Annotated in this window: 49 protein-coding genes (2 of these 49 running past the window's edge); 26 read left to right on the plus strand and 23 right to left on the minus strand. The window is 62.2% G+C overall.

Annotation, left to right across the window (positions count from 1 at the left end):
* On the minus strand, positions 1-1,253 hold the 5' portion of the coding sequence (locus tag NCS28_RS30265) for an IlvD/Edd family dehydratase (RefSeq protein WP_250517472.1). The gene continues 490 nt to the left of window position 1, outside the view; the window shows 1,253 of its 1,743 coding nt (coding positions 1-1,253); its start codon is at positions 1,251-1,253; its stop codon lies beyond the left edge, outside the window.
* Positions 1,254-1,582: 329 nt separating this feature from the next.
* Between NCS28_RS30265 and NCS28_RS30270 the strand changes: the two genes are divergently transcribed.
* The 5 genes from NCS28_RS30270 to NCS28_RS30290 all read left to right on the plus strand — a co-directional run bounded on the left by NCS28_RS30270 (position 1,583) and on the right by NCS28_RS30290 (position 6,839).
* Positions 1,583-2,689, plus strand: a complete 1,107-nt coding sequence (locus NCS28_RS30270; protein ID WP_250517473.1) for a sugar ABC transporter substrate-binding protein — start codon at positions 1,583-1,585, stop codon at positions 2,687-2,689.
* Positions 2,689-3,699, plus strand: coding sequence for an ABC transporter permease (locus tag NCS28_RS30275; protein ID WP_250517474.1), 1,011 nt, complete (start codon positions 2,689-2,691; stop codon positions 3,697-3,699). Before NCS28_RS30270 ends, NCS28_RS30275 begins: the two co-directional genes overlap by 1 nt.
* Complete coding sequence (locus tag NCS28_RS30280) at positions 3,699-4,505, plus strand: ATP-binding cassette domain-containing protein (protein WP_250517475.1); 807 nt, start codon at positions 3,699-3,701, stop codon at positions 4,503-4,505. Before NCS28_RS30275 ends, NCS28_RS30280 begins: the two co-directional genes overlap by 1 nt.
* A 14-nt stretch (positions 4,506-4,519) precedes the next feature.
* On the plus strand, positions 4,520-5,263 hold the full coding sequence (locus tag NCS28_RS30285) for a FadR/GntR family transcriptional regulator (protein WP_250517476.1): 744 nt from the start codon (positions 4,520-4,522) through the stop codon (positions 5,261-5,263).
* 373 nt (positions 5,264-5,636) lie between these two features.
* Positions 5,637-6,839, plus strand: coding sequence for a hypothetical protein (locus tag NCS28_RS30290; RefSeq protein WP_250517477.1), 1,203 nt, complete (start codon positions 5,637-5,639; stop codon positions 6,837-6,839).
* On the opposite strand, the gene NCS28_RS30295 is transcribed toward NCS28_RS30290, so the two are convergent.
* The 10 genes from NCS28_RS30295 to NCS28_RS30340 form a co-directional block, all read right to left on the minus strand.
* Complete coding sequence (locus NCS28_RS30295; protein WP_250517478.1) at positions 6,832-7,152, minus strand: Rieske (2Fe-2S) protein; 321 nt, start codon at positions 7,150-7,152, stop codon at positions 6,832-6,834. The genes NCS28_RS30290 and NCS28_RS30295 overlap by 8 nt on opposite strands.
* On the minus strand, positions 7,149-7,967 hold the full coding sequence (locus NCS28_RS30300) for an intradiol ring-cleavage dioxygenase (protein ID WP_250517479.1): 819 nt from the start codon (positions 7,965-7,967) through the stop codon (positions 7,149-7,151). Before NCS28_RS30300 ends, NCS28_RS30295 begins: the two co-directional genes overlap by 4 nt.
* A complete protein-coding gene (locus NCS28_RS30305) occupies positions 7,964-9,019 on the minus strand; it encodes a maleylacetate reductase (protein ID WP_250517480.1) in 1,056 nt (351 codons plus the stop codon). Before NCS28_RS30305 ends, NCS28_RS30300 begins: the two co-directional genes overlap by 4 nt.
* A gap of 14 nt (positions 9,020-9,033) precedes the next feature.
* Positions 9,034-10,497 (minus strand): aldehyde dehydrogenase family protein, encoded by a 1,464-nt coding sequence (locus NCS28_RS30310; RefSeq protein ID WP_250517481.1) that lies wholly within the window; start codon positions 10,495-10,497, stop codon positions 9,034-9,036.
* Between the two features lie 89 nt (positions 10,498-10,586).
* Complete coding sequence (locus NCS28_RS30315; RefSeq protein ID WP_035500293.1) at positions 10,587-11,582, minus strand: hypothetical protein; 996 nt, start codon at positions 11,580-11,582, stop codon at positions 10,587-10,589.
* Positions 11,583-11,626: 44 nt separating this feature from the next.
* Positions 11,627-12,118, minus strand: coding sequence for a cupin domain-containing protein (locus NCS28_RS30320; RefSeq protein ID WP_250517482.1), 492 nt, complete (start codon positions 12,116-12,118; stop codon positions 11,627-11,629).
* Between the two features lie 149 nt (positions 12,119-12,267).
* Positions 12,268-12,702, minus strand: coding sequence for a nuclear transport factor 2 family protein (locus NCS28_RS30325; RefSeq protein WP_250517483.1), 435 nt, complete (start codon positions 12,700-12,702; stop codon positions 12,268-12,270).
* Between the two features lie 23 nt (positions 12,703-12,725).
* The gene (locus tag NCS28_RS30330) at positions 12,726-13,103 is read right to left on the minus strand and encodes a c-type cytochrome (protein ID WP_250517484.1); all 378 of its coding nucleotides are present in this window, start codon (positions 13,101-13,103) and stop codon (positions 12,726-12,728) included.
* On the minus strand, positions 13,100-14,824 hold the full coding sequence (locus tag NCS28_RS30335; RefSeq protein WP_250517485.1) for an FAD-dependent oxidoreductase: 1,725 nt from the start codon (positions 14,822-14,824) through the stop codon (positions 13,100-13,102). Before NCS28_RS30335 ends, NCS28_RS30330 begins: the two co-directional genes overlap by 4 nt.
* Before the next feature lie 25 nt (positions 14,825-14,849).
* Positions 14,850-15,734, minus strand: coding sequence for a transporter (locus NCS28_RS30340; protein ID WP_250517486.1), 885 nt, complete (start codon positions 15,732-15,734; stop codon positions 14,850-14,852).
* Between the two features lie 305 nt (positions 15,735-16,039).
* Here NCS28_RS30340 and NCS28_RS30345 point away from each other — a divergent pair, with 305 nt between their 5' ends.
* Together NCS28_RS30345 and NCS28_RS30350 are read left to right on the plus strand one after the other, a co-directional pair.
* Entirely contained in the window at positions 16,040-16,885 is an 846-nt protein-coding gene (locus NCS28_RS30345) for a helix-turn-helix domain-containing protein (RefSeq protein ID WP_250517487.1), read from the plus strand.
* Positions 16,886-16,906: 21 nt separating this feature from the next.
* Positions 16,907-17,872: a LysR family transcriptional regulator gene (locus NCS28_RS30350; protein WP_250517488.1), complete on the plus strand. Its 966-nt coding sequence runs from the start codon at positions 16,907-16,909 to the stop codon at positions 17,870-17,872.
* 6 nt (positions 17,873-17,878) lie between these two features.
* On the opposite strand, the gene NCS28_RS30355 is transcribed toward NCS28_RS30350, so the two are convergent.
* The 4 genes from NCS28_RS30355 to NCS28_RS30370 form a co-directional block, all read right to left on the minus strand.
* Complete coding sequence (locus tag NCS28_RS30355; RefSeq protein ID WP_250517489.1) at positions 17,879-18,799, minus strand: AEC family transporter; 921 nt, start codon at positions 18,797-18,799, stop codon at positions 17,879-17,881.
* Positions 18,800-18,871: 72 nt separating this feature from the next.
* Positions 18,872-19,540, minus strand: coding sequence for a catalase family protein (locus NCS28_RS30360; protein WP_250517490.1), 669 nt, complete (start codon positions 19,538-19,540; stop codon positions 18,872-18,874).
* Positions 19,540-19,920, minus strand: coding sequence for a hypothetical protein (locus NCS28_RS30365; protein ID WP_250517491.1), 381 nt, complete (start codon positions 19,918-19,920; stop codon positions 19,540-19,542). Before NCS28_RS30365 ends, NCS28_RS30360 begins: the two co-directional genes overlap by 1 nt.
* Positions 19,921-20,141: 221 nt before the next feature.
* The gene (locus tag NCS28_RS30370; protein WP_250517492.1) at positions 20,142-20,411 is read right to left on the minus strand and encodes a hypothetical protein; all 270 of its coding nucleotides are present in this window, start codon (positions 20,409-20,411) and stop codon (positions 20,142-20,144) included.
* 374 nt (positions 20,412-20,785) lie between these two features.
* Here NCS28_RS30370 and NCS28_RS30375 point away from each other — a divergent pair, with 374 nt between their 5' ends.
* Entirely contained in the window at positions 20,786-21,253 is a 468-nt protein-coding gene (locus NCS28_RS30375) for a zinc-finger-containing protein (protein ID WP_250517493.1), read from the plus strand.
* Positions 21,254-21,281: 28 nt separating this feature from the next.
* A complete protein-coding gene (locus NCS28_RS30380) occupies positions 21,282-21,755 on the plus strand; it encodes a hypothetical protein (RefSeq protein ID WP_250517494.1) in 474 nt (157 codons plus the stop codon).
* A gap of 15 nt (positions 21,756-21,770) precedes the next feature.
* Here NCS28_RS30380 and NCS28_RS30385 read toward each other — a convergent pair whose 3' ends face one another.
* From NCS28_RS30385 to NCS28_RS30395, 3 genes are all read right to left on the minus strand, one after another.
* On the minus strand, positions 21,771-23,813 hold the full coding sequence (locus NCS28_RS30385; RefSeq protein ID WP_250517495.1) for a TonB-dependent receptor: 2,043 nt from the start codon (positions 23,811-23,813) through the stop codon (positions 21,771-21,773).
* Between the two features lie 1,436 nt (positions 23,814-25,249).
* Positions 25,250-26,227: a ParB/RepB/Spo0J family partition protein gene (locus NCS28_RS30390; RefSeq protein ID WP_250517496.1), complete on the minus strand. Its 978-nt coding sequence runs from the start codon at positions 26,225-26,227 to the stop codon at positions 25,250-25,252.
* A complete protein-coding gene (locus NCS28_RS30395; protein ID WP_250517497.1) occupies positions 26,224-27,435 on the minus strand; it encodes an AAA family ATPase in 1,212 nt (403 codons plus the stop codon). The genes NCS28_RS30390 and NCS28_RS30395 overlap by 4 nt, the downstream gene beginning before the upstream one ends.
* Before the next feature lie 643 nt (positions 27,436-28,078).
* On the opposite strand from NCS28_RS30395, the gene NCS28_RS30400 reads away from it, so the two are divergent.
* A complete protein-coding gene (locus tag NCS28_RS30400) occupies positions 28,079-29,485 on the plus strand; it encodes a replication initiation protein (RefSeq protein ID WP_250517498.1) in 1,407 nt (468 codons plus the stop codon).
* 44 nt (positions 29,486-29,529) lie between these two features.
* On the opposite strand, the gene NCS28_RS30405 is transcribed toward NCS28_RS30400, so the two are convergent.
* Entirely contained in the window at positions 29,530-30,738 is a 1,209-nt protein-coding gene (locus NCS28_RS30405) for a YbfB/YjiJ family MFS transporter (protein WP_250517575.1), read from the minus strand.
* A gap of 505 nt (positions 30,739-31,243) precedes the next feature.
* Here NCS28_RS30405 and NCS28_RS30410 point away from each other — a divergent pair.
* Both NCS28_RS30410 and NCS28_RS30415 read left to right on the plus strand, forming a co-directional pair.
* A complete protein-coding gene (locus NCS28_RS30410) occupies positions 31,244-33,358 on the plus strand; it encodes a phosphocholine-specific phospholipase C (protein WP_250517499.1) in 2,115 nt (704 codons plus the stop codon).
* 325 nt (positions 33,359-33,683) lie between these two features.
* Positions 33,684-34,130 (plus strand): NUDIX domain-containing protein, encoded by a 447-nt coding sequence (locus NCS28_RS30415; RefSeq protein WP_250517500.1) that lies wholly within the window; start codon positions 33,684-33,686, stop codon positions 34,128-34,130.
* Positions 34,131-34,471: 341 nt separating this feature from the next.
* Here the strand turns inward: NCS28_RS30415 and NCS28_RS30420 are convergent, their stop codons facing one another.
* A complete protein-coding gene (locus tag NCS28_RS30420) occupies positions 34,472-34,678 on the minus strand; it encodes a hypothetical protein (RefSeq protein ID WP_250517501.1) in 207 nt (68 codons plus the stop codon).
* Positions 34,679-34,862: 184 nt separating this feature from the next.
* Here NCS28_RS30420 and NCS28_RS30425 point away from each other — a divergent pair, with 184 nt between their 5' ends.
* From NCS28_RS30425 to asnB, 4 genes are all read left to right on the plus strand, one after another.
* Positions 34,863-35,051: a hypothetical protein gene (locus NCS28_RS30425; protein ID WP_250517502.1), complete on the plus strand. Its 189-nt coding sequence runs from the start codon at positions 34,863-34,865 to the stop codon at positions 35,049-35,051.
* Positions 35,052-35,380: 329 nt separating this feature from the next.
* Positions 35,381-36,721: a glucosamine inositolphosphorylceramide transferase family protein gene (locus NCS28_RS30430; protein WP_250517503.1), complete on the plus strand. Its 1,341-nt coding sequence runs from the start codon at positions 35,381-35,383 to the stop codon at positions 36,719-36,721.
* Positions 36,722-36,991: 270 nt separating this feature from the next.
* On the plus strand, positions 36,992-38,125 hold the full coding sequence (locus tag NCS28_RS30435) for a glycosyltransferase family 4 protein (protein WP_250517504.1): 1,134 nt from the start codon (positions 36,992-36,994) through the stop codon (positions 38,123-38,125).
* Between the two features lie 46 nt (positions 38,126-38,171).
* The gene (asnB, locus tag NCS28_RS30440; protein ID WP_250517505.1) at positions 38,172-40,193 is read left to right on the plus strand and encodes an asparagine synthase (glutamine-hydrolyzing); all 2,022 of its coding nucleotides are present in this window, start codon (positions 38,172-38,174) and stop codon (positions 40,191-40,193) included.
* A 302-nt stretch (positions 40,194-40,495) separates the two neighbouring features.
* Here asnB and NCS28_RS30445 read toward each other — a convergent pair whose 3' ends face one another.
* The gene (locus tag NCS28_RS30445; RefSeq protein WP_250517506.1) at positions 40,496-41,626 is read right to left on the minus strand and encodes an MraY family glycosyltransferase; all 1,131 of its coding nucleotides are present in this window, start codon (positions 41,624-41,626) and stop codon (positions 40,496-40,498) included.
* 781 nt (positions 41,627-42,407) lie between these two features.
* Here NCS28_RS30445 and NCS28_RS30450 point away from each other — a divergent pair.
* From NCS28_RS30450 to NCS28_RS30495, 10 genes are all read left to right on the plus strand, one after another.
* The gene (locus NCS28_RS30450) at positions 42,408-44,648 is read left to right on the plus strand and encodes a polysaccharide biosynthesis tyrosine autokinase (protein ID WP_250517507.1); all 2,241 of its coding nucleotides are present in this window, start codon (positions 42,408-42,410) and stop codon (positions 44,646-44,648) included.
* Positions 44,649-44,741: 93 nt separating this feature from the next.
* The gene (gene tviB, locus NCS28_RS30455; RefSeq protein ID WP_250517508.1) at positions 44,742-46,019 is read left to right on the plus strand and encodes a Vi polysaccharide biosynthesis UDP-N-acetylglucosamine C-6 dehydrogenase TviB; all 1,278 of its coding nucleotides are present in this window, start codon (positions 44,742-44,744) and stop codon (positions 46,017-46,019) included.
* A gap of 116 nt (positions 46,020-46,135) precedes the next feature.
* Positions 46,136-47,347 (plus strand): glycosyltransferase family 4 protein, encoded by a 1,212-nt coding sequence (locus NCS28_RS30460; protein ID WP_250517509.1) that lies wholly within the window; start codon positions 46,136-46,138, stop codon positions 47,345-47,347.
* On the plus strand, positions 47,340-48,413 hold the full coding sequence (locus tag NCS28_RS30465; protein ID WP_250517510.1) for an SDR family oxidoreductase: 1,074 nt from the start codon (positions 47,340-47,342) through the stop codon (positions 48,411-48,413). Before NCS28_RS30460 ends, NCS28_RS30465 begins: the two co-directional genes overlap by 8 nt.
* On the plus strand, positions 48,410-49,576 hold the full coding sequence (locus NCS28_RS30470) for a glycosyltransferase family 4 protein (RefSeq protein WP_250517511.1): 1,167 nt from the start codon (positions 48,410-48,412) through the stop codon (positions 49,574-49,576). The genes NCS28_RS30465 and NCS28_RS30470 overlap by 4 nt, the downstream gene beginning before the upstream one ends.
* A gap of 10 nt (positions 49,577-49,586) precedes the next feature.
* The gene (locus NCS28_RS30475; protein ID WP_250517512.1) at positions 49,587-50,750 is read left to right on the plus strand and encodes a glycosyltransferase family 4 protein; all 1,164 of its coding nucleotides are present in this window, start codon (positions 49,587-49,589) and stop codon (positions 50,748-50,750) included.
* Positions 50,750-51,769 (plus strand): glycoside hydrolase family 55 protein, encoded by a 1,020-nt coding sequence (locus NCS28_RS30480; RefSeq protein ID WP_250517513.1) that lies wholly within the window; start codon positions 50,750-50,752, stop codon positions 51,767-51,769. Before NCS28_RS30475 ends, NCS28_RS30480 begins: the two co-directional genes overlap by 1 nt.
* 46 nt (positions 51,770-51,815) lie before the next feature.
* Entirely contained in the window at positions 51,816-52,898 is a 1,083-nt protein-coding gene (locus tag NCS28_RS30485) for a hypothetical protein (protein WP_250517514.1), read from the plus strand.
* 5 nt (positions 52,899-52,903) lie between these two features.
* Complete coding sequence (locus tag NCS28_RS30490) at positions 52,904-53,914, plus strand: polysaccharide deacetylase family protein (RefSeq protein WP_250517515.1); 1,011 nt, start codon at positions 52,904-52,906, stop codon at positions 53,912-53,914.
* 119 nt (positions 53,915-54,033) lie between these two features.
* Entirely contained in the window at positions 54,034-55,971 is a 1,938-nt protein-coding gene (locus NCS28_RS30495; RefSeq protein WP_250517516.1) for an acyltransferase family protein, read from the plus strand.
* A 25-nt stretch (positions 55,972-55,996) separates the two neighbouring features.
* On the opposite strand, the gene murJ is transcribed toward NCS28_RS30495, so the two are convergent.
* Both murJ and NCS28_RS30505 read right to left on the minus strand, forming a co-directional pair.
* Positions 55,997-57,364: a murein biosynthesis integral membrane protein MurJ gene (gene murJ / locus NCS28_RS30500; RefSeq protein WP_502801256.1), complete on the minus strand. Its 1,368-nt coding sequence runs from the start codon at positions 57,362-57,364 to the stop codon at positions 55,997-55,999.
* A 181-nt stretch (positions 57,365-57,545) separates the two neighbouring features.
* On the minus strand, positions 57,546-57,671 hold the 3' end of the coding sequence (locus tag NCS28_RS30505) for a serine O-acetyltransferase (protein ID WP_250517518.1). It continues 438 nt past the right edge of the window; only the last 126 of its 564 coding nucleotides appear in the window; the start codon falls outside the window, past its right edge; the stop codon is at positions 57,546-57,548.

The raw sequence follows: 57,671 nt of genomic DNA on the forward strand, positions 1-57,671 counted from the left end.
TCGTCGAAGTTCTCGAAGACGACCGCACGGCCGCGATGTTTCAGAAGCGCGGGCGTCGCCGCCGATGGCTTCAGCACCGCGCCGTTCGGCGCGAGATTGCCGCGCAGCACGCACAATCCGCCGTCAGCGACGAGCGGCTTTTCGATCGGCCGGATCACTTCGTCGTTGTAGAGCGGCGCTTCCTGCACGTTCTCCCACAGCGTGCGGCCGTTGGCCGTGAGCGCATCCGGATGCGGAATCAGGTTCGCTTCGCCGAGACGTCTCAGCACCGCTGGCAAACCGCCCGCGTAGTAAAACTCTTCCATCAGGAAGCGGCCCGAAGGCTGCAAGTCGACGAGCGTCGGCGTGCCGCGGCCGATGCGCGTCCAGTCGTCGAGCTCGAGCTTCACGCCGATGCGTCCCGCAATCGCCTTCAGATGGATCGCCGCATTCGTCGAACCGCCGATCGCCGCGTTCGCGCGGATCGCATTCTCGAACGCCTCGCGCGTGAGCAGCTTCGAGAGGCGCAAATCTTCCAGCGCCATCTCGACGATACGCATGCCCGACAGATGCGCGAGCACATAGCGACGCGAATCGACGGCGGGAATCGCCGCGTTATGCGGCAGCGTGACGCCGAGCGCTTCGGCCATGCACGCCATCGTCGATGCCGTGCCCATCGTGTTGCAGGTGCCTGTCGAGCGCGACATGCCCGCTTCCGCCGACATGAACTCGTGGATCGAAATCTTGCCCGCCTTGACCTGCTCGCTCAGTTGCCACACGACCGTGCCCGAGCCGATGTCGCGGCCGTGATGCTTGCCGTTCAACATCGGGCCGCCGGAGACGACGATCGCGGGCACGTCGCAACTCGCCGCGCCCATCAAGAGCGCGGGCGTCGTCTTGTCGCAGCCGACGAGCAGCACGACCGCATCGACGGGGTTGCCGCGTATCGCTTCCTCGACGTCCATGCTCGCGAGATTGCGCGTGAACATCGCGGTGGGCCGCAAGTTCGATTCGCCGTTCGAGAACACCGGAAACTCGACGGGAAAGCCGCCCGCTTCATACACGCCGCGCTTCACATGCTCGGCGAGCTTGCGAAAGTGCGAATTGCACGGCGTTAGTTCGGACCACGTATTACATATGCCGATGATCGGCTTGCCCGCGAACTCGTGATCCGGGATGCCCTGGTTTTTCATCCAGCTCCGGTACATGAAGCCGTTCTTGTCGGCCGTGCCGAACCACGCGGCCGAGCGGAGCTTGGGTTTTGGGGCGCTCATGGCTATGCTCACTCTGCAAGAAAGTCCTATAAATAGCATGACTATATGGACCGCACGTACCGGGAAAACGCTAATCGCAACGTCAAAACACTCTGCATATAGTTTGTCTATTGAAGTCGGCGCGCGGGCTTCGCAGATCCCAATTACTAGTTCAAACACGCCGCGCTTTCGAATCGCCCTCTCGCACATTGCTCGCATCGTCATCCGCAACGCTGCGGTCTTTCATCCATGAAAGCCGGGTGCGGACGACATGCCGTGAAACCCAGTATCTGAACGTGATCGACGATGAGTCGACCCATCGACCAACGAAGAAGAGACCGGAGGAAGACATGGCGCAAGATCGGGATGACGACGCAAAAGAGAACAAGCTCATCAGTGCGGGCAGACGCGGCATCATGCAGGGCGCGGGACTCGGCGCGGCGCTGTCGCTCTTGGGCGGCGTGGCCGGCGGCGGCGGGCTGATCTCGACCGCGCAGGCGGCCGAAGCGGCGTTCCCGCAGCACAAGAAATGGAAGATCGTGTTCGTCAATCACGTGACGACGAATCCGTTCTTCGTGCCCACGCAATACGGCATTCAGGATGCGTGCGCCATGTTCGGCATGGACTATCAGTGGACAGGCTCGGCCACGTCCGACGCGGGCGAAATGGTGCGCGCGGTGAACTCCGCGATCGCCGCGAAAGCCGATGCGATCGCGGTGCCGATCGTCGATCCGAACGCATTCGACAAGCCCATTCAGGCCGCGCTCGACGCCGGCATTCCCGTATTCGCTTACAACGCCGACGCGCCGCGCGGCAAGTCCAATCCGCGGCTCGCGTATATCGGCCAGGATCTGTATTTGTCGGGCTATCAGATGGGCGAGCGCATCGCGAGCCTCATCGACAGCGGCCTCGTCGCGCTCTTCATTGCGACGCCGGGCCAGTTGAACATCCAGCCGCGTCTCGACGGCGCAAGCGATGCGATCAAGAAGTCCGGCAAGAAGATCGACGTTCAGACGGTGGCGACCGGCGCAACCGTCAACGAGGAACTGTCGAAGATCAAGTCGTTCTATCTCGGCCATCAGGATCTGAAAGGCATGTTCGCCGTCGATGCAGGCAGCACGCAAGGCGTCGCGCAGGTGATGAAGGAATCGAATCTGCCGTCGAAGGGCGTGCATGGCGGCGGCTTCGATCTGTTGCCGCAGACCATTCAGCTCATTCACGAAGGCTTCCTCGATTTCACCATCGACCAGCAGCCGTACGTGCAAGGCTTCTATACGGTGATGGAAGCGTTCGTGTTCCTCGCATCGGGCGGGCTCGTCGGGCCGGCGAACATCAACACGGGTCTCAAGTTCGTGACGAAGGATACGGTCGAGCCTTACCTCAACACTTCGACGCGTTACGAAGGCAAGACCACCAAGCCGCAAATCGTGCCGATGAAAGGCGCGATCAAGTCCTGATGAACACGGTGAACGAACCTCGTAAAGCAACCACGCCCGCGCGCACCGGCAGTCCGCGCGGTGCGTGGGCGTCTCATTGGGCGCCCGAGTTGCGCATCCTGTTGGTCGCCTTGCTGCTCGCGGCGTACTTCCAGTTCGTCAATCACGACTTCCTGCTCAGCAACGCGAGCCTCGTCAATCTTTCGCAGTACGTTGCGCCGGTCGCGATCATCGCGTTCGGCGAAATCATGCTGATGATCGGCGGCGACATCGATCTCTCGGCGGGCATGGTGTTCGCGTTCGCGCCGTTCATGATGGTGTTCGCCAACGATGCGGGCGCGCCGATGTGGCTCGCGGTCATTGCCGGGCTTATCGCGGCGGCGATCATCGGCTTTATCAACGGCGCGGTGACGGTCTACTTGCGCCTGCCTTCGTTCGTGACGACGCTCGGCACGCTCTTTCTCATCAACGGCATCACGCTGACCGTTTCGCGCGGCACGCCCGCCGCGACGCCCGGCTCGCCCGAGTTCGCCGCCGTGATGGGCGCGTGGGGCTATAGCGAGATCATCTGGACCGTGGCGATCGCGTTCGTCATGCATGTGCTGTTGCGGCATACGCGCTGGGGTCTGCACACGCAGGCAGCAGGCGCGAACGCGCTCGGCGCGAGCGAAGCGGGCATCCACGTGAACCGGCTGCGGCTCGGGAACTTCGTGATCGCCGCGGTGCTCGCGGGCTTCACGGGCATCCTCGAAAGTTTCCGCATCACGTCGATCGATCCGCAAGCGGGCGGCAATCAGATCATGTTCCTCGCGGTCGCCGCAGCGGTGATCGGCGGCACGCCGTTGACGGGCGGCTCGGGCACGATCGTGGGCGGCTTGCTCGGCGCGGCGGTGCTCGGCATTCTGAGCGACGGCTTTACGCTCATCGGCATCAACGCGTTCACCTTCAACATCATTCTCGGAGCCGCGATTCTCGCCGCGATGATCTTCAACATCCACGTCGGGCGCATCCGCCGCAGGGGAGCACGGTGATGGCTGAACCGCAAACGGCTCCCGCCGCATCCGCCGATCTCGCACTGCGCGGCGACAACCTCGTCAAGCGCTTCGGCGCGGTCACCGCGCTCGACGGCGTGTCGCTTTCGCTCGGCAAAGGCGAGATTCTCGGCATTCTCGGCGACAACGGCGCGGGCAAGTCCACGCTCGTCAAGATTCTCACGGGCTTTCATCAGCAGACGAGCGGCACGCTCTCCGTGCACGGCGAGGAGACGCTGCTCAAGTCCGTCGATCATGCGCGCGCGCTCGGCATCGAATGCGTGTATCAGGATCTCGCGCTCGCGAATTCGCTGTCGATCTATCACAACATGTTCCTCAATCGGGAGATCGTGCGGGGCGGGCCTGCCCGTTTATTGCGTCTCGTCGATCACAAGCGGATGCGCGAGCGTGCGGCGCAATGCCTCGAGGATATCGGCGTGCATGTGCCTTCCGTCGATCTGCCCGTCGAGCGTTTGTCGGGCGGTCAGCGTCAGGCCATCGCTGTCGCCCGGGCGGTGCATTCGAACGCGAGAATCCTGCTGCTAGACGAGCCCCTCGCCGCGATGGGCGCGCGCGAAGCCGCGCTCATCATCGATCTCGTGATGCGCCTGAAGGAGAAAGGCGGGCTCTCGATCATCATGATCATGCACAACTATGCGCAGACGCTCGACATCGCGGATCGCATCATGTTGATGCAGCGCGGACGCGTGACCTACGAGCAGCGCAGCGCGAATACGTCGGTCGCGGAGTTGATGGATATCGTGAGGCGGGAATATCGGGCGATGCGCGCGACGACCGCAAACTAGCATCGCGCCGCATCATGGATTACCGCAACCCCAAGCAACGCAAGAGCATGCACGGGCGCATCGTGCAGGAGCTCGGCATGCAGATCGTGAGCGGGCGCATCAAGCCGGGCGAGCGTCTGCCTGCCGAGCCCACGCTCTGCGAAAGTTATGGCGTGAGCCGCCCGGTGCTGCGCGAGGCCACGCGCGTGCTGGTTGCGAAGGGGCTCGTCGTGTCGAAGCCGCGCGTGGGCAGCGTCGTGCGCGCGCGCGATGAATGGCACATGCTCGATCCCGATGTGCTCGTGTGGACCATCAGTCATCTCCCCGAAGGCGAGTTCTTCCGCTCGCTGATGGCGGTGCGCCAGATCATCGAACCCGCCGCCGCCGCGCTCGCGGCCATCTCCGCTAGCGATGAGGACATCGCGCGCATCGCCGCCGCGTATGAACGCATGGAAGGCGCGCAAACCGCCGCCGATCTGCTCGATCCGGATCTGGAGTTTCATCGCGCGATCATGACGGCGACGCATAACGACATGCTCTCGTATATCGGCAACATGCTGTCGCTCGCGCTCAGCGAATCGATCAAGTTGACGAGCCGTCACCCGAACACGCACGCGCTGTCATTGCCGCGTCACAAGGCGATCTTCACCGCGATCGCAAACCGCGATGCGCTCGCGGCACGTCAGGCGAGCGTCGTGCAGCTCGACAATGCACGCGCCGACGCCACCACGATTCTCGGCGGCGCGGCGCTCGAAACGGATCGGCCGCTATCGGGGTAAGAATTCCCGATCCTGCGCGGTCGTAACGTTTGCCAGATGCGAAAAATGTTCAAGTCGCATCCATCCCCGCCGTAAACCCTATTGAGACCGGCTTCGACGCGGTCTCCTCTTCGCCCCCTGCCTCCGGCAGCGCCCATCTCCGGGCGGTTCATCGGGGCTGACAGACGAGCATTCCACCATCCTTGCGTTCGACGCGGGATGAAGGTCCGTCATCGGTCCGTCCGCGTTCGCCCGGACGACTCGCGGAACGTGCGCCTACTTCGTGGACATGGATATTGACCATTTAGTAGTGCGTATCGACATGATGAATTTTAATCGACCCAGTATTCCGGCTTTCCGCTTCGTTCGATGCAAAGCCGTTACGCTCGCAGCCTTGACGAGCGTGCTGCTCGCCGCATGCGGCGGCGGTGGCGGTGACAGTGGCGGCAACAACGCTTCATCGGCCGCCGTATCGGTTCCGGCATCGGATGTAGCGGGCACGGGAACATCGAAGATCACGACGAGCCCCGCTCCCGCGACTGGCGCCGTGAGTACGCCCGCGACGAATCCCGAAGTCGCCGACAGCACTGTCCCTGCCGGCGGCGCATCGTCGCCCGCGGTCAGCGCGCCCGATCCGGCCTCCGGCACCGGCGACACCACGACGCCGCCGGTGTCCGCCCGACTCTTCTACGGCGTGAACGGGCACAACAACGAAGGCGGCGCCTACGATATTTCCAGCCCCGCGCTGCAGCTTGCGCAATTGCAGGATCTGGGCGCGAAGCTGTATCGCAACGAGGTGTATAGCCAGGGCACCGCGAACAAGCTCGCGGGCATCGCTCAATTGATGGCGGCCGGCGGCGTCACCGTGTATCCGGTCATGCTCATGGGCATCGACACGCTCCATAGCGAAACCGAAGGCTACGACGCGGGCTTCACGCTCGGACAACAAACGGCGACCTCGCGACGTTATCCGTACTACGAGGTCACGAACGAGATGGAAGCCGAGCTTCTCGTCGGCAATGTCGATGGCGTCTATCCGCAGCAGTTCGATATCGTGAAGTTCAGGATTCTGCGCGGCGTGATTCGCGGCATGATCGCGGGCATCAAGTCGGTGGATACGTCGGGCAAGATCATCATGGGCGGCGGCACGTGGCTGCATTACGGCTTTCAGCAGATGCTCGCGGCCGGCATGGAACCCGATGGCAGCACCGGGCATCCGGTCGTCGATTGGGACATCACCGCGTGGCACTGGTACTCGGAACAGGGCGACATCACCAACGCGTGCGGCGGCACCGGTTGCCATAACGTGCTCGCCAAGCTCCAGGCGCTCGGCAAGCCGATCTGGATCAACGAGTTCGGCGTGCGCCCGAACTATGGCACCGATCAGGCGATCGCCGCGTATCTCGTCGGCAATCGCATGATGGCGCAGTTCGTGGCGCTCGCATCGACATACGGTATCGAATCGATCCAGAGCTACGAGCTTTACGACGATCCCGTAGGCGGAGAAGGCGCGTTCGGTTTGCTGAGGAACGATGGCTCCACGCAAAAACCCGCTTACGCCGCCTACAAGAGCTTCGTCGCGACACATCCTATGTGATGTCCGTGCCTTCGATCATGACGCGGCCATTCTCGATGCGGATCGGAATCCGCCTGAGGCTCGCGCCGAGACACGGCCCATCGACGCACATGCCGTCTTCAAAGCGAAACATCGCGCTGTGATGGGCGCACATCAGCAGTGCGCCTTCGTAAGTCCAGAACGCGTCGGGCTCGTAGTTGAGCGGTATCGAGAAATGCGGACAGACGTTGCGATACGCCCACGCTTGGCCGCCGCGACGCAGCACGAGAATCGAGGGCGCGGCTTCGAGGCCGCCGCCATCGGGTATGTCGTGGAGCGCGCAGATCGTGTTCACGCGCGCTCCTTCGCTATCAGCGTGAAATCGCGCGCTACTTCGTACCCGCCGTCGTTCGGCACATACTCGATGACGAGCGAAGGCTTTACACCGAACACCGCATCGGAGTTCACGTAAGGATCGTCGGACGAATAGAGCGCGGTCGTCAGCGACTCGTAGCCGGGCGCGTCGATACGAAAGTGGATATGCGCGGGACGCATCGGATGCCGTCCCGTTGCGAGCAGCATCTGACCGACCGGGCCATCGGTCGGAATCGGATAGCTCGTCGGCTTGATGGAATGAAACGCGTACGCGCCTTGCGCATTCGTGCGAAAGCGTCCGCGCAGGTTGCCCTCGGGCTGCTCGGGATCTTGGCCTTCATACATGCCGTTCGGCGCGGTCTGCCAGACTTCGATCAGCGCATCGGCGAGGGGCTTTCCGCTCACATCGCTGACGACGCCATGAAAGAACACCGGCTCGCCATCGCTTTGCGCGATGTTCGCGGCGAAGGCCGAGTGCTTCACGCCGTCGCGATAGAACGGGCCGAGCAGACTGCTTTCGGTCGCGGCTTCGTCGTGATGCTGGTTGATGTCGTCGAGCACGATGGAAAGCCCCAGCGTATCCGACAGCAGAATGAACTCCTGCCGGATGCCGTCGCACTTCTTGCCGGTCGCCGTCAGGAACTCGATGCCGTGCCGCCATTCGTCGTGCGTGAGGTTCACTTCGCGCGCGAACGCGTGCAGATGGCGCACGAGCGCGGTGACGATTTCCTTCGTGCGTGCGTCGTCGCACTGGCTGAAGGCTTCAGTGACGTTCTGCGTAAGCGACTCGTTCATGGTCGTCGTCCTTCGTAGGCCGCTTCGATCAATGCACGCAGCGGCGCGCGTTCGATCGGCCGCGGATTCCAGTACGGGCTTTTCAACGCGATATCGACGGCGATATCGATATCGCTTTCCTTCATGCCGATATCCTTCAGCGCAGTCGGCGCGCCGTTCACGCGCGCGAGTTCGAATGCGCCTATGGCGGCATCGTCCGAGCCGAGCGCGCGCGCGATGCACTTCATCGCGCCGGGCGCGGCGTCGCGGTTATAGGCGAGCGCATGCGGCAGCACGATGGTATGCGTCTCCGCATGCGGCAGATTGAACGTGCCGCCGAGCGTATGACACAGCTTGTGATGCAGCGACATGCCGACACTGCCCAGCACCGCGCCGCATAGCCACGCACCGTAGAGACAATCGCTGCGCGCATCGAGATCGTCCGGCTTTGCGACGACCTTTCCGATGCCCTGCGCCAACGCGCGAATGCCTTCTTCCGCCATCAGACTCACGACGGGATTCGCGTCCTGCGCATAGAGCCCTTCGGCAGCGTGCGCGATGGCGTTGACGCCGCTCGTCACCGAAAGCGGCGCGGGCAGCGACACCGTGAGTTGCGGATCGTAGATCACGGTCTTCGGCAACACGCGCATGTCGCGGCCCGTCTTCTTCAGGCCTGCTTCGGTAAGGCCGTAGATCGGCGTCATCTCCGAGCCGGCGTAGGTGGTCGGCACGGCGAGTATCGGCAGCGACGATGTCAACGCGATCGCTTTGCCGAGGCCTGTCGTCGAGCCGCCGCCGACGGCGATCGCGCAATCCGCGCCGATGCGCTGCGCATACTCGCGCGCCTCGCGCGCCGTTTCGACCGGCACATGCATCACCGCTTTCGCAAACACGCCGGCCGCGCGAGGCCCGATGCGTTCGGCGAGCGCTTCGGCCTGGTCGCGCTGCGGCGGCGTTGCGAGGATGAGCGCGCGCTGTGCGCCCAGAAGCTCGATCTCGCGTTCGATATGTTCGATGCTTCCCGCACCGAATACCACGCGCGACGGCATGCCCTGATAGATGAACGATTGCATGATTCCCGATGCGCTCAGCGCGGATAGTAAGGCGGAATGTTGGCGTCGACATTCACCCACACCGACTTCGCCTGAGTATATTCGCGCATCACTTCGAAGCCCATCTCGCGGCCATAACCGCTCGCGCCGACGCCGCCGAAGGGCGATCCCGGACTCACGCGCTTGTAGCAGTTGATCCACACCATGCCGCTCTTCAATTGGCGCGCGAAGAGATGCGCGCGTTGCAGGTCGCGTGTCCACAGGCCCGCGCCGAGGCCGTATTCGGTGCCGTTCGCAATCGCTAGCGCTTCCTCATCGCTCTTGAACGTGCTGACCGCGACGAACGGGCCGAAGACTTCTTCCTGCGCGACGCGATCGGTCGGCTTCGCCTGCACGATAGTCGGCTCGACATAGCAGCCGTTCGCAAGCGCCGCGGCGTCCGGCGCCTTGCCGCCCGCGAGCACGCGCCCGCCCTGCTCGCGCGCGACATCGACATACGACAGTACGCGGTCGCGATGCATCTGCGACGTGAGCGGCCCCATTTCCGTCGACGGATCGAGCGGATCGCCGATGCGGATCGAGCGCGCGAGCGACGTGAAGCGCTCCAGCAAGTCATCGGCGATGGACTCGTGCACGATCAATCGCGATGCCGCGATGCACGCCTGCCCCTGGTTATGGAAGATGCCGAACGCGGAGCCCTGAACGACGGCATCGATATTGGCGTCGCCGAATACGACGTTCGCGCCTTTGCCGCCGAGTTCGAGTTGCACCTTCTTCAGATTGCCGCTCGATGCCTGCACGATCTTGCGGCCGACCGCCGTCGATCCGGTGAACGCGACCTTGCCGATCTCCGGATGCTCCGCGATATATTGCCCCGCGACGTGCCCGAGCCCCGGCAACACGTTGACGACGCCCGCGGGAAAGCCGACTTCGGCCATCAACTCGGCGATGGCGAGACTCGACAAGGGCGTCAGTTCAGCGGGCTTCATCACGACGCAGTTGCCCGCCGCGAGCGCGGGCGCCATCTTCCAGCTCGTGAACATCAGCGGAAAATTCCACGGCACCACTTGTCCGACGATGCCGACCGGCTCGCGCGTCAGATAGTTGAGAAAGCCCGCTTCGACCGGAATCACCGAGCCTTCGAACTTGTCGGCCATGCCGCCGAAATAGCGGAACGTCGCGGCCGTGCGCGGGACGTCGAGGTTGCGCGTATCGCGGATCGGGTGGCCCGTGTCCATCGACTCGAGACGCGCGAGTGCGTCGGCGTTGGCTTCGATGGCGTCGGCGAGTTTAAGGAGCAGGCGTCCGCGATCGGCGGCCGCCATGTTGCTCCACTTCGGAAACGCTTTTTTCGCGGCCTGCACTGCGCGATCGATGTCCTCGCGCCCGGCCATCGAGACTTGCGCGATCTCGCTGTTGTCGTGGGGATTCAGGGTCGCGAGCGTTTCGCCGGAAAGGGCGGGCACGAAGCGGCCATCGATGAAGAGTTGCGTTTGCATGTCTTGCTCGTGTCGAAGATTGAAGACGAAGCCTTCCCCGCGACGCCCGATGCGAGCGCCGCCGTGTCGAAGAGAAACGAAGGAGGCGTTTAGAGCGCGACCGGATACGGCGGCAGTTCGCCGCTTTCGTAGCGCTTGGGCAGATCGGGCGTGGCGTTCTCCCAGACGAGCAGCATCGAGCGCTTCTGCGAGTAACCCTTGTGGCGGATATCGGCGGGCATCGCGGCGATATCGCCTGCGTTCATCGTGATGCGCGCGCGAGGCTCGCCGGTGTCCTTGTCGGCCACGTCCCAGATGATCTGATCCGACAGTTGCAGGAACCACTCGACGCGATCGTTGCCGTGAAAGACCGGAAGCACGAATTCTTCCGTCGTCGGGCAAAAGAGGCTTTGCTTGCACACGGACGTGACCGACGGATTCCACGTCACGTCCGAACGCGACAGATACTTGAACAGGCTGAACGCGTGCAACTGCCCTTCGAATCCAGGCTCGGCGTGAATCTCCGGCTCGTCCTGCGATACGTCCGCGAACTGGCGGTTCACGGGGAAGTCGTCGCGTAGCGGCGAGTCGCCGTCGAGGCCGGGCATGCGCTTGGTCGCGATACGCGTGCGATCGATCGCCGCGATGTTGTCGCCGTGCTTCGCACCGAATGCCGAGCCGGTTTCCTCGGGCGCGGCGAACGGATCGAAGCCTTCGTTGACCCAGTCCTTCAGGATCGCCTTGAACGTCGCCATGATGATCGGCGTTTCGAACTGCTGCGTGTAATCGACGCCCGCCTCGCGGAAGCTCGCGTTATACGCACCGGCGTACATGTCGACCTTGCCGTAGTGATTGCGCGTGCCGATCACTTCGTCGAAATTGACCCAGCCGTAGAAGAAGCCCCACGCGACGTCGCGCATCATCGCGCGCAGGAAGTCGTCGGCGTGCATCTGATGCGAGCGCGTCTGTCCTTGCGCCGGCCACTTTACGGTAACGAAGTACGCATCGCGGCTGAATTCGAAATCGCCGAGCTTGAACGTGCGGTAGCCGGTGTTCGCATCGGGGTCGGTCGCGACGACGCTCTGAAGAAATGCTGCGTGATCCATGATGATGTGCTCCGGATGTTTGAAAGAACTTGGCGTATGCGTGTTCACTGAATGCAGATCTCGGCCCACTTCTCGACCGATGCTGAACCGAGGATGGTCTGTACGAGCAGCACACCGGTCTTGCGCGCTTCGAAGCGATACGCCGCGCCTGCGGGCAGCAGCGCCTGATGACCGCGGCGCAGACGCACGAAGCCCATCTTCTGTCCCGAAGGTTCGCCTTCGAGCTTCACCGTGCCTTCGATGTCTTCGCCTACCAGCGCGCCATCGGAAGGCTTGATGAAGTGCACGTCGATTTCGCCATCGAGCGCGACCACGAACTCGTCGTGCGATGCGCTGAACCACGGCGACACGCCTTGCGCGCGCAAGGTTTCGATCACGTATTTCAGGTTCTTGCCGACGACCACTTTTTCATACGGCGCGGCGTGGCTCGCGACTTCGAATACGTTGGACATCACGTAGTGCGAGGCCTTGCCCTTGATGACTTCGATGGTGCCCTTGCGATAGTTATCGAGGCTGCCGAGTTGAGTCTGTTGCATGTCCGTCTCCATGTCTGCGTTCACGTTCGCGGTGTCGCGCTGGAATCAAGATTAGGGCTGCGAGCGGCGAGAGGCAATGAATCGAGGTTCGCGTTTGCCGAACGATGCGTGCTCGATCGCGGCCCTAGGGAAAGTACTTACTTTTGCGCCTATTTATCCGCGAGCCACGGATAGCGCTGCGTGTCCGCGCCCTCGTAGTCGGGATCGAGATAGATGAAGCAGCGCTGAATCCTGAAGTCGCGGATTTCGAATACGTCCGTCCATCGGCCTGCATGCGTGACGCCCGCGCGCCAGTCGACGCCGCTCTTCGTGGTGCCGTAGCTCGTGCCTTCGACGACCACCGTATCGCCCTGCTGAATCACGTTCAGATACGCGAGGTCGTGCTTGAACTTCGCGACAATGGAGCCGAGATCCGCGAAGAGCTGCTCGAAGGCCGCGCGGCCCGTCGCGATGCCCCACTTCGGAAAATAGACTTCGGCGTTGTCGTCGAACAAATCGAAGAACGGTGCGCCGCGATCAAGCCTGCGCAGATATTCGAGCGCGATGGTCTTGCGCTGTTCGTCGGTCATGGTGATGGGATTCATGCTTTCGTCTCCAGTTACCCAGTTCAATGCAGCGTGCGCAAATAAGCGATGATCTTCTGGCGTCGCGCTTCATCGCCTTCGAAATAGGTCATCGCGTTGCCGGGCGCGACGGATTGCGTGTCGGTGAGCCAGGCGTCGAGCAGCTTGTCGTCCCAGAGCTTGCCCGACGCGGCGGCCTTCATGCCAGCCGAATACTTGAAGCTCGGGTCCGATGCCATCGGCTTGCCGACGATCCCGAACAGATTCGGCCCTTGCCCGTTCGGCTCGCCCTTGCCGAAGGTGTGGCACACGGCGCAATTGTTCGTCGTGAGTTTCTTGCCGAGCGCGACGGGATCTTGTTGCGCATGCGCCGTGGTGCTGACGAGCGCGAGCATCGTCAATAGATTGGCGATCCGAATCATGATTGAACTCCGTTGGCGGACTGCGCCGCTCGATAAGCAAACGCGAGTATCGGACCGAGCGTGCCGCCGCCCGCCCAGTAAGCCCGCGCGGACGCCGACGCGACGCAATTGCCGACGCCGTAAAGACCCTTGACCGGCTCGCCGCGTGTATCGAGCACTTGTCCGTGCGAATTGGTTTTCGGGCCGCCCTTGGTGTCGAGATTGCCCGCAACGATGAGCGCCGCGTAGTACGGTCCTTTCGCGCTTAGCGGATACATCGTCTCGTTCTTCTGATCGGCTTTCTTCGATACCGGCCCGTTGAACAGCTTCTCGACAATGCGCTCGCCGCGATGAAAGTCCTGATCCACGCCCGCCTTCGCGAAGCCGTTGAAGCGCTTGATGGTCGCGTCGAGATTGCGCACGAAGTCGCCGGAGAGATCGGCGCTGCCGAGCGCGCTGTTGTACTTCGCCATGCGCTCGCGAATCGCGCCTGCCAGTTCCGCGAGCGTATTGCCGCGCAACACGTGACGGTCGTTCGATCCTTTCGGCACGATGAGACTGCCGTAGTCATCGCTCGCGCAATGGTCCTGTGCCTGCTGATCCCAGATGGAAATGAGCGTGAGGTTCGGATACTCGCCCTTCGAGCCATCCCATTCGGAGAAGGCCGCGCAGACTTCGTTGTATGCGAGCTTTTCGTTGACGACGCGCTTGCCGTACTTGTTCACGTAGAGCATGGAATCGCCGGTCGGCGTGAAGATGCCGGACAGCGAGCCGTCTTTCGCGATGGCCTTGTCGAGCGAGATCGGCGCCATCCACGAGTAGTTCATGTTGCGCAACTGCACGTCGAGCGCGCTCGATATGCGCACGAAATCGCCTTCGTTGGTAGGGGCGGCGCAGCCGCCATATACCGCGCCATGCAGGAAGTTCTTGCGCAACTCGGGATCGTGCGTGAAGCCGCCCGTCGCGAAGATCACCGCCTTTTTCGCGCGCACGCGAAAGAGCGTGCCCTCTTCCGTCAGCGATTCGACGCCGATCACCGCGCCCGCTTCATCGACGAGCACCTTCTGCACGCGATAACCCGTCTTGATGTCGATGCCATCGCGCCGTGCCGCTGTGCTCATCGTGCGGATCGCGACGCGCCCGCCATCGGACATGCTCGGCAAGCCGTCCTTCGGAAACAGCACGCGGCCGCGCGGCGCCTTGTCTTCAGGCAGCTCGGCCCAGTAATCCGGCACCGCCGCTTCATGTCGATACGGCAGCGCGCCCTTGCTCGCGAGCAGTTCCGCCGCGGGCGACGCGCTGTCGTAGATCGCCTCGCACATCTCGTACTCCCAGTCCGAGAGGCCGAGCTTGGGCGACGAAGGATCATATTGCTCGGGCCGCGACAGTCGCGCGACGTAGCGCATGTAATCGGGCTTCGGATCGGCGATGCCCGCGCGGCGCATCGGCTCGTTGTTTGGCACCCAGTACCAGAACGCGGCTTTCGCAGCCGTGCCGCCGACGCTGCCCGCCTTCTCCAGAATCACGACCCGGTTGCCGAGCCATCGCGAGAACAGCGCGCACGGCAGGCCGCCGCCGCCTCCGCCGCACACGACGACGTCGTATTCCGCATCGAATTTAATGTCGCTCGCAGCATGCGCCGTGAGCGATATCGCGCCGAATGCCGCCGCCGCGGTGCCGGCGCTCGCGGCCTTGATGAAATTTCGCCGCGACGCGGCGGGAAGCTTGTTCGTCTCACTCATGTTCGTCTCCATCGTTCGAATGTGCTCACCAGTAGTGCCACGCCTGCACGAGAATTCCGTTGGTGAGCGTGGTGTTGCGCCCCGAAACCGAGTGCTGGTACTGGATGGAAAGCTGGTCGTACATCTTCTGGTGCAGGAACGGCAGGCTGTTCGGCTTGAACTGGAACAGCACGCCTAGTCCCACGGTCGTTTCGCGGCTCGCGCTGTTCGAGAGCGGCATCGACGCGGTCTGGTTGAACGTGCCGCCGCTCGTCTGGTAATCGAGACCGACGAAGGGAATCGCAAAGGGGCTATCTGGCGGCGAGATGCTGTAGCCGACGCGCAGGTTCAGATGGAACGTGTTGCCCGGGCTCAGGTCATCGTGGCCTGAGCGCAGCGTGCGCCCGCGCAGAATGCCCCCGAGCAGCAGGTCGATGTTCACATGCCCGTACCAGTCGTCGTAGAAGACCGATGGCCAGAACGACCACGTATTCGTCGATACGTCGTTCTGTCCGATCGGCACTTGCACGTACGCCTGAAGGCCGATCGTCGTCGCGGGCGCGGGGTTGTACCAGACAAGACCGCCGACGAGCGGATCGCCGATGCCGCTCGCCGAGAACTGCGAGCCCTGCGTGCGAATCTCGGGCAGCGTGATGCTCGCGTTGAAGCCGACATGCGGCAACGACGGCACTTTCCAGTAGTGAATGAACGTCGAGAGCCCGACGAACGTGTTCGTGCCCGCACCCGCGACCTGATTGCCGTGCGAATCGAATGCACGGTTGTCGTGATTCCATTCGAGGTTCTGGCCGAAGGAATCGTAGGTGCCTTCGAAGTCGCTGCTGAATTGCCAGGTCTGCGGGCGGTCCGTCGCGAAGGGAATGCCCGATGCGTGCGCCGTCATCGAGCAAAGCGCGCCAAGCAGCGCGAGCACGCATGTTCTCCGTCTTCGAATCGTCTGTCGTGTGTGCCGCGTTCGCATCGTCGTCTCCGTCGTTCGTGTCGTATGAGCGAACGTTACGAAGACGCGGCGCGCGGGTCTTTCAGGTTTTGCGAATTACAGATTCCGGGCGGCTTGCGAACGGATGCGGGTTAACACCGGGATAGAAAGCGCGCACGCGGCGTTCGCGAATGGCGACCCATTGCGCGTGCAAGGGCTTGCCGTGCGCATCTATACTCGCGAGAACAGCGGCGTCCGTTGGTCGATGGCAAGCCGCGCAAAGACATGGAGACACGATCATGAGCGCCACCGCCGCGCCCGCACGCATCGACCGCTTCAGCGCGGTCACAGGCGTCCCCGGACTCGAATACTGCGTCTCCGGCCCGCGCCCCTATTCGCTGGAGCTCAGCAATTCGTCGGACATGATCTGCCTGCTGCTCGGCACGATCGTCTCCGATACGCGCTACGACGACGGCCCCGCCGCGCCCTTCACGTTCCGCGCCGAAACCGCCGCCTATCATCCGCGCGGCGGCAGCATGCGCATCGACGCGCATGACGTGCGGCATGGCTTCATCGCGTTTCGTTATGCGGATTCGTTCGTGAATCGTATCGGCGATGAAAGCGCGGAGCCGGTGCGCCGTGCAGGCAGCCGTAGCAATCTCGGCGCCGATTCGATCCGGCATCTCGTGCGTTATGCGCGTCAAAAAGCGCCCAATGAATCGGGTAAGGTCGATCCGTGGGAGCTGCAATGCGTCGCCACGCTCGCGTGGATCGAAACGACGCGGCATCTCGAACGCGCCGCGCGCGAGCGCAAGTCCGCGCTGACGGACGCCGGATTCGCCACGCTCGAAGCGTATGTCGCGGATAACATCGACCAGAGTCTCTCTTGCGCCGATATCGCCGCCGAACTCGATCTGCCCGTGCGCGCCGTCTTCGATGGCGTGAAAGCGCGCACCGGTCATTCGCTCTATCGCTACGTGCTGGAAAAGCGCATCGGCGTTGCGGCGCGCATGCTGCGTTCGGGCGATGCGCCGCTCGTCGATGTCGCCGCCGCGTGCGGATTTTCATCGCAGCAACACATGACGGCGCTCTTCTCCGAGCGGCTCGGCACGACGCCGCTGCGTTATCGCAACGGCGCGGCATAGCGGACGAAAACAGGAGGAAGCATGGACCTCTTCATGTCGATGGAGGCCTTCGTCCGCGCAGCCGAAGCGCAAAGCTTCGCGAGCGCGGCGCGTCAGCTCGGCGTGGCGAAATCGGTCGTTACGTCGCGCGTGAAGCAGCTCGAAGAGCATTTCGGCGTCGCGCTTTTTCATCGCTCGACGCGTGCGGTGCGTCTGTCGGAAGTCGGCGAAACGTACTATCGCGATTGCCTGTTGCTCGTGTCCAAGGTGCGCGAGCTGTCGGGGCGTGGAAGCGCGGAAACGCAGTCGCTGTCGGGCACGCTCAATGTTCACGTGTTGCCGGGCTTCGCGCTCGGGCATTTTTCGCAGGCGCTGATCGCGTTTCGCGAGGCGCATCCGCGCATCGAGTTCGTCGTGACGGTGAACGATCGCGTGATCGATCCCGTGCAGGAAGGCTTCGATCTCGCGTTGCAGATCTATCCGCCCGCGTCGAATCTGCTCGTCGAACGCAAGCTCTTTCCGGTGCGCGGCGTATTGTGCGCGACGCCCGCGTATCTCAAGGAAGAGCCCGTGATCGAAACGCCGCTCGATTTGTTGCGCCATGATTTCGCGCGTTACGCGCACTATCCGTGGGGCGACAACTGGCCGCTCATGAAGGGCAACGAGTGTTATGAAATCGCGCTCAATGCCGTGCTGAAGACCAACAGCGTGCATCTGCTGCTCGAGTTCGCGCGCGCAGGCGCGGGTGTCGTCTATCTGCCGACAATGGTAGCCGCGAGCGATCTGCTCGAACGCCGGCTCGTGCGCGTGCTGCCCGACTATGCGGCGCCGCCGCTGTGGTTGAGCGCGGTGTATCCGACATCGCATCGTTCGACGACGAAGGTGAAAGCGTTCGTCGATTTCCTGCGCGAGCGCTATTTGAGCGAGCCGCAATGGGACAAGGCGCTCGGCATTTCGCCGCCCGACGACGAAGAACGCGACGTCGATGAAGAACTGGGCGACGTATGAAACGCGCTAGAGAACATAGAGCCACGCGAGCAGGGTGACGATCGAGAACAGCGTGGTCATCGAGATGACCACGCCGACCACGCTCTTCTCAACGTCGTATTCCGAGGCGAGCACGTAAGCGCTTTTCGCGGTCGGCACTGCAGCGCAGACGACTGCGGCGATGGTCGCGGTGCGATCGAGTCCCGTCGCGATGCACAGCGCATACACGACGAGCGGCACGATCACGAGCTTGAGGGCCGTCAGCAGCGCGTAGAGATTCACGCGTCCGCGCAACTCGCTCAAGCTCAGATCGAGGCCGATCGCGAAGAGCGCGCACGGCGTCAGCGCTTCGCCGAGTATCGTGAGAAACGACACGGCGGGCGCCGGCGGCGTCAATCCGATGATCGACCACAGCAGACCGCAGATCGTCGCGAGTATCACGGGATTGGTCGCGATCTGGCGAATGAGCGCCGTCACGTCGATCTTGCGAGATGCATCGAGACGGCCGATCTCGACCAGTACGACGAGCACCGGAAACATGATCGCGCCGACGAACACGGTCGCGACCGCCGCCGCGAGCACGCCGGGTTTGCCGTACAGCGTCTTCAGGATCGGCAGCGCGACGAAGCCGGTATTGGTCATCGACACGGCGGCTGCGAGCATCGCGCTCGCGGCAAGACTCGCACCGCGTGCGATTCTCGCGACGAACAAAACGGCCGCGAAGCAGATCATCGAGCCGCCACCGAACGCGGCGAGAAAGCGCCATTCGAGCAGCGAGTGAAGCGACTCGTCGGCGATGGTCACGAACACCAGAGCGGGCATCGCGACGTAGTACGCGAAGCGCATCAGCGACGGCGCCAACGCATGCGGCATGTAGCCCGAGACGCGCGCCACCCATCCCGTCAGGATGACGGCGAAGATCGGAAGAATCATGCCGGCAAGATGCATGGCGGACTCCGATGAATGATGCGCGCGGAATGGGCATTATTATCGGAGAAAAGCGTCGTGCGATGGCGAGCTTCAGTGCACGCTCAGCAGTGCGCGTGCTTCCTCGCTCGACAGCAGACCGCGTCCCTTGCGATTTGCGGCGCTCGCGGCATAGACGTCCTTCCTCGCATGCGTGATGCCGAGCGGCGCGAAGCCATTCGCCGGATTGAACGCGAGCTGGCTGATACGAACTTCGTCGTCGCTCGATGGCGGTGCGGCGATTTCGAGTTCGCCGATCATGACCACCTCGGATTTCCATGCGACGGATGCATCGTTGATGGGCGTCGTATCTTCATCGATGAAGAATTGCAGACCGAGTTGCCACTTCACCGGGCCTTGCTCCAGACGATTGAACAAGTCGGCCCGCAGATAGTTCTCGCCGTGGCGATCGGCATTCGTTCCGGCCGGCGTCGAGGGATGCGGATGAAGCGAGTATTTGATAGCCGCCTGCCCGAGCTGCACGACCGATCCCCAGTAGTGCTCTGTCGTCACGCTGTCGACGTGATGAGCCTTGGTTTCCTTGAAGAGAATCGCGAGAATGCGCGCGCTCTCGATGGGCCCGAGCCTCGCCGTCATCATCTCGCGCAAGCCCTGCGCGATGCCGCTGACCGTTCCCTCGGCAAGCAAAGCGACGATGATATCGGCGACCGCCATGAACTGGGCCGCATCGCGGGCGTGCGAGCGGCCGCCTTCGTTCGTCATCAGCAGATCGGTTTCGGCGCCCTCCTCCGTGAAGAACTTGAGCGCGATGCCGCGAACATCGGATGACGTACGGCTTGAGGGCACGGTTGACCGTTCGATATGCGGCACGCGACGCGATACGAGATCGGTCCTGCCGATGCGAACGGTCCGAATCGCGCGGCGTTCGAAAATTCGTTTGCAATGCGAACTGTTCCGAATGCGCCGAGCAATTGCTTCTGATGCTGCGCGCGGTCGATCTGCCCGTTCAGGCTCGTGTGGCTGCTGGCGGCGAGCTTGGTTTGCTGCGCGCCGATCGCTGTTACGAGCATGGCGAGCGTGGTTGCGTCGTCGAGTTCGTCGGACCAGCCGGTGCCGTCGCTGATCGATTGAGGAAAGCTCATGATTTACCTCCGTTGGAGCGTCGCGCATGCCGCGCGTGGTCGCTGCTTCGCCGCGGATAAGAGGCCGTCTTTTTGGATGGGCTTAACTATCGACCGAACGATCGTCAGGAAACACCACGCATCCGGAGGGACATCACCCCGCCATTGGGGGACTGAGAAATGGGGAAGAAATGAGGTCGAAGGCGTCCCCGCCGCCTTCAGTACGTCAGTGCCGGTTTGCCTTATTGACCGCTATAGATATTGCAGCTCAGTCCCGGCGTACAGAGCTGACTCGTGCTGCCCGTCCACGCATCGCGCGATGCGCTGCCGGACTTGTTCATCGACATCGCTCCGCCATAGCTGGAGTCGTTCGTGGCAGTGCTGCTGTCTTGCGCGCTTTGCTGCGCGACGCTGCCCTGAGCCGGCGACATCTGCATGTCTTGCGCCTGCGCGAAAGGGCTCATCGCGAAGACGCCGGCGGCCGTTGCTGCCAATAGAAAAGTTGCTCTCATCGCCATCACCTCTTGAATAAAGGAATCGATTGAGGACTGCAAGCTTGCGACGGGCTTGCAACACGTATGCGAGGACCGGATTGCGGGCGCGGGCGGTACGCCTTCCTGGCTTCTGATCGAACGTGAGGGTTTGGGCCTGTAGGCTCCGAAAGCGCGTGGCTTGTAGCACGCACTCCTACCCTATACCGTGAATCGGAAAAGTAAATTCCCGATCGACGCGTTCCTTTGCACTCGCGCGCGACGAAGACTTTGCGAACGCGCTTGCTTAAGCGGATTGCGACATCGCCCGATTTTCGAAACGTTCGTGCTGCGCGCGTTCCGAAGCGGACGGCCGGTTTTGATATATTGGCTTTCCCGCCCGTGAGTTTCTGGCAATGCGTGTCGGCCGACCTGTCAAACCTCTGCCCCATCCGAACTGCGACTACTGCAACGCGCCTGCGACCCTGACGCGTGCAGGCGACGAAGCCTATCCCTATCGCGACGATCACGGCCCGCTCTGGCTGTGCGCCGACTGTCAGGCGTGGATCGGCATCTTTCCGCGCAGCACGCGCAACGTCCCGCTCGGCCGTCTCGCCGATGCCCGATTGCGCGATCTGAAAGTGAAGCTGCATGCGGCGCTCGAACCGCTCGTGCAGGCCAAGGTCCGGCGCGACGGCTGCAACGTTTTCGAAGCGCGATCCAAGGGGATGAAGTGGCTCGCGCAGACGATCGGCGTCGAGCCCGACAAGTGCAGCATCCACACGCTCGACGCCGGCCAGTGCGAGCGCGCGATCGCGGTCGTCGAACATTTCGAACAGGAACGCGGTCAGCACCCTTCAGATTCGGCGATCGATGAACGTTAACCTGAGAAGGTCAACCATCGATGCTCGCATGTCACGCACTCTTCCCTTTCAGCGCTCGCCTCGGGCGACGCGCGCGCGGCTCAGCAAGGCGCAGCTGCTTCCCATCCCTCGCGCGGTGGCGGACGAGCTCGCGCTCGCGGCGCATATGTCGCTGACGGCGCTGCGCTCGGGCTCGCCGGATATCGCGCCCGCGCAGCACATCACCGAGGCGATGTATCTCGCCAAGTTCCTTGCGGAAGCGGGCCACGGCAATTTCTCTCAAGAAGAACTCCTTCTCGCGGATCAGACGATGGCCGCCGTGTTCGACACCGGCCGCGCATCCGGTTCCTGGACGCTCGCGGCAGAAGGCTTCGACCGGCTCGCGGCGATCGTGTCGCTTTACGATCATCAGTTGCGGCGCGCGTCGCTGGCTGCGCTTTCCGTCGCGAGCGAGCGGCTCGACCGCTTCAAGGCCGGCGAGCCTTATCAGCCGCTGCATTCGCGCAAGTCCGCGCCGCTCTGACGCGCGCGTTCACCGTCAGAAAGCGGTACGTAAGCCGATCATCACGCTGCGGCCGCCTTCGGGCGCGATGTCCCGCACGACGGAGCTTGCATAACGCACTTCCTGATTCGTCAGGTTTTGGCCGCGCACGTAGGCGAGCCAGTTGGTCGAGCCGAAGCGAAACTTGTACGTCAGGATGACGCCGAGCGTGGTGTAACTGCCCGTCGGCAGATCGTTGTCGGGCACGCGATGCTGCGCCCACGCGTGAACCAGCTCGGTTCGTGCGCCGTAAGGTCCGTAGGCGTAGTCGAGCGCGAGCGTCGCGCGCAATGGTGAGATGCGCGGCAGCGCTTCGCCGGTATCGAGATTGCGCGCATGCGTGTAGTCCGCGACGAACTCGACGTCGAGACGCTGCGCGCCCTTGTCGAAGACACGCCACGTGCCGTCCAGTTCCACGCCATAGAACTCCGCGCGCACGCCGCGATAGACGGCTTCGTTGAGCGCATCGTCGGTGCCGGGCGCGACGGGTGCGTCGTCATCGTCGACGAGGCGGCCGGTATTGAACTCGGTAAGATAGTTGCGAAAGCGGCTGTAGAACACGCCCGCGCTCGCCTTGTTCGGGCCGCTCGCAAAGCGCAGCGACAGGTCGGTCGATATCGCCTTTTCCTTCTGCGCGTCTGGATTACCAATCAGATATTGGCCAGTGGCATCGTGCGGGCCGTTTGAATAGAGCTCGTAGTACGTGGGCGCGCGCTCCGTGTACGCGACGTTGCCGACCACGCTCCAGACCGGATTCAGCTTGAAGAGCGCGCCGGCGGAGACGCTGCCCGCGTTGAAATCGCGCTTCGGCGAGCCGGCAAACTTTTCGTTGCCGCCCGAAGTCGGGTCGATGTTCACATGCTCGTAGCGCGCGCCGATGCTCAACTTGAGCGCGTCGGTGACGGACCACTCTTCGAGACCAAAAAGCGCCGCGTTGGTCGTTTGCGACGTGGGTACGAGCGCTTCGTCGCCGAGCGCCGAGAACGTGTTCTGGCTCAGTTGCACGCCGATCGCGCCGTCGAACGCGCCGATCTTCTTGTGCCGCGCCTCGATGCGCGCTTCGTAGCCGTGGTTGCGGAAGGTCGTGCCGGTCTCGCCGTCGTCGATTTCCTTGTGTTCGTAATCGGTGTAGGCGAAGTTGAACTTCAACTGGCTGAACGGGCCTTGCAGATTGCGTATCTCCGATGCCGCCGCAATGTGGTCCTGGTGCATGCGCAGACGCACGTCGTCCTCGGCGACCGAACCGTAGTTCGCCTCGTAACCGTTGTAGCTGATGCCCGCGTAGCCGTCCGCCCACGTGTAGGACGAACCGACGGCGCCGCCGTGCCAGCGGCCGTCGCTGTTCGGGATGCTGCCGTAGGGCTGTGGGACATCGGGGCCGTCGAGCGCGCGCTGGCGATCGGAATGCGCGAAGCCGGGAATGCGTTCGTTGCTCGTTTCGCGATCGAAGGCATCGACGTGGAACGCGAAGCGGCCGTTGCCGCCCTCGACTTGCGCCGCGCCTGCACGGGCATCGTTAGCGCCGCCGTAGCTGGCATCGACCTGGCCCGATACGCCTTCGATCGATTCGCGCGGAATGCGATTGTCGATGGTGTTCACTACCCCGCCGATCGCGTTGCCGCCGTAGAGCAAGGCGGCCGGGCCGCGGACGATTTCCACGCGTTCCACGGACAAGGTCTCTTGTGGCACGGCGTGATCGTAGGACAGCGAGGACGCGTCGAAAGCTGCCACGCCGTTTTGAAGCAGGCGAATACGGTCGCCGTCCATGCCGCGAATGATCGGTCGGCCGACCATCGGGCCGTAGGTCGTCGTGGAAACGCCGGGGAGACCGTTGAGGGTTTCGCCAAGGGAGTCGGCGCGTCGCAGAGTCAGCGCGGTTCCGTCCAGGGCGCTTGTTGGGGATACCAATGCGGCGGAGCCGAGCGGGTTCGCGGTGATGAAGATCGGTTGGATTGAGGTGTCTTCGACCGTGTTTGATTGGGCACGGGCCACGGTTGTCAGCAGCAGCGCGGTCCAAGGGACGAGAATGGGGGCGCGCATGGTTAGGGGTGGTTTGGGTCTGGTCACGTTGAGGTTTTGTGTAATGTTATAACGTTGCAATACCGGATCGAATAAGCACGGCCATCTTCCGCCATGCAATACGCGACGCGATGATATAACGTATCAATCATCGGCGCTAGGCATGCATGAATTTATAAAGACTGGCCCGCTTGGAAGTCGACACAACATCTGTATTGTTTAATACAACTTTTTATCCGGGGTACGGTTGGCGGCGTACGCCTTGAGGGTCGCTGAGGAACCGGCGACGTCACGCCTGCCGCCGCCGGCCTTTTCGTGAAACAAGCTGTGCAAACAGGCCTAACTTATTGAAAATAAATGGTTTGTTTGTTGAACTCGGGAATTTCGCCTGTTTCACGGGTTGCAAGCAGCGTCTGCCTCGCCTTCTCGAGTCATCGGACTTCGACTATTGATTTCGTGCACCGCGACCGCAGAGGCCGGTGACCACAGCCTTGCTAAGATTTCCGGGCAGGCTTATCGCGACGCTGGACTTTGCTGAAAGGAGACGGGGGGCACCGTTGCAGAGCGTAATTCGAGCGTGGGCGCGGGACAGCGAATTACTTCGGACGTGAGCCTGGGCGCAAGCGCGCCAGCGTTTTTATGCGACGTCGCAACGGCGGCACGATGGCCGGATCCGTATCGGCCTGTGAAATGAAATGATGTTCAGCCCCGCAATTTCGCCCCGGGAAGCAGGGAGGTGTCTTACCGCCTCGGAAGTTCGTGCTCCCTTTCAACGCGGTTCCTGTTCACCTTTACTGACTCATTTCATCCGACTGTGGACGGTTAAGCCGGTCGCTATCCTTTATTTCATACTGGTCGAGCGCCTGTACGGGAACGACTCCTTCCTATTAGCCGCCCAAGTTCGCATCGTGCTGGGTTTTCTTTCAAGCGAGTCTGGGAGGCGGCTTCAGATATCGAGGACGGCATTACATTGATTCATCGCCGGATTGGAAAGGTGCGAATGCTGCATCCTTCGCTGTCGCGTCAACGGTCGAAAGGCGACCGCCGCTAGCACTTCAAGCTGCCTTGGCCCGCCGCCGCGCGGCAGTTAAGACGTCCACTTCCCGCGCCATTTTGATCACGTCATTGGTGGATCAAGCATCAAATGGTGTGGCGCCGCCGTCTGCGAGAAGTTGGCAGCTGACGCTTGAAACACTCTTACTTCCGAACCGAGACAATAGGCCTTCAATTGTTTGATGTGAATCTCCTCTAGCCCTCACCAAAATCAAAGTGTCCGAATTCGGACAGTGCACGGGCAGAGACTTCAACCCCGAACATAGCGACACCGAACGTCTTTCAGTGCGCTAGTTTCTGTCCGAATTCGGACACTGTACTCAGCGACCGAGCTCCAGTACGGCCGCCAAACGCAGTCACGCGGTCGGCAATAAAAAACCCGCCGAAGCGGGTTGTTTGCGCTGTCACTCAGACCGTATCGAGAACATCTTCCCGATGTGGTCCCTCAGCTGATTTTCCTGCTCCTCCGTCATCACGCCCGCTTTGAATTTAAATGTAAGTCCCTTTACATCCTTCGTGATACTCCCCGCCTGGACCTTTCCTGCAAATATCTTCAGAATACTTCGTCCACCCGCATCCGTTGCAGACTCGCCTCGACTCGCCTGCGCGCTCAAACTTGCCGCGACCTTCGTTTGCACCAAGTCGCCCGAAAGCACCTGCGGCCACAATTCCTGAAGCGCCTTGAGTCCCTGCTCGCCAGACTTCTTCAATGCATTGACGATGTCCTGCGCCGACGACGCTCCAAGCACTGATGGATTCAAATCCAAATCCCGCTTAACGAAGTCCGGCAGTGAATCGTAAGCAAGAAATCGATAGAGATCACTCCGGGTAATGCCCATCGCTTCCGCAAGCCGCGTCCGATTCGGGAACTCCGCCTCCGCCCGACGAATGGCGATCGCGATCTCATAATCAGAGAGATCATCGCGCGTGACGTTTTCCATCAACGCCAATGCCGCCATGTCCTGGTCCGTGCAATCGATCACTACGGCACGAACCGTCGTCTTATTGATAAGCTTGTGCGCACGCCACCGGCGCTCACCCGCAACGAGCTGAAAAGCCTCCCCGATACGTCGAACCGTGACCGCTTGCAGCAATCCAACTTCACCGATCGATCGCGCCAACTCTGAAAGTTTTGCCTCGCTAAACTGACGACGCGGTTGCCACGGATTCGGCACAATGGCGTCAATAGAGATTTCGGTCTCAACGCCTCGCGCCTCGAGTTCTTGAATCCGCAACTGAGCAGCCGCCAACGCACTCGTGATACCCGGCATCGTCTGCGGACCGCGGGTCGTCTTGTCTTTCTTGTTCTCGCCCTTGAAGTCGGCCGGCTTCGGAAGGTTGGCCGTCTTGGCCATGAGTTGCTCTCGAATGTTATTGCTCATGCCGGCTCCTTCCATGATTTAACGAACATATCATCCAGCCATTTGGCGTATTGCATCATGGGTTGCCGCACCCGTTGAAGCGACTTCGCCGTTGAGTGCGTGCTGACAACGTCAAGAGCGGTAGAGAACGAAAGCGCGCCGCCGCTCATTACTGAACTCGCCGGAATCTCGAACGGATCGAGCCAACGACCGTAAGCGCTTTGCGCCCATTGCCTCACGACCGGCGCAGACGATGTCTTCCCATAATCTACCTTCGACAGCAGGATCGAAATGAAGTCGTAGATCTTGTCCTCCTCGTAGGGAAGGAAATCTTCCGCGACGTCGGAGAAGAGTCGCCAGAACGCGAGGGAACTGATGAAGTCCAGGTTCTCGGGAATCATCGGCATGACGAGCGCGTCCGCGGCGAGCAGCGCGTTGAGGTTCATATATGACAGCGACGGCGACGTATCGATCAGAATGTAGTCGTACTGTGATCGCAGTGGCTCCAGTCCCTCACGCAACACCGCCCAAAATCGGTAACCCTGAATCGTTTTTTGACGTGCGGGCAGAAGGAACTCTGCTCCATATAGGAAGGTATGTCCGGGGATGATGTCGAGGCCGTCCCAGTACGTCGACTGCACGCTCGCGCCGAGGCCTCCTTCGACGTTCTGGTCATAGATATACGGCAGCACCGTGTCATCGCCGGTGATTTCTTTCTCGGCGTAAAGACCACACAACTCCGATGCCGAAGCCTGCGGGTCGAGATCGATGAGCAACACTTTGCGGCCGAGAAGCGTCAATGCTTGTGCCAGGCAGACGGTCGTCGTAGTTTTCGCCGAGCCACCTTTCAGTTGAGCGGTCGTCAGGACCTTTCCTCTGAATCCAGTGTTGTCCTCGCCGAGGCGGGTCTGATAAATGTCTGAGGCCATCTTCACCCAAAGCCGCACCTCGGGCAGAGTAAACGTTCGGCTGCGACCGCTTCCGTTGAGGGTTCCCGGAGGCAAACCGCCTTCACCCTTCGTCACCAGATACTGAATCTGCTGCCGGGTGAGATTGCACATTTCAGCGAGCTCGCCGATGGTATAGAAGGGCGCGAGCTTGCGCGGGCGCGGAGCGAGAATTTGCTCCCGAAGGTTGTCCGCAAAGGGTTCGAGGTTATCGGCGAATTCCGCCACTTCGCGAAGGGTAACCTTGCGGTCTTCGATAGGTAGGGTGCCTACGTTTGCCATTCTGCGCTTTCTCCATGTATTGACGCCGAAGCGCAGAATACACGAATACGTGTAAACAAGGTTGTACTGTGCAGAGAATTGACTGTTCGGCCGTGTACGATCCTGCATTTAATTGATTTACAAGCACTTTTCTACGCTCCGTTAGCACCAAGCGCACACGTGCATGCCGGGGAAATAATTCAAACCGATCGCGCCGACCGAAGCTTCCCGATTCCCAGCACAAAAACCACCCCCAGGGCGGTTTTTGTGCACATCTTTTCGTCCGAAATTTATTCGCGTATTCAATCACTTAACCTCCGTATCCCAATTCAGTCCGTAAACTTTCCCAGCCGTTCGTCTTGTTTTTTTGTAAACCTAGACCGACTCACCAACAAACAGGGCAGCTCATTTCCCTTAGAAATCAGTCACAACCCCTGTGGATAGGGACGCTTTTTGTGAAGCGTGAGGCGGTTTTTGTGCTGCATGGTCCGCAAATTGGGCCGCAGAGGGCGGAAATTGTGGCAGTCGGGGCGGAAATTGTGATCGACGTCACCGAACGGGGCGGTTTCTGTGCGGATAAGCTGGCAAGTGACCGGGGTGGTTTTTGTGTTGACACCCCTTTCTCGCCTGATAGAGTGCCGGGGATCGAAGCCGAATCGGAAGCATGGAAAACCAAGACCTCACTGTCACGCCGAAGCAATTGGCGCTGGACATCTACGAAGACATGTCCGCGCAAGGTTCGGCGATCTGCGAATCGACACGGGACATCGGTTTCCTGCGCAACAACATCTTCACGCGGGTCGGCGGTCTGGGCATCGCCGCGCGGCGCGTGCTCGATGCGGCGTATTTCATCGTCGCGACGAAGGCTCCCGAAGAACTCATCGACGACAAGGTCTACACGTTCACGGCCGACATCAACTACTTCAAGTGGCTGATGCGTTACGACAGCCGCAACCATAGTCACCTCATCGCGCAAATGCGATCCGCGGCTCGGGCTCGCGTCGAAATCATGACGGCGCCGTCGATCGAGGAACTCACTGAAAAAGACTCGTGGGGGACCATCAGTCTGCTGGGCGACTGCTACATCGAGCGGAACGTCGTTTGCATTCTGCTTGCGGGACGCGTCATCAAGTATCTAATCAGCCCGTACAAGGCGCATTGGCTGAGCCTGCGGGCATCGACGGCATTTTCGCTTTCGCTTGCCCGGGCGATCTACGACCGTCTCATCCCGTGCGAAGGTCACGGCGTAACGGAGTGGTTCGCGTTCGAAGACGTGCTGGAATGGCCGGGAAAAGTCGGTGAGTCACGCAAGGAAGTGAAGGAATTCAAGAAGCGCTTTCTCGAACCCGCCATCGACCAACTCAACGATGTCTCGGATTTCGATGTCAGCTGGGAGCCCAATGCCGAACGCGTTCCAGCGGAGAAGCTGAAAATCCGTTTTCGCTTCACGAAGAAGCAGGGCGCGGATGCCGCGCGCGCCGGCATTCAGGATTCGATGTACCTCCTGTTGCACAACGAGTTCGCCTTCGATACGCCCGACTTCGAGCGCCTCGCCAAGCGTCGCGATGTCTGGACCGATGAGCGTCTCGAGCAGGCCATCGAATACACGCGTTTCAAGCTCAACGAAGGCAAGGTGACGGTGAGCCCGCGCGGCTATTTGTTCAAGGCGTTGGAGGGGAATTACCGGATCGGCGATGCGGACCGGAAGATGGCGTCGATCAAGGCAAAGCAACTCGAAGGCGAAAAGAAGGACCGCCGTTGCCGCGATACGGCGCAAGCGCATCTCGAAGCCAGCATCCAGGTTCAGAACGACACGGCCAAGGCCAAGATGAGCGAGGAGATCCGCGCGGGCCGCGAGTACTTCGAGTCGGTCGACGCGCCGGCGCGCAAGGAGCTTTGCCACTCGTTCGTGAGCCAGTTGATTCCGCAGCGGCTTATCGAGAAACAGGGCCTGTCACGCGAAAGCGTGAGCGCCGACAATATTCTCACCGTCAATCGCGTGGTCGCCGATGCGTTCTGTTCCCACGTCTACGCAAAGTTGAAAAAGGCGCGCGCGGGCAGCCGGATCTGACGCTCACGGAGCGCTACGGATTTATCTGGAATCCGAACTATCAGTCAACTCAATTCTGAAGGTTGGCTCAATGGTTTCTGACACCCCGCGAGCACCGCGCCCGCCGCCAGCACCAACGCGGAATAAACGAGCCCGCGAGTCAGCCCCGCGCTGTCCGACACCCGCCCGATCACCACTGGCCCGACGATCTGCCCCAGCGCGAACACGATCGTGAATGCGTTGATGCCCGTCGGCCATTGATTCGCTGGCAGATTGTGCCGCACGAACGCCGTCGTCGATGCCACCGCCGACAAGAACGTCGCACCGAACAGCGTCCCGGAAACGAACGCGGCCAAGGGATGCACGAGCATCGCGGGGATGAGCGTCGCCGCGGCGAGCAGCCCGTTGAGGATCGCCAGCGCCTGGCCGCCGCGCATGCGATCGAGCAGCCCGGACCACATCCGCGCCGATACCACCGTCGCCACGCCCAGAAGAATATAGAAGCCGCTCACCACCGCCGCGCTCATGCCCGCATTGCGAAGCAGCGCGACGATGAACGTCATGTAGCCGATATAGCCGATGCCGAAGCATGCATATCCGGCGAGCGCGAGCGCGAAACGCCGCCGTTGCACCGGCGCGCCGGATGCCGCGTACGCGCCCTGACGCGCCGACGAAAGCGGATGCGCCGCTTCGATCCGCCGCGCGGCCCACACCGCCACGCCGGAACACGCGGCGCAGGCCGCCGCGAGCGCGAACCACGCAAAGCGCCAGCCATGCGCAACGGGCAAAACCGCGATCGGAACCAGCAGGGACGAAATCACGATGCCCCAGCCCGTGCCGCCGTAGTAGAGGCCGATCACGAACCCCGCGTCGCGCGGCGACATCGACGCGAGCCGCGCGGCCAGCACGCCACCGCTCACGAAGATGAGGGCGCTGCCGACGCCCGTCGCGACGCGCAGCACGAGCAGGGCGTCCGTATCGGTGGTTGCGCCGCTCGCCGCCATCAGTAAAGCAGTGAGCGCGCAACCGGCGACGAACAGCGTCCGGGACACAACACGCATCGACAATCGGGAAAACGCGAGCGCGCCGAGCAGATAGCCGAACGCGTTCGCCGTATTCATCGCGCCGGCCTGGGCGAAGTTCCACGCGAGATCGAGCCGCATCGGCGGAAGGAGGAGCGCATACGAAAAGCGCGCGAGCCCGAGCGCGATGGCGCTGCCGAGCGACAACGCCACCGCGAGCAAGAGCGCCTGCTTGCGATCGGCGTCATGAATCGTCGTGCGGGAATGGGCCGGGTTGCGTTCGAGAAGGTCTCCGTTTGCATCGTCACGCTGTATCACGCTCTTGTCGTCCTATGGATGGCGATTCGTTTTGTCCATGTCGTCGGCCTGCCGGCCTATGGTATCGCGGAGCGGTCACATTGCTTACACAAGCCGTGGCTAAGCTTCGCTGCGCTGTATCGATCTGCGCGACCCTGCCGGAGAACCCGATGTCGATCGTCTCGTGCCGCTACGTCAGCGTGGCGTGTTTCGCCGTTTGCCTGTGTGCAATCGTTTGCGGTTGCAGCAAGCCGGAAACGGCCAGCGAGCCGCCCTTGGCACCCGCCCGGAGCGCGACGAGTGCAACGAGCGAGCTTCAGGACTGGGCCAAACAGGCCGCAGGAGACGCATCCGATCAAGCCGCGCGACCCGCCATGGCACGGGCCGCGTCGGAGCCGCTCGCCACACCGGTGATTCACACGGTGGACTGACCCTTCCTATCCACTTCCCCGCGAAACGAATGAAAAACAAGAACCGTCGTGATTTTCTGCGCGCGGCCGTCGAGGCCGCAGGCGCGACCGCCGCGCTGAACGTGATGCCGCTCGGCATTCGCCAGGCGCTTGCGATTCCCGCGAACAACCGTCATGGATCGATCGAGGACATCGAGCATATCGTCGTACTGATGCAGGAGAATCGTTCGTTCGATCATTACTTCGGCACCTTGCGAGGCGTGCGCGGCTTCGGCGACAAGAGCGCCGTCACACTGCCCAACGGCAAGCCCGTCTTCAACCAGCCGATCGCGTCCGGCGCGGGCGAAGTGCTGCCGTTTCATCCCGGCGCGTCGAACCTAGGCCTGCAGTTCCTGCAGGATCTGCCGCACGACTGGGTGAGCGGGCAGGGCGCATTTCACGGCGGCCGCTACGATCAGTGGGTACCGTTCAAGGGCACGACGACGATGGCGTATCTGCAACGCGACGACATCCCGTTCCACTATCAGCTCGCCGACGCCTTCACGATCTGCGACGCCTATCACTGCTCGACCAACACATCGACCGATCCGAACCGCTATTACATGTGGACGGGCTACGTCGGCAACGACGGCGCAGGCGGCGGTCCGGTCGTCGACAACGCGGAAGCGGGCTACGGCTGGTCCACGTTTCCCGAGGTGCTCGAACGCGCGGGCGTCTCGTGGAAGATCTATCAGGACATCGGCACCGGACTCGACGCGAAAAACTCGTGGGGCTGGACCGACGACGCGTACATCGGCAATTACGGCGACAACTCGCTGCTCTACTTCACGCAATATCAGAACACGCAGCCGGGCAGCCCGCTGTATGAAAAGGCGCGCCGCGGTACGAACGCGGCCGCGGGCGACGATTACTTCGCGATGCTCAAGCGCGACGTGCAAGCCGGCACGCTGCCGCAGGTCTCGTGGATCGTCGCCCCGGAAGCGTTCTCCGAGCATCCGAACTGGCCCGCGAACTATGGCGCCTGGTATGTCGATCAGGTCTTGCAGGTGCTGACGTCGAACCCGGACGTGTGGAGCAAGACGGCGCTCCTCATCAACTACGACGAAAACGACGGCTTCTTCGACCACGTCGTTCCGCCGTTCCCGCCGACGTCGAGCGCGAACGGCCTTTCGACCGTCGATACGAGCGCCGAAATTTTTCCGGGCAGCGCGAAATACGCGAGCGGCCCCTACGGCCTCGGCGCGCGCGTGCCGATGCTCGTCGTGTCGCCGTGGTCGAAAGGCGGCTGGGTGTGCTCCGAAACCTTCGACCATACGTCGGTGATCCGCTTTATCCAGAAGCGCTTCGGTCGCGCGCACCGCCTCGCTGAGCCGAACATCTCGCCGTGGCGTCAGGCGATCTGCGGCGATCTGACATCCGCGTTCGATTTCCGCAATCCGAACACGGCGATGCCCACGCTGCCCGCCACGAACGGCTATGTTCCGCCCGACAAGCTGCGCCATCCGGACTACGTGCCCGTTCCGCCCGCCGCGCAGGCGATGCCGAAGCAGGAGCCCGGCGTTCGCGCCGCGCGCGCGTTGCCCTACGAACTGTTCGTGCGAACGCGCGCGGATGCGTCGAAGGACGCGGTGTCGTTCGATTTCGTCAACACGGGCAGTGCGGGCGCCGTCTTTCTGCTTTATCGCAACGAGAGCGCCGACGCGTTGCGCACCTACACGGTCGAAGCGCGCAAGCGTCTCACCGATCGCGTCGCGGCGAATCCGGACGGCAGCTTCGATTTCGTCGTCCACGGACCGAACGGCTTTCTCCGGCGGATCGCGGGGAAAGCGGGCGCGCCGTCGCACGGATGGTGGACGAGCGAGCAGGCCGCCCCGGAAGTCGCGGAAGGTTACGACGTCGCCAACGGCAATCTGCAACTGCGGCTCGCGAATCGCGGAACGGCCGCGTGCACCTTCAGCGTGACCAACGCCTACGATCCGTCGAAGACGATCACGCGGCGCGTGCGGGGCGGCGACACCGAGCAGGTCTACCTCGATCTGCGCGACGCGCACGGCTGGTACGACGTCGAAATCAAGGTCGACACCGATCGTGCGTTCTTGCGGCGCCTTGCGGGTCACGTCGAGACCGGGCGCGATAGCGTGAGCGATCCCGCGCTCGGCGCCTGACCTTCCTACCGCAGTAAGCATCGCCGGCCGCGCGCTCGGACTCGCGCGCGGCCGCGCATCGGACGCACCTTTCAACCGCCATTCGCCCGACCGACGGAACCCGGCATCCCCCGCTTACAGACGATTTTTCCGATCGTGCCTGGTCGCGCAGCGCACATACGTGGGCCATCACGCATTGCGAAGCGCTTCGAAGCCTGTGAAGATCGAACGTGCACACCAGTTCAAGCTTTAGATCGGGGCGACGGTGAAATCAAAATGGCACGCCGCGCGTCGTATCGCACCATCAAATCCAACAACGAATTGGGGTGCATCACGGAGACGGGGAATGAGAGAACGCGCAACTGTGCTGCTGGTTCGTCACCAGTCAGTGCTGCTGGTCCGGGAGCGTGGCGGACCGTGGCTGCTGCCGGGTGGAGCGGTGGCATTCGACGAATTGACGATTGTCGCGGCGATCCGAGCGCTGCACGAAGACACCGGGGTGCAGGCGAGCGCCGCCGCTTTTCTGTTTCAGCAGGTATCGGCGCATCATCTGCATCATGTGTTTCGCATTGCGATACCCGACGACGTGCATCTGCGGCCGAAAGCCGACGCCAGATTTCATGAGCTGTTATGGGTCGAGGCGCACCAGCTCGCGCACGTCAGCGCCACGCCGGGCACCCGGGCGATCCTGACGCGCGCGATGGGCGTCGGCCGGGGGTCCGCGAGGCAAGCGTGGAGCAACGGTGGCGTGGAACCGGAAGTTACCGCCAGTTTTATCCGGCGCGGCCGCTGACCGGAATCGGTTTCCTTTCGACTGGCGAATCGTTTCTTGTCTGCGCAAACGGCGCGGGCGCATCTTTCGCCGCAAAATGAATACTTTTTCGGCGAAGTTACGCCTATGCTTCCGTTGGAGCGGCTGCGGGCGTTCGTGCGTTTATCGCCGTGCGCCCGCGAGAGCCTTGGCAACGGAAGCACTCGCCCGTGAGTGGCGGAGGAAACCATGAAGCTCGTCAGCATCTTCGCCGGGACCGTCGGATTCGTGGCCGTAGTCGGCCTTTCCTTGTTGGCCGTAGCGGACATTCTCTTGACGCCATCCGACAAAGCCGCTTAGAAAGAACGCCGGTTAATCTTCGGTCAAATAGTCTGGCGACTGTCGAAGAAACGTCGAATATCTTTGAAGGCGTTTGAATGGCGAAATACTGTCTTTCGAAAAACCGGGCCGCAGTAATTAATGCGCGGCGCATCGAAGTCGATTAATCGGAGGGCGCAACGCTGCCGGGCGTCGCACGCGATGGCCCATGCGCCTTGCAGCGCCGGTCCGCCGAACAGAAGCGCTTTCACCCATTTGTTCAGGGATTTGCGCGCGTCGGATACGTCCCAAAATCCTGTGTACAGGTCGTGTGCCGGAAATCGGCAGATTGCCCATGTGATATAATCACCGATAAATCAAAGTTCATTCGGTCAAAACTTTCAGTCGTGGGTTTTATCAAATGCTTGATTCAACGCGGATGAGCGCGGAGGGAGCATGTCAGTAGTCGGTGTTATAGGCGCAATTGTTTTTTTCGCAATAATCGGCCTTGCATTGCTGGCCGTGATCGAAATTATCTTTTCGCCTTTCTCCAGGCATAAGGCAGATGAAATGAGCAAGCCGGGACACAAGCGGCCAACGTGGTATCGTCGGCGCGAAGTCGCCGTGCGCCGCGATGAGCGTTGATCCGCGAAGCATTCTCCTGTCCAGCCAACAAGTTAGGATTCCATCCCGTCACCGGCGACGCGGCCGCCTCCAGCCTGCGCATCGTCTCGTGGCGTCTCCTTTTCGGCACCATCGTTCAAATTCCGCGCATTAATTAGCTCTCGCAACTGTGCGATAGCGCACCGCACGCGCTTTCCCCAGACTCTAGTCTTTCTTCGCCGGCATTCGCATGAAATGGACTGTTCATGATTTCAAAGCGCCGGACCACAACTATATAAAGACAGTTAAGCGTTTAGCTAAAGACGGGCATTCGGTCGACTGGCGAATCGCTGCTGTCTGAGGGAAAAGAAATGGCGCAACCCGCATATCCTTCCGTGCTTGAATGGTGGACGCGCGTCGAAAAGCGGCTCTACGGTGACTCCGACGAGACACCGCGAACTCGCTTGCCTGCGCGTGCACCAATCGTCGTCTTGTACGACGGCAGCGAGAACATCGAGGCGCTATGGAAAGCGCTGCTCCAGTGCCGAACGCCGCATATCCAAGCCGTGTGGAAGTCGCCCGAATCGGACGAAATGCGTCTGCTCGCGGAGTCGTATGTCGCGATACCCGAGAAGCTCTTCTTCCTGAAGTCGCTGCAGACGAGCCTGCGGCGGGTCGCCGTTCTTGTCGAGCGGGCGCAGAAGCGTCTGGAGTCCGCCACGTCGCCGCGTGACTTTCCGCTCGTCAAGGCGAAGGCGCAGCCGGCTCGTCTGTCGGCTTTCACGTCGACGTGCTTCGCGTTGCGGCATCTCGGCCGCAAGGTGCTGAATCAGCCCCTCAAGCTGCTGGTTCAGCGCGGACACTGGGTGCTGGCCTATCGTCGCGCGGGCGCGGAGAACAGTGTCGACGGCGACGAAAGCCGCAATTGGGTCACGCTTCCGGGCATGACGTCGCAGTTTCACGCCGACCCGTTTCTCTGGCGCGGCAAGAACGGCGACTATCACCTGTTCTTCGAGAGCCTTCCGTACGAAACGAACCGCGGGACGATCAGCCATATCGCGTTCGATCCCGTCAAGCAGACATGGCAGGAGACGCCGCGCGTCGTGCTCGACAAGAGCTATCACCTGTCCTATCCGTTTCTCTTCGAGCATGAAGGCGAGGTCTTCATGATTCCGGAGACGTGCGGCAATCGTACGATCGAAATGTATCGGGCCGCTTCGTTCCCGACCGACTGGGTGCTGCACAAGGTGATCATGCGCGATGTCGTCGCGGCCGATACGACGCTCCATCACGACGGCAAGACGTGGTGGATGTTCACGAGCATGACGGAAGACGGCGGATCGAACTGGGACGAACTGTCGATCTTCTACTCGGATAGCCCGTTCGGCGAATGGACCGCGCATCCGATGAACCCGGTCGTCTCCGACTGCCGTCTCGCGCGCATGGCGGGCAACCTGTTCAAGGACGGGCAGAACCGTCTGATTCGCCCCGCGCAGAATTGCGAGCGCGAATACGGCGCCGCGCTGACGTTCCGCGAGATCACCGAGCTCACGACGACGACGTACGCCGAGCGGACCGTTTCGATTCGCACGCCGCCGCGCGGCCATCAAGGGCTACACACGTGGAATGCGGTCGGCGAGATCACGGTCATCGATCTGAAGACGCAACTGCGCAAGTGGAATCCGTGGCGCGGCCCGATGAGACGCGCATGACGCGAGAGGCGCCCGCCGTCGGGCGCGCGCGGGCAAGAGAACCGGCGTGTGGCGCGTCGCACAGTGCGTGCCATCGCGCCGGCTTACATTGATGACTCATCGGAGACTGGAAGCCGCATCGGGCGATGTCTTGCGCGCGCGTTACACAGGTCATCCGGCGAGGCGGCCCATCGCCATAAAACACACCCGTCAGCACCAGCATCTCCGTCAGCGGCGCGCGCGTCGGTTGCCTGGGGACGGGCCCATCGTAGAAAAACGGCAGCCGGGACCATGAAGCTTCTCCATGTCATCGTTGCGCTCAATGCGGACGGCGCTGAACGCATGCTTCAGCGCCTCATCGAGTCGCACATCGAAGATCCGCGGTTTCGTCACGTCGTCTGCTCGCTCACGACGACCGGCAAGGTCGGCGAAGAGCTTGCCGCGCGCGGCATCGACGTGCATAGCCTCGGCATGCGCTCGCCGCTCGGCTTTCCGCGCGCGCTGTGGCACCTCGTGAAACTGATTCGCAAAGAGCGCCCCGACATCATTCAGACGTGGATGTATCACGCCGACTTTCTCGGTGGACTCGCGGGACGGCTCGCGGCGCACAAACGCATCGTCTGGGGCGTGCGCACCACCGACGTCAGGTCGGGCGGCTCGCGCGTGACCGTGCTGTTGCGCAAGGTCTGCGCGTGGCTGTCGTACTCCGTGCCGCAGGCGATCGTGTGCGCGGCCGAGGCATCGCGCCGGGCGCATGTGTCGGTCGGCTATGACGCGAGCCGCATGATGGTCGTGCCGAACGGATTCGATGTCGCACGACTTGCCGCCACGCCCGAGCAGCGCGCCGCGATCCGTCAGCAATGCGGATTCGACGACAGTGCGGTCGTCGTCGGCATTCTGGGCCGCTTTCATCCGGTGAAGGATCACCAGAATTTCGTGCGCGCGGCGGGCATCCTCGCCGCGCGTCATCCCGGCGTGCGCTTCATGATGGTCGGCCGCGATCTCGACGCGAACAATCGCGAGCTCGCCGACTGGATCGCGCAGACGGGATTCGCGTCGCGCTTCGTGCTGCTCGGCGAGCGGCGCGACGTGCCCGCGTGTTTGTCGGCGATGGACGTGTTTTGCCTCTCGTCGCGCACGGAGGGCTTCCCGAACGTGGTCGGCGAGGCGATGGCGATGGCGCTGCCATGCGTCGTCACCGATGTCGGCGATGCAGCCATGCTCGTGGCCAACACGGGCGTGGTCGTCGCGAAGGAAAACACGGACGCGCTCGCGGCCGGACTGTCGCGCGTCGTCGACATGACGCCCGACGAACGCATCCGTCTCGGCCAGATGGCCAAAGCGCGCATCCACGCCGAATTCACGATGATGCGCGCGCGCGAGCGTTTCGAAGATATCTACCTGCGGCTCGTCGAAGAAAAGTGAGCATCGCATAAGCGTGGCCTCTGGCCGCAACTGAAGGAGAACGAACATGTGCGGTATCGTCGGCTTTCTGGGTGGTCGCGGCATCGGGCCGGGCGACTCGAAGACAACGGTTCGGAAGATGGCGCTTGCCATCGCCTATCGCGGACCCGACGACGCGGGCGACTGGACCGATGATCTGCGGGGCATCGCGCTCGGTCATCGCCGGCTGGCGATTCTGGATCTCTCGGCGGCGGGGCATCAGCCGATGTCGTCGGGCAGCGGCCGTTATGTCATCGTCTTCAACGGCGAAATCTATAACCATCTCGATCTGCGCGAGGAACTGGAAGACACGCAACGCGCGCCGGTCTGGAGGGGTAGTTCGGATACCGAAACGTTGATGGCCGGTTTCGATGCGTGGGGCATTCAGGCCACCATCGAGCGCGCCGTCGGCATGTTCGCGTTCGCCGTGTGGGACCGGCAGGAATGCCAGCTCACGCTCGCGCGCGACCGGATCGGCGAAAAGCCCCTCTATTACGGATGGCAGGGACAGGGCGAAGAAGCCGCATTCGTGTTCGGCTCCGAGCTCAAGGGACTGCGCGAGCATCCCGCGTTCGAGAACAACGTCGATCGCGGCGCGCTGACGCTGCAGATCCGCCACGGCTGCGTGCCCGCGCCGTATTCCATCTTCGAGGGTATCTATAAGCTCGAACCGGGCAAGATGCTCACCGTGTCGCTCGAACGGCGCGAGCCGCGCATCTGGGCCTACTGGCTCGCCGTCGAGGCGGCCGTCAACGGCGCAGCGCGCGGCTTTGCGGGCAGTGCCGAGGACGCGGTCGATGAACTGGAGCACTTGCTCAGCGATGCGATCCGCCAGCAGATGCTTTCCGACGTGCCGCTCGGCGCGTTTCTTTCGGGCGGCGTGGATTCGTCGACCATCGTCGCGTTGATGCAGAAGCAGTCGTCGCGTCCGGTGAAGACGTTCACGATCGGCTTCAACGAAAGCGACTTCGATGAAGCGAAGCTCGCGAAGGCCGTCTCGGCGCATCTCGGCACCGACCATACGGAGCTGTACGTGACGGCGCGCGAGGCGCTCGACGTCATCCCGCGTCTGCCCGAACTCTACGACGAACCGTTCGCCGATTCGTCGCAGATACCGACGTTCCTCGTTTCGCAACTCGCCAGGCAGCACGTCACGGTCTCGCTGTCCGGCGATGCCGGCGACGAGCTCTTCTGCGGCTATCAGCGTTACCGGACCGCGCCGGACATGTGGGACAAGATGACGGTGTTGCCGGCGTCGTTGCGCAAGTTGGCGGCATCCGGCATCGTCGGGATTTCGCCGAAGCGCTGGAACAGCATGGCGGGGCTCATGGAGCCGATTCTGCCGTCGTCGTTGCGCGGCGTGAAAGTCGGCGACAAGCTGCACAAGGGCGCGCAACTGCTGTCGTGCCAGTCGCGTGACGAGGTTTATCTGCACATGATGTCGCAGTGGAACGACCCGGCCGCGCTCGTGATCGGCGGTCATCAGCCGCCTACGCTGATGACCGGCAACGCGCCCGCTTTCACCGGCCTCGACGACGTGCAGCGCATGATGGCCCTCGACATGATCACCTATCTGCCCGACGACATTCTCACGAAGGTCGATCGCGCCGCGATGGGCGTATCGCTCGAAACGCGCGTGCCGTTCCTCGACCATCGCGTCGTGGAGTTTGCATGGCGACTGCCGCAATCGATGAAGGTGCGCGACGGGCAAACCAAGTGGGCGCTGCGCCAGGTGCTGTATCGCCATGTGCCGAGCGCGATGATCGAGCGGCCCAAGCAAGGCTTCGGCGTGCCGATCACGCACTGGCTGCGCGGCGAGCTGCGCGACTGGGCCGAGGCGCTGCTCGATGCATCGCGGCTGCGTCGCGAGGGCTTCTTCGATGCCGACATGGTGCGGGCGAAATGGCAGCAGCATTTGTCGGGCGAGCAGAACTGGCATCGTCAGTTGTGGAACGTGCTGATGTTCCAGCAATGGCTCGAGCATCAAAACGCTTCGTCGATTCCGCTGTTCACGTCGCGTACGTCGGATCTTGCGGGCGTGGCGGGCTGATATCGCTCACAGCGGGGCGGCGCGACGAAAAGGCCTTGGTCTACGGACCACGGCCTTTTTTCTTGCGCGCGGGCTTTTCTGCGAGCGACGCGCCCGGTTCATGTCGGGCGAAGCGGGGCAGAGCGCGATGACGGTGCCGCCAAAGCCATCGGGTCCTGTCGGATGATCAACAACCGCAAGCGTCTGCGATCGACGCCCTGCTAACCTCAGCATCGCCAAAACCAAAAGGCCCCGGTCGATGTGACCAGGGCCCCTTTGTCTTCCTGCCAATCACCGGCGCGCATCGTACCGGAATCGCATGGTTACTTGTGATGCGTCGTCTGCTCGGTCACGGCACTCGGAACGACGGGCTGTCTGCTGCCCACCAGCCAGCGCGGCGTCTTGAACCGAACGATCGCGGTGTACAGCCAGACATACGCGACGGCGAACACGACCGCGGTCACCGCGAGCACCACCGGGTTATGCCAGAAGAGCGACGCCGGCACGATGCCGATCATGCTCAAGACCCACAGATAAGGTGACGTGCGCGCGTTTCTGCGCTGACGCTGACGCGGATCGGAGCCTTTGCGCACGATACGCTTGAAAATCAGCGTATGCAGGTGGATGCCATCGGGTGCGCCGACCGGCCGGCCGCGCACGATTCTGCGGCGATAGATCGAGAACAGCGTTTCGAAGAGTGGATAGATCGCGACGACCATGGCATACCACGCGCAGACATTCGGATGCCGTGCAACCAGCAACACGAGCAGCTCCGCAATGGTGAAGCCGATGAAATAGGCACCGCCGTCACCGAGGAAAATCGACGCTGCCGGATAGTTCCAGATCGCGAAGCCGCCGATCGCGCCGATCATCGTGAGCGCGGTGCTCATCACGAGCAAATCGCCGACTTCATGGGCGACATAACCGATCGAGCCGAAAATCAGAATCGCCACGACCGCGGCGAGCCCGTTAAAACCGTCGATGATATTGACCGCATTGGTGAGCCCCGCGACCGCGAGAACTGTCAGGCCAATCGCGATCGGCGCGACAGAGAGAATCGGATCGACGAGCGGCAGGTCCACGCGGCTGACCACGCCGTTGAGCAGGAACGCGCCCAGGAGCGCCGCCAGCATTGCACTGAGAAGACGCGCACGGACGCTTACACGCTTCGTAAGATCCTCGATGACGCCACTGCCGAACGCGGGCGCCGCGCAAAGCAGCAAAAGCAGGGATTCGTCGCGCGGATTGCCGCCGAATATCGCGGCGATGGGAAACGTCACGCAAGCCGCGACCATCAGTGCGATGCCGCCGACTCTCGGCACCGGATGAGAATGGTTCTTCTGAACCCCGTTCAAATCATGATCCAGGGAGAGCGCCCCGTAGCGCCCCGCGAATCGAACTATAAGTAGCGTCATGCAGAAAGAACTGATGAAGCCAAGCGCAAGGTTTAACATTTTTTTCACTCACGAAGAGGGCGCATCTCTTTTCGAATATCAAAACCCGAAAGCGTATGGTAGGTACAACCCCTGCCATTGTCCACGCATTTATGGCGCTTTAATGTGTGAAACCGAGCCTACCGTGATTATATTGGGACTTCCACTGATTATTCATACAAACCCGATTTTAAAATCCCGTAAAAACACGATTTTCATATAAACGACTTTAAATCCGTTTTAAAAGAATCGTGCGTCGTCGGTGCGCAAGCCCACTTTCGCGCTCATTTGGTTCTCGGGTCGGTACGTTTTGCCGCGGAGCCAGGCGCTGCGGGTCGTCTCTACGGCTAGCATAGGCCGGAAGGGCCCGTGAGGGTAAGCGAAAAAATGTCCGGGAACCGAATCTCGTCTAAACCGGCTTTCTTCATAGAATTAGCAGTTCGATTAAAAGCAATTATATGTGCGGTGCCGCGCATACAACAATAGGCGTTGTGATAATTTCCGATTTGCTCAAATGGCCCGCATACTCAATAAATTCTTAAAAGTGGGTTATAGAACACTCGGTCGCGTTGAAAGGTTCGATAAACAACAAAAATCGTCTGTCGGAATTTCTCTTTTTTTGAGTCGTGTGTTTCAATACGACTGCAATGCCGGGGCGGGATTTTAACGGCTCCGAATGCCGGCCTGAATTAAAGAATAGGGAAATGTTGTTTGCGCCCCTTTGGCGCGCTGCAAATGTTCCGATCCGCATCCGGTGCGCTGTCGCGCGCCGGTCCCATAAGAGCCTGTAACGAGACGTTCTATGAAAGTTAAAAATCAGGCGTCAGCCGTAACGGCCGAGACCGACAAAGAGATCGAGCTCACGTCGATTCTCGAAACGCTGGGCCGTCACTGGAAGATGATCGCGGCGACCGTGGCGGTCGTCTTCAGCATCGGGGTGGTGTACGCGTATTTCTCCGCGCCGATTTATCAGGCCGGCATGCTCGTCAGAGTCGACGACTCGACCGCCGCGCCGCCCACCGACTCACGCGACATGGTGAGAAGCGCCGCGTCGATGTTCGACCAGCGCGCGACGGCCGAAGGCGAAATCCAGGTTATCGGCTCGAAGTTCGTGCTCGGTCCCGTCGTCGATGCACTCAAGCTGTATATCCAGGCCGCGCCGCATCGCTTTCCGCTCATCGGCGGGATGGTCGCGCGCATGAACGACGAAACGTCGACGCCGGGTCTCTTCGGCCGCGGCGGCTATGCATGGGGCGCCGAATCGATCGACGTATCCGCATTCGACGTGCCGAAGAAGTTCGAAGGCAAGGAATACACGCTGCGCTATCTCGGCAACAATCAGTATCAGGTTCGCGGCCCGGGCATCGAAACGGGCGTCGGCGGCCAGGTCGGCACCGTGCAGCGCTTCGACACCGAAGCGGGCCCGATCTCGCTGCTCGTCGGCTTCATTCATGGCGAGAAGGGCGTCGAATTCGATCTCACGCGTAACTCGCGCACGTCGGCTATCGACCGGCTGCAGAACTCGCTGACGATCGCCGAGCAGGGCAACAAGTCGGGCGTGATCAGCACGTCGCTGGAAGGCAAGGACCCGGTGCTCGTGGCTGCGATCATCAACGAACTCTCGCAGATGTACGTTCGGCAAAACGCCGATCGCCGCGGGATCAACGCCGCGAAATCGCTCGAATATCTCGAGCAGCAGTTGCCCGATGCCAAACGTCAGATGGAATCGGCCGAGGACAACTACAACGCGTATCGCAACAGCCGCACGCTGTTCAATCCGGACGAAGAAGGCCGCATCGTGATGCAGCAGGCTTCCCAGGCGGACGCTCAGTTGCTCGACCTGAAGCGTCGCCGTTCGGACCTGGCCGTTCATTTCTCGCCTTCGCATCCGAGCGTGGTGGTGATCGATCAGCAGATCGCGGCGACCGAGAAGTACATCAACGACCTCGCGGCGCGCGTGAAGGCCATGCCGGCGGCTGAGCAGGGCGCGCTTCGCCTGCAACGCGACGTGCGTGTGAGCACCGATGTCTATTCGGCATTGCGCAACAACATAGAAACGATGCGCCTCATCAGGGCCGGCCGCACGCCGACGGTGGAACTGCTCGACCGCGCCGAAGTGCCCGAGCGTCCCGTCAAGCCGGTCAAGGCGCTGGTGCTCGTGATCGCGGCAGGCATCGGGCTTTTCATCGGCATCGTGCTGGCCTTCGCTCGCGACTTCCTGTTCAAGGGCGTGCTCGATCCGCAGGAACTGGAATCGAAGACGGGTCTTTCGGTGTTCGCGACCATTCCGGACAGTGAACGTCAGAAGGAACTCGCGAAGCGTATCGCCGACAAGCGGCCGGAACAACTCGCGCTCGCCTCGCGTTATCCGACAGACCCGGCCGTGGAAGGCCTGCGCATGATGCGCTCGTCCCTGCACTACGCGCTGATGGACGCGCCGAACAATGTCGTGATGCTGGCGGGTCCGCTGCCGGGTATCGGCAAGTCGTTCGTGTCGGCGAATCTGGCGACGCTGCTCGCCGCCGGCGGCAAGCGCGTGCTGCTCGTCGATTGCGACCTGCGCCGCGGCCACCTGAACCAGTACTTCGGCCTGCCGCGCGGCAAGGGGCTCGTGGATATCCTCAACGGCTCCAGCACGCTCGAAGAGACGGTTCATCGCTCGGTGCTGAACAACCTCGACTTCGTGCAGTGCGGCTTCTATCCGCCGGACCCGGCAGAGTTGCTCCTGTCGAACGCGTTCACGGAATCGGTGAGCCGCGCATCGGAGGATTACGACATCGTGCTGCTCGACGCCCCGGCGATCCTGGCGGTGTCGGACACGGCGATCATGGCGCCCGTCGCGGGTTCGATCTTCCTGGTTGCGCGTTACGGGGACACGCGCTCCGGGGAAATCTCGGAGTCCGTGAAGCGGCTCGAACAGTCGGGCGCAAGCGTGACCGGCGTGCTGCTCAACGGCTTCAAGGTGCACTACGGCAACTACGCCCAGGCGCGCCAGTACGGCGGCTACGCCTACGCTGCCTACAAGGCCGACAAGGAAGCCTAGAGGCTGACTCATCCGGCATTCGCTCCTGCTGGACCCCGAATCAAAAAGGTGTACTAACAAACGTCCTGAGTTGTATAACGAGGAGAAGTGAATATGTTCTCGCCGCATGAGTTGAAACTCGGCATCGTGGGCCTGGGCTATGTGGGCCTGCCGCTTGCCGTCGAATTTGGCAAGCTTCACCCTGTCGTGGGCTTCGATATCAACCGCGCGCGCATCAACGCGCTGCGCGAAGGCCGCGATGTGACGCTCGAAGTCGACGATGCCGAGCTGGCCTCCGCAACCTTGATGCAGTACAGCGCCGAAGTCGAAGACTTGCGCAGCTGCACGGTTTTCATCGCTACCGTGCCCACGCCGATCGATCACTACAAGCGTCCGGACCTCTCGCCGCTGATCGGTGCGTCGACGACCATCGGCAGCGTGCTGAAGAAGGGCGATGTCGTCATTTATGAATCGACGGTGTATCCCGGCGCGACCGAGGAAGAATGCGTGCCCGTGCTCGAGAAGATGTCGGGCCTGAAATTCAACGAAGACTTCTTCGTCGGCTATAGCCCGGAGCGGATCAATCCGGGCGACAAGTCGCACCGTCTGCCGGACATCAAGAAGGTCACGTCCGGTTCGACGCCCGAAGTCGCCGATTTCGTCGACGAGCTGTATCGCGGGATCATCACCGCGGGCACGCACAAGGCGAGCAGCATCCGCGTCGCCGAGGCTGCCAAGGTGATCGAGAACACGCAGCGCGACGTCAACATCGCGCTCATCAATGAACTGTCGATCATCTTCAACAAGATGAACATCGATACCGAATCCGTGCTGCTCGCGGCCGGCACGAAGTGGAACTTCATCCCGTTCCGCCCGGGCCTCGTCGGCGGCCACTGCATCGGCGTGGACCCGTATTACCTCACGCACAAGGCCCAGGCGATCGGCTATCACCCGGAGATCATTCTCGCCGGGCGGCGTCTGAACGACAGCATGGGCAACTACGTCGTCTCGCAGCTCGTGAAGACGATGACCAAGCGCGACATCGCCATCTCGGGCGCGCGCGTGCTGATCATGGGCCTCACCTTCAAGGAAAACTGCCCGGACCTGCGCAACACGCGCGTGGTCGACATCATCGCCGACCTCAAGGAATACGGCGTACAGGTCGACGTGTACGACCCGTGGGTGTCGAAGGAAGAGTCGCGTCACGAGTACGGCATCGATCCGATCGAGCAGCCGGCGAAGGGCGCGTACGACGCGATCGTGCTTGCCGTGGCGCACCGCCAGTTCGCCGATGAAGGCGCCGAGGGCATTCACGCCTACGGCAAGGCGAAGCACGTGGTGTGCGACCTCAAGTACATTCTGCCGCCCGAGGCGAGCGACATGCGTCTCTAAGGTTCGGTGTCATCGGCGCGAGCGCCGATGCAGCCGTCGCACAACATCGCCGCGGTTCGGCCCTCGACATTCGGGGGTTGCCCGCGGCGATGTCAACCGGACGTCCGGAGTTCGCAATGAAGATGCCCAAGGTAGTTCTGTACGCCAACACCGATTGGTATCTATATAACTTTCGTCTTTCGTTCGCTCGCAAACTGCGCGATGCGGGTTTCGACGTCATTCTGTTATCACCCGACGGCGAGTACGGCCCGAAGCTGCGCGATATCGGTTTTCGCTGGCATGCGGTGCCGATGAACCGTCGCAGCCTGAATCCGCTTCGCGAGCTGGCGCTCGTGCTGTGGCTCGCGCGCTTCTTCCAGCGTGAAAAGCCGCAGCTCGTGCATGGCTTCACGATCAAGAGCGCGGTGTACGGCTCGTTCGCGAGCAAGCTCGCCGGCGTGCCCGCGCGCGTGAACGCGGTCGCGGGCATGGGCTACGTCTTCACGAGCCGCGACCTCAAGGCGCGTATCCTGAAGCCGGTCGTGCGCCAGGTGATGCGCACGGCGCTGAACGGCCGCGACAGCATTCTCGTCCTGCAGAATCCGGACGACATCAAGCTGTTCGAAGCCGCGCGCATCGTCGAGACGAAGGGGATCCGCCTCATCAAGGGATCGGGCGTCGATCTGACGCGCTTCAAGGTGCGCGAGGAATCGGCCGACGATGCGGCCAAACCGCTGCGCATTCTGCTGGCGGCGCGGCTCGTGTGGGACAAGGGCATCGAAGAATATGTGGAGGCGGCGCGTATGCTGCGCCGCGAGAATCGCACCGTGCGCTTCCTCCTCGCGGGCTCGCCCGATGACGGGAATCCGGCGTCGGTGAGCACGGCGATGGTGCAGGGCTGGGTGAAGGAAGGGCTGGTCGAATGGCTCGGTCATGTGAGCGACATGCCGAAGCTCTTTACCGAAGTGGATGTGATGGTGCTGCCGAGCTATCGCGAAGGCTTGCCGAAAGCGTTGATCGAAGCCGCCGGTTGCGCGCTGCCGCTGATCACGACGGATGCGCCGGGTTGCCGCGAAGTGGTCAGCGAATCGGGCGTGGATGGCTTGCAGGTTCCGGTGCGCGACGCCCGCGCGCTCGCCGATGCGATCCGCCTGCTCGACGACGACCGCGCGCTCGCGAGAAAGCTCGGTCTCGCCGCGCGGGAAAAGGCACTGAAGAATTTCGACGAACGCATCGTCATCGAGAAGACGCTGGCCGTGTATCGCGAGCTGGTGCCCTCGATCGCGATAGAAGGCGAGCGCCGCGAACACGCCGCGCCCGTCGGTAATCTTGGAGACTTTCATGTCTGATCGTTACGAATCGATCCGCCAGCAATTGACGCGCACGCCGCGCAAGTGGCTGATCACCGGCGTCGCCGGGTTCATCGGCTCGAACCTGCTCGAAGCGCTTTTGAAGCTCGATCAGGAAGTCGTCGGCCTCGACAACTTCGCGACGGGCCATCAGCGCAATCTCGACGAAGTGCGCTCGCTCGTGAGCCCTGCGCAATGGAACCGCTTCAGCTTCATCGAAGGCGACATCCGCAATCTCGACGATTGCCGCGCCGCGGTGAAGGGCGCCGCGCACGTGCTGCACGAAGCCGCGCTCGGCTCGGTGCCGCGTTCCGTGAACGATCCGATCACGACGCACGAAGTCAACATCAGCGGCTTTCTGAACATGCTCGTCGCCGCGCGCGACGCGAAGGTGGAGAGCTTCACCTATGCGGCGTCGAGCTCGACGTACGGCGATCATCCGGGCTTGCCGAAAGTCGAAGATCGCATCGGCCAGCCGCTGTCGCCGTACGCCGTGACGAAGTATGCGAACGAACTGTACGCATCGGTATTCGCGCGCACGTATGGCCTGAACGCCATCGGCCTGCGTTACTTCAACGTGTTCGGCAAGCGTCAGGATCCGGATGGCGCCTATGCCGCCGTGATTCCGAAGTGGACGGCCGCGCTCATCGACAACGAGCAAGTGACCATCAACGGCGACGGCGAGACGAGCCGCGACTTCTGCTTCATCGACAACGTCGTGCAGATGAACATTCTCGCGGCGCTGTCCGATGCACAGGCGCGCAACCAGGTCTACAACGTCGCCGTCGGCGACCGCACGACGCTCAATCAGCTCTATGAGGGCCTCAAGCGCGTGCTCGCCGAGAACGGCGTGGTGAACGACGGCAGCCCCGTGTACGCGACGTTTCGCGCGGGCGACGTGCGTCATTCTCAGGCCAACGTCGACAAGGCCGCGCAGTTGCTCGGCTACGCGAATGCCATTCCGCTCGCGGACGGTCTCGCGATCGCGATGCCCTGGTACATCCGCTTCCTGTCCGGGCGGCGGGCCGAGCCGGTCGAAGCCGAAATGGCGGCGAGGACCGCATGAAGATCGTCGTTTTCATCTACTCGATGCACGGCGGCGGCGCGGAGCGCGTCACCGCCAATCTCGCGAACGAGTGGGCGGCGCTCGGCTGGGACGTGACCGTCGTCACGCTGACGGCCGGCGAGGGCGATGTCTATCCGTTCCATCCGCGCGTGAAGCGCATCGAGCTGGGACTCGCGGGCGGCGTCGAAGGCGGCGGTATTCTGCGCACGGCGCTGTCGAACATAAAGCGCGTCCTCGCCTTCCGCAAGGTGCTGCGCGAGACCAAGCCGACGGTCGCGCTCGGCGTCATGGCGACCGCCAACGTGCTCGCCGTTCTCGCGGGCATCGGCCTGCCGTACAAGATCATTGCGAGCGAGCACACGCATCCGCCGAGAGCGCCGCTCACGCCGTTCTGGGAACGGCTGCGCCTGCTGACGTATCGTTTCGCGGACAAGGTCGTCGCGCTCACTGACGAAACGCGCGACTGGATCGAAACGCATTGCCGCTGCACCGACGTGAAGGTGATTCCGCCGCCGTTCACGCTGCCGATCGCGCGAACGAATCCGGTCATCGAACCGCGCAGCGTCGTCGGCGACGAGCGCCGCGTGTTGCTCGCGGTCGGACGGCTGTCGCCGGAAAAGGGCTTCGACAGCCTCATCGATGCATTCAGGAAGATTGCCGGCGCGCTGCCGCAATGGGATCTCGTGATCGTCGGCGAAGGCCTGGCGCGCGCGAGTCTCGAACGGCGCGTCGAGGAAGCGAAGCTGCGCGGCCGCGTGTTCCTGCCGGGCCGCGCGGGCAACGTCGCGGACTGGTACGAACGCGCGGATCTCTACGTGCTGAGCTCGCACTTCGAAGGCTTCTCGATGACCCTCGTCGAAGCGATGGCGAGCGGCTGCGCGGCCGTCAGCTACGACTGCGATTCCGGGCCGCGCGTGATCGTCACGCACGGCACGAACGGCCTGCTCGTGAATCCGGTCGGCGATGCATCCGCGCTCGCGAAGTCGCTCGAAACGCTGATGCGCGACGACGCCGAGCGTCATCGCATGGCGTTGCGCGCGACCTCGGTCAACGAGACCTTCGCGCTGCCGAAGACCATCGCGCTGTGGCAGGAAGTGTTCGAAGAGTCGGGCGTGAAGGTTCCGCTGCGCGCGGATCTGCGCGTTCCCGTTGCCGAGCGATGAGGAGCCGCCGATGAAAATCATGCTCGTCGTCAGTTCGATGGGAAGCGGCGGCGCTGAGCGCGTCGCGGCTTCGCTCGTCAATGCTTGGGCGCAGCGCGGCGACACCGTGACGCTCGTCATCACGTACAGCGGCCGCGGCGCGTGCTTCTATCCGCTCGCGGAAAACGTGCGCTGCATCTTTCTCGCCGATCTGGTGAAGGCCGGCGCGCGCATGCTGCAATATCCCGCGCGGTTTCGGGCGTTGCGCGGGTTGATCCGCGAAAGCGCGCCGGATGTCGTCGTGTCGTTTCTATCGAACGTGAACATCACGACGATCCTCGCCACGCGCGGGCTCGGCGTTCCGGTGATCGCGTGCGAGCACATCGATCCTTCCGCCGATGGCCGCTCCCAGCTCATGAGCCAGATGTGCCGCTTCGTTTATCCGAGCGCGGATCTGCTCACGCTGCTCACGGACAACATGGAGGCATCGTTCAGAAAGATGGTGCCGCGCGTGAAGCGCATCGAGGTGGTGCCCAATCCGCTGCCGGACGAACTGCTGCTGTTGGAGCCGGGGACGGTCGAAAAGAGCGCGCGCAAGCGGCTCGTCGCGGTGGGGCGTCTGAACACGCAGAAGCAGTTCGATTTGCTGATCGACGTATTCGCGACGCTCGCGCCCGAGTTCCCGGACTGGGACTTGTGGATCTGGGGCGAAGGCCCGGAGCGTGCCGTGCTCGAAGCGCAGGTCGCGCGCTTGCAGATGGGCGAGCGCGTGCTGATGCCCGGCAAGACCACGAGTCCCTGGGAAGAAATGGCGCGCTCCGAGGCCTTCGTGCTGTCGTCGCGCTATGAAGGCTTGCCGATGGCGATGCTCGAAGGCATGGCGCTCGGACTTGCGACCGTCGCGTTCGATTGCAAGAGCGGCCCGCGCGAACTGACGCGCGACGGCGAAGACGGCGTGCTCGTGCCGCCCGGCGACAAGGCCGCGCTGATCGATGCGCTGCGGCGCGTGATGTCGGACGAAGCGTTGCGCGCCGAGCTCGGACGCAAGGCGGCGGCTTCGGTGCGGCAACGCTATTCGTCGCACGCGATCCTGCGCCAGTGGGACGGCATCTTCGCGCAACTCGGCGCGCGCACGCGTGGCGACGAGCTCAAGAGCACGGCTTATCGACGCACGATCACAGGAGAGAAAGCGTAATGGTCGACCGGCGACGCGTGATTCACTCGCTGCTGATGGGCGCCGTCGCCGGCGGATCGGGCGCGCTCGGCCTGAACGCGCGCGCGGCCGAGCGGCGCGATGTCGTCACCGACAAGTCGTTCGGCGTGAAGGGCGATGGCAAGACCAACGACCGCGCCGCGCTGCAAATGGCCATCGACCGGTCCGTCGACAAGACGCTTCTGATCACGGGCAAGTGCCGCATCGACGACAAGGGTCTCGATCTGCGCCGCGACAGTCACGTGCGTTTCGCGCCGGGCGCGTCGATCAAGCTGCTGCCGCACGATACGTCGTTTTATTCGATGTTTCGCATCTGGGACGTGAGCAACGTGCTCGTCGAGAACGCGGTACTGGACGGCAGCAAGGAGCTGAACGCCGCCAAGCCGGAACTGCGCGAGAACGGCCACGGCATGGGCTTTTCGATTGCAGGCAGCACCGAAGTCACGTTGATCTCGCCGAAGACGGTCGGGTGCTGGGGCGACGGCATCTATATCGCCAACAGCTACAACGTGCCGTTCAAGTACAGCAGCGGCATCCGCGTGGTGAATCATCATGCGGACCGCTGCCGCAGGCAGGGTCTCTCGATCATCAGCGGGCGCAATATCGTGTTCGAGAATCCGCTGTGGGAGAACATCGGCGGCACGCAGCCGGAAGCGGGGATGGACGCGGAGCCGAACAGCAACGCCGACATTCTCGAGAACATCCGCATCGTCAATCCGACGACACGCAAATGCAGGTACGGGATCATCGTCTGGCTGGAGGAGATCGTGGGGCCGATGCCGAAGCATGTCGATATCGGCATCACGAATCATCGCGACGAGGGTGCGAGCGATGCCGCGTTCGCCGTGTCGTCGCTGAAGCTGAACGGACGCAGGGTATCCGGCCAGATCGCGAGCCATTCGCCGACGTGGGTCAGCCCGAGGATGTCCACCGTGGAGAGCCTCGATTACGACAAGGCGGGACCGAAGATCGTCGTCACCAACCTGAGGCTCGTGCCATGACAGCCGCGCCCACGGACAATAACTAAAGCGTATAAAGGCCAAAACGATGCAAGCAACGACAATGGACAACACTGCGCAGCAAAGCGCACCACCGAAGCGAGTACGCGGATTCGCGTACTTCATGACGCCCTCCGGATGGGCGTTCCTGGTGCTCGCGACCGCCGCGATTTCTATCGTCGCGTTCCGCGAGCGCAGCGTCGGGCTGATCTTCGACCAGGAAGCGTACATCCAGTACTTCCGCTCGACGGACTGGCACTGGCTCGTGCAGTTCTATCAGAACCGCCAGTCGGACATGGGCTTTCTCATCAGCCTGATCACCGAGGAGCTCGGCTGGCGCTCGTGGGTCATCCTGCTCAACGCGTTCGGCGTGACGCCCGAAGGCGGCATCCGCACGACGGTCGTGCTTCTCAATCTGATCGTGATGTATTCGCTGCTGCAGACGCGGCGACCGCTCATCGGTTTGCTTCTGTGGCTCGTCATTCCGTATGCGCTCGCCACGGTCGGTCTGTTCCAGATCCGCCAGGGCTTCGGGCTCGCTATCGCGATGCTGTTCGCATGCCGCTTCAATCGTCCGACGCTCGGCATGGGCCTCGCGAGCTTCGTGCACACGACCTTCGCGGTGCCGACCGCGTTGCTGCTTGCTGCGGGTTTCGGCGGCGAGAAGAAGCGCTCGATCATCATCGTGAGCGCGGCGGCGGTCGTGCTGGCGTCGGCGGCGAAGTTTCTGTTCGCGACTTACGGCGGACGCCGCATCGACGAATACACCGGCTATCAGGAAAACTTCACGATCAAGCTGCTGGCGCTGCTGTTCTTCTACACGATGGCGTCCGTCATGGTGCTGTACTCGTCGTGGCGTTCGCCGGAAACGAAACGCGAGATCAACTACACGCGTCTGTCGATCATGCATTTCGGCCTGTTCGTATATCTCGTCGTCGCGTTCTTCGTGTTTCCGTTCGCGAAGGGCCGCGTCTGGTATTGCGTGCCGCTGCTGCTGCCGTTCCTCGCGCCTGAGATCAAGTTCAAGAACGCGGCCGTTCTCGTCATCACTTTCGGTGTGTTCGTGGCCGTCGCCGCCGACGCAACGAAGAGTTATTTCGAAGGCGTCTACAACTACTTCCTGATGCCCTGACGACGATGTCCTACTTCCTGATTTCGCTCGATTTCGAATTGATGTGGGGCGTGCGCGACCATCGCACGATCGCCACATACGGAAAGAACATCCTCGGCGTGCGCGAGGCGATACCGGCCATGCTCGCGATGTTCACGAAGTATCGCGTGAAGGCGACATGGGCGACGGTCGGCATGCTGCTCTTCGATAACAAGAAGGACCTGCTCGCGAATCTGCCCGACATTCGCCCGACCTATAACGATGCGAAGCTCAGTCCGTACACGAACGGCTACATCGATTCGATCGGCGCGGACGAGAAAAGCGATCCGTATCACTACGGCCTGTCGCTCGCACGTCAGATCGTCGATACCGAAGGCAGCGAACTCGCGAGCCATACGTTCTGCCATTACTACTGCCTCGAAGCTGGGCAGACCAGGGCGCAATTCGCCGCCGACATGCAGGCGTCGGTCGCGTCGATCCGGCGTCTCGCCGATGCGCCCGCGAGCATCGTGTTTCCGCGCAATCAGGTGAACAACGCGTACCTTTCGGCCTGCGCGGAAGCGGGGCTGATCGCGTACCGCGGCACCGAGCGTAGCTGGATGTATCGCGAAACATCGCGCGCCGATGAAGCCGCGCTGCGCCGCGCCGCGCGTCTCGCCGATGCCTATATCAATCTCTCGGGCGATCACGCGTTCGATCCGCGCCCGTCGCGCGGGCTCGTCGACGTGCGCTCCAGCCGCTTCCTGCGTCCCTATGCGCGCAACAAGGATGTGCTGGAGTGGCTGCGCATCCATCGGATCAAGCAGTCGATGACCTCGGCCGCGCGCACGGGACGCTCGTTTCATTTGTGGTGGCATCCGCATAACTTCGGCGCGAATCTCGCCGAAAATCTCGCGGTGCTCGAAGCGGTGCTCAAGCATCAAGCGTATCTGAGAGACACCTACGGCATGCAGCCCGCGACCATGGCGGAAGTCGCGCGCGCGACGCAATCCGAAGAGAGCCGGCTTGCGGAGATGGAATTCGGCCTGTTCGTTTGACGAAGCACGAAGTAACAACAAGACACTAGAAAACACCCGCACCGCGGGCGCGATGCATTGGCGTTGGCCATTGCATCGCGCCGGCGCGTGCGCGGGATAAGAACAAAGGGGGAAGTGCGATGAATTTTCGTAACGACATCAACGGACTGCGCGCGTTCGCGGTCCTCGCAGTGGTTCTTTTCCACTTCGATGTGCCCGGCTTCAAGGGCGGCTTTCTCGGCGTCGATGTGTTCTTCGTGATCTCCGGCTACCTGATGACGAGCATCATCTTCAGGCGTCTCACGAAGGGCAGGTTCTCGGTGATCGAGTTCTATGCCGATCGCGCGCGGCGCATCATTCCGGCGCTCGCGTTTCTCTGCTTCGCGCTCGTCGTGCTCGGCTGGCTCGTTTTCCTGCCTTCGGAATTCCGCGCGTTCGGCAAGGCGGCGGCATCGAGCCTCGGGTTCTTCTCCAATATCGTCTACTGGCGCGAAGCGGGTTACTTCGATGTCCGCTCGCACCTCAAGTGGCTGCTGCACACGTGGTCGCTTTCCGTCGAGTGGCAGTTCTATCTCTTGTACCCGCTCGGCATTCTGCTCGTGCGCAAGCTGTTCGGGCGACGCGGGACGGTGATCGCACTAATCGGCGTCGCGCTGGTGTCGCTTGGGGCATGCGTCTATCTTTCCGATCCGACGAAATGGCCGACAGCCGCGTTCTTCCTGCTGCCGACGCGCGCATGGGAAATGATCGCGGGCGGTCTCGTGTATCTGTTCCCGGTGACGCCGCGCAGGCTCGTGCGCCGCACGATGGAATTCGCTGGTCTCGCGATGATCGTGTACGGCACGCTCACCTTCAACGAAAACAACGCATGGCCCGGCTATCTCGCGCTCGTGCCGGTGCTCGGCACGGCGCTCGTGATCCTCGCCGCGCGCAAGCATTCGATCTTCACGTGCAATCCGCTCGCGCAGTTCATCGGCAAGATTTCGTATTCGGTCTATCTGTGGCACTGGCCGTTCGTCGTCGCGCTCACGTACTTCGACAAGGAAGGCTCGCTGCCCTGGCGCGTGAGCGCCATCGCGGGCGGCTTCGTGATTGGCTATCTCTCGTACGCGCTCGTCGAGTCGAAGACGAGGAAGCCTTCGCACAACGAAGAGATGCGCGCGTTTCCGAAGTTCATCACGCTTCGCCCCGTTCTCGTCTTCACGCTGCTGCTTGCGATCGGCGGCGGCAGCATCTATGCGAGCCAGGGCGTGCCGAATCGCTTCGACCGTTCCGTGTTCATTGCCGATAGCGAGACCTACGATACGAATCCGCATCGCACGAAGTGTCACATGATGATCGATCCGTGCGATGTCGCGAGCAAGCAGAAGGATAGCCGCGTGGTGGTGCTCGGCGACAGTCACGCGGAGGCGGTCGCCGAAGCGGTCGTCGATGCGGTGCCCAACGGCAAGCCGGACGATGTCCTGCTCATCACGATCGAAGGCTGTCCGACGATCTACGGCATTCGTCGCGGCAATGGCGACTGCTTCGATCAGGACCGCAAGTACATCGATATCCTGAGCCGCGATCAGACCGCGAAGACGCCCGTGATCATCGCGAATCACTGGTCGCAGTACTGGTCGGGTCCGTCGACGGAGGATTATTCGTTCGTCGATCCCGAGCGGCCCGCGCAGACGCCCACGCCGTTTTCGACGGAGTCGTATCGCGAGCACTTGCTGTCGACGGTCTGCCGCATCTCGAAGATCCGGCCCGTCTATCTTGTGGAGCCGATTCCGGAATTCGACTTCAACGTTCCGCTGATGCTCGCGCGCGAGAAGATGAAAAATCCGCACGCGCCCGATCTGTCGATCACGCTATCCGATTACGTCGAGCGCAACGGCGGCTTGTTGCAGGCGATGCGTCAGGCTCACGACCAATGCGGCATCCATCTGCTCGACCCGCGCCCGTATCTGTGCCCGGACGGCAAATGCATGGGCTCGCACGACGGCCGGCCGCTCTATTCCGACTTTCATCACATGAGCGAATACGGCAACCGCTTCCTCGTGCCGATGTTCCGGCGGGTCTTCGAGCAGAGCTGAGCGCGCGCGCAATGGGGTGAGTGTTTCATTCGGGCGCGCGATTGCCGGTGAAGGGCGGCGCGAAGCGCGTCCAGAAGATGTAGCTCGCAAGCACCGCGATCGCGCCGATTCCCGTTGCGAGCAGCACGCCCTGCGCGCCATAGACACGCACGAGTATCACGTTGCCGACGATCTTGGTCGCGAAGCCGATCAGCGAAATGACTGAGATCGCCCGATAGCGCGTCTCGCTCGCGAACAACTGCACGAGCACGCACATGCCGAAGTAGAACGGTACCTGCAGCAGCCCGTAGCGGAAGAGCGTGGTGACGGCGATGGTGTCGTCGGCGGTGAAAGCGCCCTTCTGAAACAGCAGCTTGACCACATGCGGCGCGAGCGCATACGCAAACAGTCCGCCGACGAGACCGAGCACCGTCATGATGCCCGACCACTTCAGCGCCGTGCTGCGCGCGCGCGCATGATCGCCGCGATGAAGAATTTCCGCGAGAATCGGCAAGGTCGCCCGCGTGATCGCGAGCGCGCCCATGCTGAGCACGAGCGAGAGCAGCCGGTTCGCGTAGCCGAGCGTCGCGATGGCGCCGTCGCCTTGCTGCGCCATGAAATACTGATCGATGGGAAGCCAGAGACTCGCGACGACCGAGCCGATCATGAGCATGCCCATCGAACGGATCGTCGACGGCCATTGCTTCGCTCGCGCCGATACGCGTGGCAGCGCGGGCATCGTGTCGGCGCGTTTGGCCAGCACGCGCAGCCACGCGGCCTGCACCACGAAGCCGAGCGACGTGCCCAGGACGAGCGGCATGATCGACGTGTTGTTGCGCGCGGCGAGCACGAACACCAAGAGGCCGATGGCCGGCACGCATTCCAGCAACGTGTTGATGTGCTTGCCCGAAGCCTGAAGACGCGACGACGAGATGCAGATCGTGAAGGTCAGCACGCCGACCGGCGTCATGCTGATGATCATCTCCCAGCACATGTCGCGCGTCGATTCGGCGAGACTGCCCGCGATGACATCGGCGAGATAAGGCCAGAACAACCAGAGCAGGAGAGAGGACGCGAGGCCGAGCACGAGCCCGAGGCCTTCGAGCTCGCCGAGAAAACCGTCGCGCTGCGACTTGTCTTCCTTGAGCGACACGAGCGCGGGTACGAGCAGCACCGCGAGCACGTTCGTGAGCATCGACGGCAGCCAGGTGACGAGCGTGAGCGCGAACTGATACGCGTCGACGGTGCCGCTGATTCCATAGCGATACGCGATCGCCATTTCCTTCGATGCGCCGATACATTTCCCGGCGATCACGAATATCAGGAGGACCACCGCGCTTCTCGCGATTCGCTTGTGATCCTGATGCACTCCGCCGAGACGTCGTCTTACCGATTGGACAGCTGCGCTCAGCACGTGTACTCCTCCTGCGTTGGAGCCTTTCGTCGCGTGGCTCGACGTCAGGATGAAATCGCCATGCGATCAGATGCGCGGAAGCCGGCGGCTTTCGCGCGAGAGTGAGGAGCATGCACGAAAACGGGCGCCCCGACTGTTCGCCAAGGCACCCGCCAACACCGGTTATGGCGCGCTGTCTTTCCTACGACGATTGAGCGTTCCAGGGATGCCGGATGTAGCGCGCCGCGCGATTGAGCGATGCATCTTCCGCGAGGATCCGCGCCGGGCAGCCGGCCACGGTCACGTTCGGCGGAATGTCCTTCGTCAC

Source organism: Caballeronia sp. INDeC2, from assembly GCF_023631325.1.
Classification (GTDB): domain Bacteria; phylum Pseudomonadota; class Gammaproteobacteria; order Burkholderiales; family Burkholderiaceae; genus Caballeronia.

Excerpts from the sequence above, each read along its gene's own strand:
- NCS28_RS30320 (WP_250517482.1), bottom strand. The coding sequence starts at position 12,118 with ATGCAACAGACTCAACTCGGCAGCCTCGATAACTATCGCAAGGGCACC.
- asnB (WP_250517505.1), top strand. The coding sequence starts at position 38,172 with ATGTGCGGTATCGTCGGCTTTCTGGGTGGTCGCGGCATCGGGCCGGGC.
- NCS28_RS30315 (WP_035500293.1), bottom strand. The coding sequence starts at position 11,582 with ATGGATCACGCAGCATTTCTTCAGAGCGTCGTCGCGACCGACCCCGAT.
- NCS28_RS30300 (WP_250517479.1), bottom strand. The coding sequence starts at position 7,967 with ATGAACGAGTCGCTTACGCAGAACGTCACTGAAGCCTTCAGCCAGTGC.
- NCS28_RS30275 (WP_250517474.1), top strand. The coding sequence starts at position 2,689 with ATGAACACGGTGAACGAACCTCGTAAAGCAACCACGCCCGCGCGCACC.
- NCS28_RS30390 (WP_250517496.1), bottom strand. The coding sequence starts at position 26,227 with ATGAGCAATAACATTCGAGAGCAACTCATGGCCAAGACGGCCAACCTT.
- NCS28_RS30350 (WP_250517488.1), top strand. The coding sequence starts at position 16,907 with ATGGACCTCTTCATGTCGATGGAGGCCTTCGTCCGCGCAGCCGAAGCG.
- NCS28_RS30465 (WP_250517510.1), top strand. The coding sequence starts at position 47,340 with ATGTCTGATCGTTACGAATCGATCCGCCAGCAATTGACGCGCACGCCG.
- NCS28_RS30330 (WP_250517484.1), bottom strand. The coding sequence starts at position 13,103 with ATGATTCGGATCGCCAATCTATTGACGATGCTCGCGCTCGTCAGCACC.
- NCS28_RS30380 (WP_250517494.1), top strand. The coding sequence starts at position 21,282 with ATGTCACGCACTCTTCCCTTTCAGCGCTCGCCTCGGGCGACGCGCGCG.
- NCS28_RS30305 (WP_250517480.1), bottom strand. The coding sequence starts at position 9,019 with ATGCAATCGTTCATCTATCAGGGCATGCCGTCGCGCGTGGTATTCGGT.
- NCS28_RS30345 (WP_250517487.1), top strand. The coding sequence starts at position 16,040 with ATGAGCGCCACCGCCGCGCCCGCACGCATCGACCGCTTCAGCGCGGTC.
- NCS28_RS30385 (WP_250517495.1), bottom strand. The coding sequence starts at position 23,813 with ATGCGCGCCCCCATTCTCGTCCCTTGGACCGCGCTGCTGCTGACAACC.
- NCS28_RS30425 (WP_250517502.1), top strand. The coding sequence starts at position 34,863 with ATGTCAGTAGTCGGTGTTATAGGCGCAATTGTTTTTTTCGCAATAATC.
- NCS28_RS30375 (WP_250517493.1), top strand. The coding sequence starts at position 20,786 with ATGCGTGTCGGCCGACCTGTCAAACCTCTGCCCCATCCGAACTGCGAC.
- NCS28_RS30475 (WP_250517512.1), top strand. The coding sequence starts at position 49,587 with ATGAAAATCATGCTCGTCGTCAGTTCGATGGGAAGCGGCGGCGCTGAG.
- NCS28_RS30400 (WP_250517498.1), top strand. The coding sequence starts at position 28,079 with ATGGAAAACCAAGACCTCACTGTCACGCCGAAGCAATTGGCGCTGGAC.
- NCS28_RS30335 (WP_250517485.1), bottom strand. The coding sequence starts at position 14,824 with ATGAGTGAGACGAACAAGCTTCCCGCCGCGTCGCGGCGAAATTTCATC.
- NCS28_RS30495 (WP_250517516.1), top strand. The coding sequence starts at position 54,034 with ATGAATTTTCGTAACGACATCAACGGACTGCGCGCGTTCGCGGTCCTC.
- NCS28_RS30370 (WP_250517492.1), bottom strand. The coding sequence starts at position 20,411 with ATGAGAGCAACTTTTCTATTGGCAGCAACGGCCGCCGGCGTCTTCGCG.
- NCS28_RS30310 (WP_250517481.1), bottom strand. The coding sequence starts at position 10,497 with ATGCAAACGCAACTCTTCATCGATGGCCGCTTCGTGCCCGCCCTTTCC.
- NCS28_RS30355 (WP_250517489.1), bottom strand. The coding sequence starts at position 18,799 with ATGCATCTTGCCGGCATGATTCTTCCGATCTTCGCCGTCATCCTGACG.
- tviB (WP_250517508.1), top strand. The coding sequence starts at position 44,742 with ATGTTCTCGCCGCATGAGTTGAAACTCGGCATCGTGGGCCTGGGCTAT.
- NCS28_RS30410 (WP_250517499.1), top strand. The coding sequence starts at position 31,244 with ATGAAAAACAAGAACCGTCGTGATTTTCTGCGCGCGGCCGTCGAGGCC.
- NCS28_RS30395 (WP_250517497.1), bottom strand. The coding sequence starts at position 27,435 with ATGGCAAACGTAGGCACCCTACCTATCGAAGACCGCAAGGTTACCCTT.
- NCS28_RS30445 (WP_250517506.1), bottom strand. The coding sequence starts at position 41,626 with ATGTTAAACCTTGCGCTTGGCTTCATCAGTTCTTTCTGCATGACGCTA.
- NCS28_RS30365 (WP_250517491.1), bottom strand. The coding sequence starts at position 19,920 with ATGAGCTTTCCTCAATCGATCAGCGACGGCACCGGCTGGTCCGACGAA.
- NCS28_RS30415 (WP_250517500.1), top strand. The coding sequence starts at position 33,684 with ATGAGAGAACGCGCAACTGTGCTGCTGGTTCGTCACCAGTCAGTGCTG.
- NCS28_RS30325 (WP_250517483.1), bottom strand. The coding sequence starts at position 12,702 with ATGAATCCCATCACCATGACCGACGAACAGCGCAAGACCATCGCGCTC.
- NCS28_RS30270 (WP_250517473.1), top strand. The coding sequence starts at position 1,583 with ATGGCGCAAGATCGGGATGACGACGCAAAAGAGAACAAGCTCATCAGT.
- NCS28_RS30285 (WP_250517476.1), top strand. The coding sequence starts at position 4,520 with ATGGATTACCGCAACCCCAAGCAACGCAAGAGCATGCACGGGCGCATC.
- NCS28_RS30480 (WP_250517513.1), top strand. The coding sequence starts at position 50,750 with ATGGTCGACCGGCGACGCGTGATTCACTCGCTGCTGATGGGCGCCGTC.
- NCS28_RS30280 (WP_250517475.1), top strand. The coding sequence starts at position 3,699 with ATGGCTGAACCGCAAACGGCTCCCGCCGCATCCGCCGATCTCGCACTG.
- NCS28_RS30450 (WP_250517507.1), top strand. The coding sequence starts at position 42,408 with ATGAAAGTTAAAAATCAGGCGTCAGCCGTAACGGCCGAGACCGACAAA.
- NCS28_RS30470 (WP_250517511.1), top strand. The coding sequence starts at position 48,410 with ATGAAGATCGTCGTTTTCATCTACTCGATGCACGGCGGCGGCGCGGAG.
- NCS28_RS30430 (WP_250517503.1), top strand. The coding sequence starts at position 35,381 with ATGGCGCAACCCGCATATCCTTCCGTGCTTGAATGGTGGACGCGCGTC.
- NCS28_RS30490 (WP_250517515.1), top strand. The coding sequence starts at position 52,904 with ATGTCCTACTTCCTGATTTCGCTCGATTTCGAATTGATGTGGGGCGTG.
- NCS28_RS30435 (WP_250517504.1), top strand. The coding sequence starts at position 36,992 with ATGAAGCTTCTCCATGTCATCGTTGCGCTCAATGCGGACGGCGCTGAA.
- NCS28_RS30460 (WP_250517509.1), top strand. The coding sequence starts at position 46,136 with ATGAAGATGCCCAAGGTAGTTCTGTACGCCAACACCGATTGGTATCTA.
- NCS28_RS30485 (WP_250517514.1), top strand. The coding sequence starts at position 51,816 with ATGCAAGCAACGACAATGGACAACACTGCGCAGCAAAGCGCACCACCG.
- NCS28_RS30360 (WP_250517490.1), bottom strand. The coding sequence starts at position 19,540 with ATGACGAACGAAGGCGGCCGCTCGCACGCCCGCGATGCGGCCCAGTTC.